The sequence below is a fragment of the Candidatus Saccharibacteria bacterium genome (genome assembly GCA_016191105.1).
Taxonomy (GTDB): Bacteria; Patescibacteriota; Saccharimonadia; order CAILAD01; family BJGX01; genus JACPPH01.
Genome location: JACPPH010000009.1, coordinates 1 through 46951, shown reverse-complemented (window position 1 = coordinate 46951; position 46951 = coordinate 1). Strand labels below are relative to the sequence as shown.

Sequence of the window (46951 nt, the reverse complement as noted above, 5' to 3'; positions counted from 1 at the left end):
TACCATCACATAACACCAGACACGGCTTCGGACTATGTGAGTGAATTCTGTGCTCGTTTTTCCTCACCCCAATTATTTGACTCGCCCCTGGAATTTCTTACAAAAACATTAACTTTTGTACCAACACGTTAACAATACCCTGGAATGTCACGAATTACCAATCTCAAAGTTTTGTATCTCAAGCTCTCCAAACCTTTAACCTTAGCCATTTTGCGCTATAATGAATGTATCTATGCATAGGGCTCATCCCAAAACCACATCGATCTACAAAACTATTAGATTGTGCCTGAGCAATTTTTTGCTTCGCACCGTAGCTACGGCTATGGTTTGGCACAATAAAACCACCCAGGCAAGCAATCTACTAGCTTTTTCGAAACTCAATGAGGTTTTGCAATGAACCCTCCAGAAGTACTCTATCTAGACACCGACAGTGAAATAACCGAGGCTATCGATAAGCTCAAAGCCGCCAAAGCCGACGAGGTTCGCTTGGTGGCCCCGGCTCGTTCGAGCATCTTACAAAGCGCCGTAAATTTAAAGCTGCTCAAAAAAGCCGCCAGCGACCACAATAAAAAGTTGGTACTGGTAAGTGGCGATAAAACCACCCTTGGCCTCGCTGGTGCCCTAGGTGTGGCCGTAGCCAGCAGCGTTAAAGCCGAGGCGGCGGTACCCGAGGCTCCCGAGGCTGCTACAGCTAGCAACGAGCCAATTGAGATTAATGGGCCCGAGCCCGAACCTGAGCCAAGTTCTGCAGCTGATGCTGGCGAGGCTACGGCCACTGCCAGTGGCGGCATTGTTCGCAAGCGACTAAGCAAAGATCGCAGTGTGCAGGCTCCGCCCAGCGGCAAGAAGGTAAAAGTCCCTAAATTCGACAAGCTCAATAAGAAGATTTTGGTAGGTGTGGGTATTGCCGCGGTATTCTTGCTACTAATTCTGGCCTACGTGTTTTTGCCGACCGGTAAGGTTATTCTTACTGCCAAGGCCAACAAAACGCCAGTTAGTTTTCAATTTACGGCCGATTCGGGTACCAGCCAAAGTAACTTTGCAGCTGGCCAAATTGCTGCCCAAAAGCTCGAGGCCAATAAAGACTTAAGCGCTACCTATGATGCCACCGGCAAAAAGGACGTTGGCAGTAAGGCTAGCGGGCAGGTTAAGTTTACTAATGCTAACAGCTCGAACTCGGTTACAATTTCAGCCGGCACCGTTTTGAGCTCGGGTGGCAAGAATTTTAGCCTTGATTCGACTGTAAACGTGCCGGGAGCCACAGTGCAAGGCGGCAGTATTGTAGCCGGTTCGGCCAATGGCAACATTACAGCTACCCAAAATGGCGACAGCTACAATATGAGCTCGGCTACCTTTGCAGTCTCGGGCTATGGTGGCATTGGCGCTAGCGGCTCCACCAGTGGCGGCAGTAGCAAAACCGTAACTGTGGTAACGGCCGACGATATTGCCAACGCTCAAAAAACGGCTCTAGCCCAAGCCGAAAGTGGCAACAAACAAGAGGTTGCCAGTAAGGCCAGCAACCAACAAACCGTCTTAAGCGATTCGTATAGGGCTACAGTGGTAAACTCGCAACCCTCGGCAGCCGTTGGGGCCGAGGCTGGTTCGGGCACGCTCAATATTAAGGTAGCCTACACAGTCTTTGCAGCCAACAACAAAGACCTCGATGGCCTATTCGATGCTCAGGTAAAGACTAAGATTCCTGGTGGCACCCAGATTTATCAAAATGGCCGAGCCGATGCCAGATACACAAATGCCAAGCTGGTGGGCGATAGTCGGGTTCAGCTTACAGCCGACACCAGCGCTTACTATGGTGACACTATCGATACCACCCAAGTGGCCAAAGACGCCGCCGGCAAAGCCAAGAAAGACGTGTCCGATAAGGTTAAGTCACAATACCCACAGACCACCAATGTACAGGTTGAGACTACTCCAGCGCTCGACCCCAACATGCCGTTTTTCTCGAGCCGTATAAAGGTTGAAATAATTGCCGACACCAGCGGCTAAAACAACTAATTAAGTATGGTTAATTCAAAAAAGATTGCAGCCTGTGAGCTAGCCTTCGATCATGGCTTGGTCTGGATAGGCGTAGCCCTGAGCCGAGCTGGTGAAGCCACGGCCGATTCTTTGGGCAATATTAATGCCAAACAAGATGTTCGGCCCCAAGTTAAACACTTGCTCGATAGGTTTAATCCAGATGTACTGGTGGTGGGCCGACCGCGTAATATAGAGGCCAATAACACTGCTCAAACCAACCTAGCCGAGAGTTTTGCCTCAGGTTTAAGGCAGTTTGGCCGGCCGGTAGTTATGCAAGATGAATTTATGAGCAGTCAGGCGGCTGACGAACAAATAGATAAAAGATTGCCTTTGCATAAGCAAAAGCAGCAACGCAACGCTTTGGCCGCCCAGGCAATACTGGAGTATTATTTACATGAAACAAGTTGAAAAATCTAAAAATTCAAAGCCCAGGCCCATATTTGTGCTTTTGGCCGCTATAGCGGTGCTTTTTAGCCTGTTTTTACTCGGACTCGTTGCATTGGCGGGCTGGCAACTAACGCAGCCTTACGGGGCCGAATCCGCTGGCCAGCGGACGGGCAAGACCTTGGTTACAGTTAATGAGGGTGATTCCAGCTCTAAGATAGCCAGCAATCTGTTCCAACAAAAGCTGATAGCTAACCCGTGGTTGCTGGAGATAATGCTAAACCTAGGCCCCGCCCGCGGGCGCATCAAGCCCGGCCCGTATCTGATTCAGCCAGGAACCAATATGTATCAGCTGGCGACTATGCTAAGCCGTGGCCAGATAGCAATTATTAAGCTGACTTTTCCAGAGGGCCTAACCATCGAAGAGCTGGCTAACAGGTGGCAAGCAGCGGGCTTAGGCTCGCGCCAGGACTTTGTTAGTGCCACCCGCCAAGCTTACAATTTTAACTTCTTAAGCGGCACAGTGCCGGCCGGCAACCTCGAAGGCTATCTGTTTCCGGCTACTTATAAGGTAATATACGGCACCCCGGCTGCAGGCTTGGTACAACAGATGTTGCAGGCTTTTTCAGATCAGGCCTGGTCGGTCTTGCAGGGTAGTCGGCCCCAAAACCTTAGCCCCAATCAGATACTAACTCTAGCTTCGATTATCGAAAAAGAGGCCAATACCTCGCAGGATCGCAAAATGGTAGCCGGGGTTTTCTACAATCGGCTAAAGGTCGGCATGAAGCTGCAAAGTGATGTGACCGTAAACTATGCTACCGGCAAGAAAACCACCAGCCCCGGCGATTTGCGAGTGAATTCTCCTTACAATACCTATTTAGCACCTGGCTTGCCGCCAGCACCCATAAACAATCCCAGCCTAGATGCTATTGAGGCCGCTATGAATCCTGCTCAATCCGACTATCTATTCTTTTTGGCTGACCAACAGGGCAATATTCGTTTTGCCACAACTAACGCCCAACATCAAGCCAATATTGAAAAATACCTGAACAACTAACATTTTGGCTTTTACAAAGGCAAAATAATCTAGTTGACGCCTCATTTGGTGCATGCTAGACTACACAACGTACCATTGTTAAGGATAACCATTATCCGAAGTGTGGAGTGGTGTAACTAAATCCAAAAATAATGTTGCCTGCTGGTACTTATCAGATCAGGAGATCTTAACTTATAAAAGGTCGAACATCTCCGGTCCGCTGATATGGTGGAGACAGATAAACCAACAGTCAAAATTCTCGCTTACCGAGAAAAAGGAGTTCTTTATTAGTAGAAAAGTCCTCGGTTTGCCTCTTGAAGTGCGCCGCGAGTCATTCGTAGGTGTGGGGCAGTTCCAAACCTTTTCTCAAACAAAAACTCAAAGCTCTGGCCAACAACCGGCCACATATACACAAGCCAAGAAAAAATTACGCGACCGAGTTCGCTCGCTCGTATTTAATAAGACCGAAAAAAAATCAATAGTTTTACGTCTAGGTGTTCACTCTAGTCTGCTTGGCCTAGCTTTGGCATTGGTGTTGGTAGGCAAAGTCGCCACCCAGCCCAAGCTGGCTTTGATTACATCGGGTGGGCAAAACGTTGGTTCTGGCGACCAAAGCTCCGAGATTGCCACTGGTGCAGTTTTGGCGGCCGATAGCCAGGGTGTGGTTGCTCAAGCCGTTAGTCAAAAAGCCCAAGATATGAACTCTCAGGTGGCTCTAAATACTGCCGCCGATGATTTCTTGACCAAGAAATCTCCAGTTCTCACCGCCGAGGGTCCGCGGACCATTAGTTCTTATACTGTTAAAGATGGCGATACCCTCAGTAGCCTGGCTCAAAAGTTTAACATTACTAGCAACACCCTTAAGTGGGTCAATGGTATAAGTGATGAAAATAGTGTTAAGCCTGGCGATAAGTTAACCATCTTGCCGGTTAATGGCGTATTGCTAACTGCTACTGGCGGCGAAGACATTGGCCAGCTAGCAGCCAAATATCAAGCCAATGCTGCCATGATCGATAGCTACAACAACCTTGAGGGCAAGGCTCCGTTGGCTGGTGTTCAGTTGATAATCCCCGATGGCGTAATTCAAGCTGCCCCAGCTTTAGTTGCTGCGTCAGCTCCAGCTACAGCCACACCAGCCCCCACCTTTGCTAGCAAGATTACCCTACCTAGCCTAAGCGGCAGCGGTAGCTTGAACAATGGCTACGCATATGGTTATTGTACCTACTATGTAGCCAGTCGCCGCAATGTACCAAATGGCTGGGGTGATGCTCGGTATTGGTATGGCCGGGCGGGGGCCAGTGGCTTTGCTACTGGTAGCGCACCTCGTGCAGGCGCAATAGCCTGGGATCAAAGAAACATCAACCATGTAGCCTATGTGGAATCGGTTAATGGTGACGGCACTATAACTGTATCGGAGATGAACTTTAATGGTGCTTGGAACCGCGTAACCTGGCGTACAGCCCCAGCTAGTCAATTCTTATACATTTATTAAAGTAAAACAAAAAAACAAAGAGCCCTTGCGAAAAGTCCGGGGCTCTTTTTTGGCTACAAAAGTTGGTAAAACGCGAAAGCCCCCAAAGGGGCTCGCTTGGTTGCGAACCCTTTCGGGGGCGGGTTGGGTGGGCTTGTAGCTCATCCTCGGGGTGAGAGCTCCTCGAGGAGCGGGTCTATCGAGCCTGTTGTGATGTAGGTCCGAACTAGACCCTCGATAACACTTGGTGCCACCAGGTAGGGGCCGGGCACGATTTCGACGGCTCGCCGGAGCGGGGCCAAGGCCCCAGTCAGAACTTGCCGAATGGACTCCGGGTCGGAGATACGCGCCTCATCGCGAACGATGGGGGCGAGAGATCCGCGCACGAACTCCTTCCAGCGGTCGCCGACTTCGGTGCTACCCATGGCGCCATCCTTGAGCCCCTTGCCGAGCGGACTCGTTGCTGGCGGCGTAAGCTCCTACCCACTTTTCGGCCGATGTCGCTGGATTCTCGGTGACGTAAGCCTCCAACCGACCAGATTCGCCGAACAGTTCAACGATCGCGATGGCCTCATCGATCGAGTCCTCGATCAATGGAAAGCCACTGTCCTTAGCGGTATAGACACCCCGACCCTCGATCTTGACCCCGAACCTTATGGAAAGGTTGTTGGGGTCTTGCGTTATGTCGACGGCTATGACCAGTGGTGTAGTCATTAGCAGAGCGACCAGATCACTGCCTAGAGGCAGTAACTGGCCGGTTCGCACGTCCTCACCACCGAAACTCTTGAGCCAGCTGAATTTCCCAGGCGTTACCTGGTCGATCCAGGGCAAGTCTTCCCACCGAAGCACTTTGACCTCAGTCCCGAAGCCTCTCTTTATGGACTGCATGTTGCTGCCTCCTAAAGGGCAAGAACGGATCTAGAGCGGTTCCCTAGAGTCTTGCAGATTATCCTACTTTTATGCTACAATGTCAAGCATGTTTACAGATGTAGCTACAGTCAAAGTTAAGGCGGGCAACGGCGGCAACGGCCGCCTGAGTTTTTGGCGTACACGCGGGAATCCAAAAGGGGGCCCCGATGGTGGTGATGGTGGTGATGGTGGCAATGTGGTGTTGCGAGCCGATCATAACACCAACACCTTGGCAAAATACCGTAGCTCCAAGCTCTGGGCGGCCACCGATGGCGGCCAAGGCGGACCTAGCCGCAGTCACGGCAAAAATGGTGGCGATGTGGTGTTGCCAGTGCCACCTGGTACAGTGATTTTTAACGGCGAAAAACAAGTTGCCGATTTAGCCGCCGATGGCGACGAAGCCATTGTGGCTTTTGGTGGCCGCGGCGGCTTTGGTAATGCTCACTTCAAAAGTTCGGTGCGACAAGCGCCCAAAATGGCCGAACTAGGCGAGAGCGGCGAAGCCAAGCAGCTCAAGCTCGAGCTCAAGCTGGTGGCCGACGTTGGTTTGGTAGGCCTGCCCAATGCTGGTAAGTCAACTCTGCTGTCGGTAATCAGTAACGCCAAGCCCGAGATTGCCAATTATCCATTCACTACCTTGGTGCCCAACTTGGGTGTTGTTGATGTTGATGAGCGTAGCTTCTTGGTGGCTGATATTCCCGGCCTAATTGAAGGTGCTAGCCAAGGTAAGGGCTTGGGTGATGAGTTTTTGCGCCACGTGGAGCGCACCCGGCTGCTACTGCATTTGATTGACATTAACGGCGAAGATTTAGCCAAAGATTACCAGACGATTCAAAAAGAACTATCTGGCTATGCGATAGATCTAAGTCGTGAACCCCAAATTGTAGTTGTAACTAAGTGTGAGAGTATGCCGAAAGCTGATGTCGATAAAAAGCTGGCTGAATTTATTAAAGCTACCAAGCTCAAAAGGACCGAAGTACTTTGCATATCTTCAGTGGCTGGCAAAGGTGTTCAGGAACTATTGCGTGCGACCAACCAAATGCTGCAAAAACTTAACGCCAAAACCGAAATTTCTGAAGAAGAGATTCCGGTCATACGGCTCGATGAATCCAAGGCTTGGGGTGTACACGCCAAAGACGATGTGTTTGTGGTAGCGGGCACCGAGCTCGAGGGCTTTGCCAATCGCACCAACTTCTCGCAATACCAAGCCGTACAACGGCTGCGACACATCCTAGATCGCAAAGGCGTGTTGGGGCAGATTCGCCGCCTTGGCGGTCAGCCTGGTGCCAAAATCAAGATTGGGGAGCACGAACTGGAATGGTAGAGATTAGTGTAAGTGGTATCTATATAATTGCCCAGGCCGAGCCCGATCTGTTTTCGCCCAAGAGTTTGGATCAGGGGACTCGGCTGTTGCTGGAATCACTGAATAAATTTGACTATTCGACCGCTCTCGATTGGGGCTGTGGCTGGGGCGCGATTGGACTGTATATGGCCAAGCTCAAACCAGAATCTAAGGTTGTCGCGCTCGATAGCGACATTGCCGCCGTTAAGGCTACCAAGGCCAATGTGGCTCAAAACCATATCGAAAACCTTGAGGTCGTGGCTAGCCATAGCTACGATGAGCTCGATTCCGAGCAAAGATTTGACCTGATTGCTAGCAATCCACCCACCCACCGTGGCAGAGAAGTAGTCGATACCATGATTGCCGAGGCCAAGGAGCGATTAAACGACGGTGGTGCGCTGGTGATGGTGGTGGAGGCTCGGCTTAAACCCTGGGTGGCCAGACAGATGAAGAAGGTTTTTGGTGACTATAGAATTCTAAAGCGCGGGCCTAAGAACGTAGTTTTGGTGGCTCGCCAAAACCCCTCCTCTTTGTCATCCTGAACTTGATTCAGGATCTGGATCTTTACCGTTCGAGGTTTATCGAGAACTATTAGTTCTCACTTCGCCTACCTGCCGGCAGGCAGGTTCGAACAATAAACTTTATACTTCATCCATCATACTTTATACTTAACTAGTATGGACGAATCCAAAGACAAACGAGCCAAAAAAGCCGACGACTTTTTTAAGAAAGAGATCAAAACTGCCGAGATCGAAAACCCAGCTAGGCTTAGCTATAGGGATGGTTTTAGGTTGGGATTTGGCTTTTTTATTGGCTTTGCTGCCGCCACCCTAATTCTGGTGCTGATAGTGTATGGCATAAATATGCTGTTTAAGCTATTCTAGTTGATTTTTGGCGATTTTCAGGTTAAAATTAGTTGCTATTGAGGGGCTATAGCTCAGTTGGCCAGAGCGCTTGCATGGCATGCAAGAGGTCGCCGGTTCGAGCCCGGCTAGCTCCACCATAAGTTATTATTTATAGAAAGCTCAAGCTTTCTATTCTTGTTTACACATGTTTAAATAAGTGCGATTCCATCTCGCCTCTCTGTATGGGAGCGGGGAGGTGAGATGGAACGTCCCTCACCTTTCTTGCCAAGGGAGGGTGAGACAAATGGCTATCAAGGTAGAAGAAGTGCCGCGCGATGCGTCGCAGGCCACGATCTTGCTGTGTTCGCGCTTACTGACCGACTTCGCTGACTGGCACGTGTTGCAGTGTGAACCATGGCAAGCACCGCCAGCCAGGCCGCGTGACGAAGCGTACGTGCGCGAGGTGCTGGCCGACCCCGAACAGTGGTTGCTGTTGGCTTTTCTAGAAGACAAAGCTGTCGGCATTATCCACCTCTCAGTGCATCACACTCGCGACAAGCCCGGTTGGCCCGATCATGACTACGGCTACATCGAAGCCGAATGGGTTCGACCAGTCAAGCGCCGGCAGGGAGTGGGCAAGGCCATGGTGGAAGCCACCAAGAAGCACTTTCGCACACTAGGTATCGATTCGATCGAGACCAATGTGTGGGGGTGGAACACGAAATCACGTGCTCTTCACGAAGCTAGGGGTGCACAGATCAAGAACATCAACTATGTGATCTGGCTCGAACCAGACACTCGACTCTGAGGATGGGGTGAGATGAAAGTTGTGCTAGATAGGTTCTGTCCCAACTGCCAGACGGTGTCGAATGTGCTCGAGACACGAAGAACCGCCGATGGTCACAAGCGCCGTCGTAGACAGTGCACAAGCTGTGGTAAGCGGTGGACATCCCACGACGAAATGGTGCTCACCCAAGAAAGCATCAGGGCCGCTGATCTCAAGGTGGGTTCTGTGGTCATTCTGAGCCGGAATCTGGCTTGGATCGAAGCTGTTTCAGCAACCGACGAAGGGGTTCGTATCAATCCTGCTGGCCTATCGTCCATTGTTCTAGATCCCGACCACCTGGTTGATGTAATCGGCCTTGATGTGGACCGAGAGTCTCGGGATCATCGCAATCGGTAGCGCCACTGGTTCAATCAAAATCCGAGTAGGGCCCGGGGATTCGTCCCCGGGCCCGAGTGCTTTTTGGGAATTATTTTTTGCGCTACAATGGCCACAATGAATGCAATCCAAAGCTGCCTAGAACTACGCAAGCAAGCATCGAGTATTGTTGCTGATGCTTTAAGTCGAGCCGAAGGCAAAAGCGAATCCCGAGCCGCAAAAGGGATTATTTCGGGTCTAGATAAAATTAAAAGTGCATCGAAAGGTTGGTACGACCCACCACCAAATGGTGTGGTCGTGTTGTTTGGCAACCCAGGCGAGAAATACGAAAGAACGCGTTTTGATAGCCTACGGCCTGAGAAGTATTGGCCAAGTCCAAAGTACAACTTCGAAAAAGAAACCGTAGGGCTGTTTCACGTGTCGCCTTTTTGGCAACGCACTGGCATTATTGCTGACTTCGGTGCTGCTATTTACACCGGTAGCGACAAGAAAATTCATAACCATATAGTTAATGGTCTTGGCATGGTCGAAGATTTGGCCGAATGCTCAAAAGTTGGCATGAGCTTTGAATCGAGGCGATAAGGTCGAGGTAAACAAACTCATTAGCAGCAAGCGAGTTTTTATAAATGCTGATGAGGAGAAAGTGATTCCAGCCACCATCGCCTTCACAGCTGAGATGAGAGTTAGGTCGGCCAACGATCCAAGTTTGCCAAACATTTACTTCCACACAATTGTTAGTTTTGTGAATGGTCAAAAAGCAATTACTAGCAATTTCAACCCTTTGTTTAGAGCAATCGGTATGAACTATATTAAGTCGAAGTTTTAAGTTACAATAACGATTATGAAGCGTATGACTTACGCCGGAGCGGGGGTAGATGTAGATGTCGAAGAAAAAGCTGCCGAGCTGCTGTACAAAGCAGCGCGCAAAACCTGGAGAAACCGAGAGGGAATCTTAGGCGAAGTTGTATTGCCGTTCGATGACTTTTCGGGCATTCGGGCTATTGATGCTGGCAAATTGCCGGCGGGCACCTTAATGAACCTAGGTTTCGACGGCGTGGGCACCAAGGCTGAGTTTGCCGACAAAGCCAAACGCTACGATACCTTGGCCTTTGATTTGTTAGCTATGGTTTGCGACGACGCTGTGATTCGTGGCGGTGAGCCAGTGATAGCCGGCTCTATAATCGACGTAAATACCCTGGGCGAAGACGACAGCCGCTTGATTTATGTTAAACAACTTACGGAAGGCTATGTAAAAGCCGCCAAGGCCGCCAATGTGGCCATCGTGAATGGCGAAATTGCCCAGCTCGGTAATCGTGTGGGGGCGAGCAAAGATTTTAGCTTGAACTGGGGTGCGGCGCTGGTGTGGTTTGCGCATAAGAGCAAACTAATTACCGGCCACAAGGTTAAGCCAGGTGACGCCATCGTGGGTTTGCAAGAAACCAGCCTGCGCTCGAATGGCATATCGTTGATTCGCAAAATCCTTAACAGCAAAGTCGGGCCAGACTGGCACAAGAAAAGGCTGAGGGGCAAGAAGCTAATTGATTTGGCACTGGCGCCTTCAACTATCTATTCGGCCGCAGTTGTAGATATGTCTGGGGGTTGGCAAAAAACTAACCCAGCCAAAGCCGGACTACATGCCCTAGCCAATGTTACGGGTGGTGGCTTGCCATCTAAACTGGAGCGGGCTCTAAGGCCAAGTGGCCTGGGTGCTGCTATATACGATCCGTATACACCAGTTGAGCTAATGTTACATTGTCAGCAACTGGGCGGCGTGAGCGATCGCGAGGCTTACCGCACGTGGCACATGGGCCAGGGGATGGTGATAGTTACGCCCGAGCCAGATAAAGCCATCGAAATAGCTAAAAGCCATAAATTGAAGGCCAAAGTTATTGGTGAGGTGGTGCCACAAAAAGGTCTAACTATAACCAGCACCGGTTACTACAACAAGGGCGAGAAGTTGGAGTTTAATGTCTAAGTACCAGCCAAAGTTTGCAGTGTTAGTAAGTGGCAGTGGCACCCTGGCTGACGCCATATTAAAAGCCGGATTGCCAGTTAAGCTTATGGTTGCCGATCAGCCGTGCAAGGCAGTTGATAAAGTTGCGCCAAAACACGAAGTTAAGGCTGTTGTAGTGAGCCGGCAAGATTATGGTTACATACCTAAAAAAGCCAAACTGGACCGCAAAGCATTCACTAAGGCGGTTGCTGAAGTTTTGCATAAAAATAAGGTAGACGGGGCTATATTGGCGGGTTGGGATACAATTCTTGATGCCTCTTTCTTTACTCCAAAAAACTTTTACGGCAGAGTACTCAACAGCCATCCGGCATTATTGCCAGCTTATAAGGGCATAGGCCATGCAGTGCCCCCACAAATTAAGGACAAAGTTAAAGTTTCGGGCACCACTATTCACGTAGCTAGTGCCGATGTCGATGGCCAGCCCTATTTGTTTCAAGAAGAGGTTAAAGTTTTGCGTGGTGATACCGTCGATAGTTTGCACGAAAGAATCAAGGTGGTCGAGCGTAGGCTGTGGCTGCAAGCCGTTTGGCAATGGTCTAGTCTGATCAAAGCTAATCCTAACTTTCGCTGGCCTGTCGTTAAGCCTTAAGCGTTATTTATGTCTCATAATGCTTATGGTATAGTGGTTTTAGCTAATATTTACTAATATGCCTGCAGAAACAAGAAGCCCAGCAAAAGGATCCGAGTCGTCATATAAACCTGGCACGCTCGAAGATCTAAAATCTATTGCAAGTGCCAATCGGGCCGAGAATGGTATGAGTGGCCAAGAAAGAGTAGGTCTTGGCAAGGACTTGATTAAAAGCGGCGCCAAAGAAATGCTTGGAGGTGCCAGACAGGCTAGCGGTGAATTTGTTAAGGCTAAGTCCGAGGCCTTTACAAAAAAGGCCTCTGAATTTCGACAAAATTTGAGTACATCTGCCGAGTTCGCTAAAGGGCAGTTGACAGCCAAGGGCATTGAGCTAAAAAGGTTTATGGGCCGCACTGCAGAGCAGGGGCGTAACGCTGCTGAGAGACTGGGCAGCGCAGGCAAGGAAAAATACGAGAACGCTAAAAAGTCTGTCGCCGAAAAGCGAGAAGCTATCCGCAATAAAGGAAGCGAGGTTTTGCAGTCAGCAAAAGATAAGGCCAAGGAGGCCAAGGCTAACTTAACTGAACGAGGACGTAACATTTTACCTAGACTTAAAGAGGCTGGCAAAAACGCCCTACTAGCTGGTGTAGGTCTTGGTGCAAAAGCAGGCGAGCGCTTAAGGGGCAATGCCAAAAATGCCATCGAAAACATACAAGAAAGTTACAAAAATCTAGACCAAAAACTAGAGGCGCGCGCCACGGAACGGAGCCAGGAACGACAGGAGCGTAGGGCCAGGGCAGAGATTCAGGCCGAAAAAGAACGAGTCCGTGAAAAAGCAGAACAGCAAAAAGCCCAGGTCGAAAGAATGGCCAAAGAAATGATTGCGAAAATTCTAGAGCAGGCCGCCGATGCTCGGGCTAAGCTTGATAAAAAAACAGAAACATTGAAGGGTATGCTGGCTAACGCCAGAGAGATGGATCTATCTGATAAGTTTAAGGCCGGTATTAAGGCCGAACAGGCAGAGGTCGCAAAACAAGGCGAGCAACTAAAACAAGACACCCAGGAGCGAATACAGGGAGTATTAGAGCGAAGAGATCAGTTAATTAAGTCTATAGAGAAGGCAGCCGAACTGAACAAAAATCGACTCGATGTAATGCTCGACAACTTAAACAAAACCAGAGAAAAAGAGAACAGCCAGTTGAGTCAGAAAGGCAATGTGTTCAAGGGCTTTATGAGGCGATCAGTTGGCTTGTTAATGCGTGGTGCTGCAAGAGTTGCTGAGAGTGTCGGCAGGGGGTTGAGACAAGGGGCTGAACGATTAAGTAATTCTGGCCAACAACAGCAAGGGGCCGCCGGCTAGCCGTTGATGTGTTAGAATAAGCATAAGGAGAAACGATGAACCAAGAAAATATCGATGCTATCATAGCAGGGTTGGGCCTCAGTGACCTGGACACAGAACAAAAAGAGCCCATTGTGGCTGCAATTACAGATTTACTAGAAACTCGCATGAGCGATGTTTTGTCTAAACAGATGAGTGATAGTCAGTATGCTGAATTCGAAAAGTTTCTAAAAGCAGGCGATGATGCCGCCGCCTGGCAGTACATTAGCCTGGTGGTGCCAAACTATAACGACCTATTGCAGGCCGAAATGGATAAGGTTAAGTCGGAGTTTGCCACTCAGGCTTCAGAGCTTGTACACGCAGCAAACGAACATAGACAGGCCGTGCAAGAATTGGCTCAACTAGACCTTGAACAGCCCGCCGAAGATACCCAGGCCACAACCGCCACAGCCCCTGCAGGCACTGCTAGCGGTTCAGCAGGTACACCACCATCCAGCCCGCTGGTTTAATAGAAACTCTTTTGCTTGTATCTATTATTCCATGGGTGAGATAATAATGGCATGTTCACAGCTATAGCGGCCATTATGATTTTTTTGTTGGCAGCTTTGCTGCTTTGGTTTGGCTGGCAGCTTGAGACCGGTAAACGTCAGCCTCACCCGAAAGACCACTTCTTCCCCATGTTTGGCCGAAATGTCGACTATGTGCTGGGTGTGGCAGGGCTACTGGCCGGGGTAGGTGTGCTAGTAGTTCTGGCTGGACTATTTGTTAAGAATAGCCCAGTGGTGCTAATCGGCACTGTATTAGTTGTTTCGGGCTTTGGGCGAGCCTATATGAACCCGAAAGCAGTTGGTCCAACCTGGGCGCGGCACAAAAAACACAGTCATTTGTAGTCACAGATACCAAAATTGAAAGTAGTATATAATTATGGTTATTATGGACTCATTACAGATATTCCTGCGTCTGCAACTCCACTCGCCAGCAAGCTGCTTATTTTTTACTTCGCAGCGTAGCTACGGCTATGCTTTGGCGCAAGAAAACAACCATCTTACTCGGCGATTGGGCTTTCGAATCTCGCAGGAGAATCTACAATGAGTCCATTGAAGAAGCGCCTCTATTTTGTGGCAGCTCGATATTTTCGTTTTTGGGCCAAGATCCAGTTAAAGCGCTGGCGCCCAAAAGTATTTGTGATTACTGGCTCCAGCGGCAAAACCACCATGCTTCATTTGGCTGAGGCGCAGCTAGGCAGCAAGGCTCGCTACTCGCATAAGGCTAACAGCAGTTTTGGTGTGCCATTCGATATCTTGGGCCTAAGTCGCAAGGAATTGAAACGGACAGAGTGGTTAAGTTTAATTTCCAAGGCACCATTTAAGGCATTCAAGGGCATACATAAACAGAGTATCTATGTGGTTGAGGTTGATTGTGATCGGCCAGGCGAAGGTAAGTTCTTGGCTGAGCTATTACGACCGAATGGTGTAATTTGGCTATCCAGCACCCAAACCCATGCTATGAATTTCGATAAGCTGGTTAAAAGCGGTAAATTCAACAATGTCGAGCAAGCGATTGCTTTTGAATATGGACACATCTTAAGAGCAACATCGGAGCTTTCAATATTAAATCGAGATAACCCGGACATAACTAAACAGAGTGAACCCGGACTGGGGCCAAAAGAGAATATTCTGGTTTCTAGTAAAAACATAGTTAGCTACCGGCCAGGTCTAGAGTCCACAATATTCACCCACGAAGGAAACTTTAAACAATTACCAAAAGAGTTTACCATTCCATCGCTAGTTCCTGAGGAGGCTGGCCTATCAGCTCTCGCTACTTTGATACTTTGTTTCAACCTTAACTTTAAGTTCGACAAGGATTTCAAGAACTTTCTGCCCCCACCAGGTCGCAGCTCAGTCTTCAAAGGCATTAAAAACACTACCTTAATAGACGGCACCTACAACGCCTCGTTAGATGCGGCTGAGGCCATCTTGAATATGTTTGCTAGCCTCGATGTGCCTAAAAAATGGGTAGTAATTAGCGACGTTTTGGAGCAGGGCGAAAGTGAGCAAAAAGTGCACCAGCAGTTAGCCCGCGACATTGCAAAGTATAAGTTTGATAAGATTATTGTTATGGGGCCACGTTGCAAAAAGTTCTGTTCGCCAGTTTTGACCCAACTCAAGGTCGAACACACTGCTGTGAAGACACCGCGCGAGGTTTTAGACATACTAGAGTCAGAGCTAACAGGTGGCGAGACGATTCTATTTAAGGGCACCCGCTTTTTAGAAGGCGTAATTGAGCACCTACTAAAAGATAAGGCCGATGCCGCAAAGCTATGCCGACGTGAGGCTGTTTGGGTAAAACGCCGAAGGGCTTGGGGACTATAGCTATGAGGCCAAGAATCTATGTTGTCCACGGCTGGGCTTATGACCTTAGTAAGTGGGAAAAGCTTATGACGTATCTGAAAAGCAAGGATGTTGAGCCCACCATGCTAAAAGTTCCTGGCCTCACTGCTCCATCTAAAGAGATTTGGGACTTGCAGAAGTATACTGATTGGCTGAAAGATCAAACCAAGTCAGCCAAGCAGCCATTTGTATTAGTCGGTCACTCCAATGGTGGCCGTATATGCGCCAATTTTGTAATCCAAAATCCTGAGCGAGTTAGACAACTCATATTAATAGATAGTGCTGGCGTACACCACGATCAAGCAACTCTAAAACTGCGCCTGCGAATGTTTAAAGCTGCTGCCAAAGCCGGCAAGAAGATTACTCGCTCACCCAAGCTAAAAAAACTACTATACAAAGCCAGCCGAGCTCATGATTACGAACGTGCGCCAGAAAACATGAAGCAGACCATGGTTAACCTGCAGCGTGACAATAAGAATCTGCATTTTGAAGAAGTAAGAGTGCCCACAACCATTATTTGGGGTGAAGACGACAAGTTAACCCCTTTGAGTGATGGTAAACAAATTCATGAGCAGATCAAGGGCTCAAAGCTCCAAGTGATTAAAGAGGGCCGACACTCACCGTTCTATACCAACCCAGAAATTGTTGGCGATACCATTCTGGAGTTGTTGAGGTGAGCATTTTCAACTCCCTGGGCTCAAATTATAGTGCCTCAGAAATCTGGCGGGCTTTCTTTGGGATTGGTTCTAAAACGGCCACACAAGAACTCACAGGCGAACTCGAAAAAACCTATGCTGGTAAGGCGCTACTGACATACAAAGGTCGCGAGGCTTTGCAGCTAGCAGTCAAATTAAGCGATCTACCGAAAGGCTCAGCAGTTGCAATTAATGGCTTTACTTGCTATGCGGTCTATCGAGCAGTGACTTATGCCGGGTGCGAAGCGGAGTTTGTCGACATAGAGCCTGGCGGACTACAATTCTCTGCAACTCAACTTGAGCAAGCTGTTAGTAAGAATGCAAAAGTTAAGGCGGTGATCATTCAAAATACTCTTGGCGTGCCGTGCGATATTGCCGGTATCGAAAAAGTTTGTAAAGAGCACGGGCTTGTTTTGATCGAAGATTTGGCCCACGGTGTTAAAACCAAATATGCCGATGGGCGCGAAGTCGGCACTGTTGGTGATTTTGCCATGCTCAGCTTTGGCCGCGATAAGCTGATCGATGCGGTGTCGGGCGGGGCACTCGTGGTTCGCACCGGCAAATACCAAAAGCTAGATCAATTTAGGCTGTCTAAGCCGCCAGCCTCAGCCCGCATGCGCGACTGCTTGTACCCAATACTAACTTGGAAAGTCCGAGTTTTTTATGGCATTTTTGGCATAGGAAAACTCTTGCACAGTTTGTTCAAGAAACTTGGTCTGCTTTCGCGCTCGGTCGACGCCGAATACTACGAGGGTCATGCTATTTCTGCATGGCAGGCCAGGCTCGCCCTAAACCAGTTCAAAGACTTGTCCTCGGAACTGAGCCGACGTCAGAATTTGGCCAAGGTCTATGCAGATAATTTTGATAGTTCAGTACAACTTCTGGCCTCGAGTAAACTTGCTAAATCGTCATGCTTGCGCTTCCCAGCAGTCGTTAAGGATCGCGATAAGGTTTTTGCCGAGCTGGCCAAACAATGCATATATATAACTGATACATGGTACGACACACCAATCGCACCACCTCGCTATATGAGCGCAACTACCTACAAAACCGGCCAATGCCCCAATGCCGAGAAGCTGTGCAGACAAATTATTAATCTGCCAACTCACAGACAGATAACTCCCGGCCTGGCTCAGAAAATAAGCGAAGTTATAAACCAATGCCAGCAATAACAATTAAAACAATTGAAGAAGAGAAAGTTTGGGAGGCTTTTTTAGCTAAGCACCCTGAGGCTAATTTTTTACAATCGTGGTATTGGGGTGAATTTAACAAATCTCTAGGCAAAAATATACATCGCCTAGGCTACTTTGAAGGAAGTAAGCTGGCAGGTGTGATGTTGAGTGTAACCGAAGCGGCTCGGCGTGGACGCTATATGGCGGTTGCTGGTGGGCCAATATTAGATTGGCACAACCAAAACCTGGTGAGGATCTGGGCTGAATCTCTGCGGCAGCTGATTAACGATCAAAAGTGTGTATTTGTCCGGGTTCGACCGCAGTTAATCAGCAATGACTTTGCGAAAACTATCTTTGCTCAAGCCGGCTTTCGGCCGAGTCCAATGCACCTCTCAGCCGAGTTAACCAGCCAACTTGATCTTAGCAAATCCGAAGATGAAATTATGGCAGATATGCGTCAGCAAACCCGCTATGAGATTCGCAAAGCCATCAAGCAATGTGTAAAAGTTAGCCAGTCATCGAGTCCTCAAGATCTTAAGGCCTTTTATGATCTACAGATGGAGACGGCCAAGCGCCAGGGTTTTGTGCCGTTTAGCTATGACTTTCTAGAGAAGCAATTCAGGACCTTTGCCGAGCACGACATGGCTAAACTCTATAGCGCACATCGCGACGGCAAGTTGTTGGCCCAAGCATTTGTGATATTTTATGGGGAAGAGGCTGCTTATCATTATGGTGCCAGCACTCTTGAAGGCCGCAAGTATCCTGGCGCACCGCTTATTCAGTGGCAGGCTATTCGTGAGGCCAAAAAGCGCGGCATGAGTCGCTATAACTTCTGGGGGGTAGCGCCGGCGGGCGAGGCTAGCCACAGATTCCATGGGGTATCGGTCTTCAAGCGCGGCTTTGGTGGTGAAGATGTCGAGTATTTGCACGCCCAAGACTTAGTGGTTAACAAAACTAAGTACGCTTTGAATCTGGCTGTGGAAGTTGCCCGCAAAAAAATCCGACATGTTTAAAAAAGTTTGTGAAACTAGCTTGACAGAGTACAACTATAAGCGTAATATCAGAATCGTTATGCGAGAATTTTTACTTAACCTACTTACTCTACTGGTGCCCCGTAAGGCGGTTAAGGTTCGTGTACGCGCTGATCGATAATAAATAGTTTTTCAAGAATCTGACCGCCGAAAGGCGGTTTTTTGTTTGTCTAGACAATCAGCTTACGATTCGTTCGTGAGCTGATAGCAAGGATAAGCACCAAGGGAGAGACATGAAGAAACAAGCAACCACACAACCGATTACAACCCAGATCAGCTCGACACCAGACAACACTCAGGTCGAGAGTGCAATTGGTCATTCCTGGCCGCCAGTCTGGCCAGCCTTTGACAAAGCTCGTTTTCCTGACGGCTTGGTGCCATACGCCTGAGCTCAGTCAGGACAGGTGCCCTTGCGGACGGCTTCGGGGTGGGAAACCACCCCGGGCCGTGTCCGTACTAAATTAATCTGATAGAATAAGGTCATTATGAAAAAATACGATCCTAAGTCAATCGAGCCGAAATGGCAAAAAATCTGGCAAGACACAGGCATTTATTCTGTCGACCTAGCCAGCAAAAATCCTAAGTTTTATGGCTTTGGTATGTTTAATTACCCAAGCGGCGCTGGTATACATGTTGGGCACGTACGCAATTACACGATTTCTGATGTAATAACTCGATTTAAGCGACAACAAGGCCATGCCTCGTATCAGCCAGTAGGTTGGGACTCATTTGGCTTGCCAGCCGAGAACTTTGCTATCAAGACGGGAGTTTCACCCCAAGAATCTACCAAAAAAGCTATCGCTAAATACCAAAAGCAATATCGAGCCATGGGCTGGGCGGTCGACTGGAGCAAAGAGATCAACACGACCGACCCTGAGTATTACAAATGGACGCAATGGATCTTTACCAAGCTGTTTGAGCACAAGCTTGCTTATCAAAAAGAAAGTGCTCAATGGTGGTGCGATCAGTGCAAGACTGTTTTAGCAGACGAACAGGTAATAAATGGCAAGTGTTGGCGTCATGACGGTCCGGATGATCCACTAGTAACCAAAAAGAACTTAAAGCAGTGGTTTTTTAAGATTACTGATTATGCCGATGAGATGCTCAAGGCCACAGATGATCTTAACTGGACCCAGTCGGTCAAAGCTTCGCAAAAAAGCTGGATTGGTCGTAGCCAAGGTGTTTTGGTTAAGTTTCCGATTGAGGATTCAAGCAAGACCATTGAAGCCTACACTACTCGAATAGACACAATCTACAGCGGCACGTTTATAGTGTTGGCACCTGAGAACCCACTAATCAAAGAGCTGTCTACAAATGACAAGCAAGCCGAGGTTGAACAATACACCAAGCAGGCTGTGGTTAAGACCGACGTTGACCGTCAAGAGGCCAAAGAAAAGACCGGTGTTTTTACTGGTAGTTATGCAACCAACCCGGCCAGTGGTGAAAGAATGCCGATTTGGGTAGCTGACTTTGTGTTGGGTGGCTATGGCACAGGCGCGGTTTTTGGTGATGGCCACGATGAACGCGATGTGGAATTCGCTATGAAGCATAAGATTCCACTCAAGACCTCGGTTGAGCCTGTAACTGGCAGTGAACAAAAAGAGCCTAAAGAAAAGGGCAAGATTGTGGCCTTGGTGGAAAATGCTAAGGGCGAAGTTTTGACCATAAACTGGGGTCCAAAGCTTGGCGGGCGCTTACTGGTTGGCGGTACGGTCGAAGAGGGTGAAGATCCGGTTAAAACCGCCAAGCGCGAAGTAGCTGAAGAGACTGGTTACGCAGACTTAGAGCTGATAGAGATAGGTGACGAAACAATTCACCACCACTACTATGCGCATTCCAAAAAGCAGGCCACAATTGCCCACACTAAGGCTGTCCATTTCCGATTAAAGAGCGATAATCGCCAAAGCCAACAGCTCGAAGATAATGAAAAAGATAAGTTTAAGGTTGAATGGATCAGCAAAGACAAAGCCGAAACAGAGGTGGTTGATCCCCTGCATCGCTACGTATATGACAAGTTTGTTGCCCGCATGGTATTTACTGGCGATGGGGTGCTTTACAACTCTGACCAATTTGACGGCATGAGTTCGGTCCAAGCCCGAGAAAAGATTACTGAATTCTTGAGCAAAAAAGGGCTGGCTAAACCAGAAGTGCAATACAAGATGCGCGATTGGCTGATTAGCCGTCAGCGGTATTGGGGAGCACCAATTCCAATTATTCACTGCGAAGAACACGGTGCAGTAGCAGTCCCTGAAAAAGATTTGCCAGTGTTGCTGCCCGAAATAAAGGACTACCAGCCTACCGGCGGGAATGTATCGGTACTGGCGGGCGTAGAAGGCTGGGTAAATGCTCCCTGTCCGACATGTGGAAAGATGGGTAAGCGCGAGACCGACACCATGGATGGCTACGTTTGCTCTAGCTGGTACTTCTTGCGTTACTTGAGTCCACACGACGATACTCAAGCCTGGGACCCAGCACTTACAAAAAAATGGATGCCCGTAGATTTTTACAATGGCGGCGATCATGCTACGGCTCATTTGCTGTATGCACGATTCTTCACAAGGTTTTTCCACAAACTTGGCTTAGTGGACAGCCCCGAGCCATTCGACAAGATGGTCTACAATGGCAAAATCAAAGCCCCGGACGGCTCGGCCTTTAGTAAAAGCAAAGGCAATGGTGTTGATCCATTGGAGGTGATTGAGCAAAACGGTGCCGATGCTTTACGGCTGTACGAAATGTTTGCTGCCCCTGTTGAGCAAGATGTACTTTGGGATCCACAAGGTGTACCCGGTGCATATCGTTTCTTGAGTCGAGTCTGGAGCTTGACCCAGGCTTACATGGCAGCGGAAGGTAACAAAACTGAACCTATAGCCGGCACTGCCATTACAAGGTCTGCTCACAAATCAATCAAAAAAGTTACTCAAGATATTGGGGGCGAAAAGTTCAACACCGCCATAGCTGCAATTATGGAGGCGACCAATGAGTATTATAAACACAAGAGTGATTATAGTGTGCAAAAGTCGCCAGAGTGGACGCTTGCAATAGAGAGCTTGCTGCAAATCCTTGCGCCGTTTGTACCTCACATAGCCGAGGAGTTGTGGGAGCAGCTTGGCCGCACCGAGAGCATCCATTTGCAGTCTTGGCCCAAGTACGATCCAGAATTAGTAAAAGATGACGTGGTTACAATTGTAGTGCAGGTAAATGGCAAACTACGCGGGGAGTTTGTGGTTGAGGCTGGCGCTGATGCCAAAGCCATTGAAACTGAGGCCCGCATTAAGAATGACGAACTTAGCTGGACTAGTGGTGCCGAGATTGTAAAAGCTGTAGTTGTGCCAGGTCGATTAGTTAACTTTGTGACCAAGCAATGAGTGAACTATATTCTGCCGATACTACGCCAGAAAAGCGCCAGGAGTTTTTAGAAACTGCCGATGTAGAGAACGAACAAACTTGGCAAACAGTTTATGCACTAGCACGAGAGTCAGAAGAAAGGGGTTTAGAAAAAGGCCTAAGAGGCATATCGGCCGACCAACTCATTGGTTTTGCAGAGGCAGTTCGTCATTTAGATACGCCAGTGGAACGCTATTTACAGACGCTAGAGCCCAGCCCTACTGGCAAGCTCTGGTTTGATGAGCTTTATGGTTTCAGCAGCCCAACAATTGTAGAGAGCATCACTGACTTTATGCAAAAGGTTATAAATAGACACCGGGCAAAACTTGGCCAAGGCATTGATTTGGGTACGGGCACCGGTGTGTTGGCAAAGAGGCTAGCGGGTTTTTGTGATTCTTTTGCAGGGCTCGATCGAAGCACAGAGTTTCTCACTATTGCCCGCGAGAGAACAAAAAATAAGATTGGGCTGGTTGCAGCCGACGTAACCAGGTTGCCTTTTAGAGATGAGAGTTTCGATCTTGTTACTAGTTGCGGACTGATTTTCTCGCTTGACCGAACAAAATCAATTGATTTTATTACTGAACTATCGCGGACCCTAAAATCCCCCGGCGTCTACATGGACGGCTTTGTTACTGGCAGCCATGGCGATGTTTTAAGGAGCTATGCCAGCTGGAAAGATTCGCTAGCTGACATGGTGGTAGATACGGTGTCGGGTCGGTCGGAAATTACAGACCGGCTATCCTATGCAGACTCAGAGTTTAACGAACTCAAAGAACAGCTGGGTCTGGATTACAACACAATACCCATGGGGCCAGTCAGAGGGTCGACTGGCCAAGCGGTATTAAGGATGATTACCAAGCAATGAGCGAATATACAGTTTCAGACGCAACGCAAAATGACGCGGTTGCTATAGGGCCGATGCATTTAAAATCTTGGCACGAGACCTATATAAATCACGAGCTTGGAATTAATTCTGCATTTATTAATGAAAAAATGGGCAAGGTCGCCAAAGAAGAGGGTAACGAGTTTCGACGTAAGCGCATAGCCGAAGCCCAGGCCAATCCAGAAAAAGTTATGTATAAGGTTGTTAAGAACAAAGCTGGTGAGGTAGTTGGCTTTTTTATTGCCGAAAAAATAGATGAGTTTAATGATCTGCAGGCGATCTACCTATTAGATTCTGCTAAAGGCAGCGGAATTGCTAACGAGCTTATGGATGGTTTCTTAGCCTGGCTGGATCCGGCCAAACCTTCAAAACTGGCAGCTGCTGCTTACAACGATAGAGCACTACGCTTTTACCAGAGATACGGTTTTGCTAAAACCGATAAAGAGTTACCTCTGCACCACGATAAGATGCCCACCGTAGAGATGGTACGCCCGGCCGATAAGTAGTTGCTAAATAGCCCAAAAAGTGCTAGAATGATTAGCGAAATGCTTCAAATAGAGCATTCGGTGTCGCAAAAAATCAATAAAACCCGACATCGTGTCACAGATCCCAAATTGCATCGTAATTATTTAAGTATGCAATTGGGGCAATAGACATCTCGCTGAAGCGAGATAAGCGCTCAATCACTAGCATGGTTAGATCAAATAAAAGGAGGCATGCTCATGCCTGTACCCAAAAAACGTCGCACTAGTGCTACTCGCGGCCAGCGTCGGAGTCACGACAGCTTGGCAGCAGTGCAGTTGATGTACGAGAAAAACAGTAAAACTAACTTGCCGCGCAGATTGCACAAGGCAGCTGCTCTCAATATGGCAAGAGTCCGCAAAGCCAGTTAACAGTAATGGCCAGCAATCGCCATTTATGTCGAATAATTGCCTTACAGAGTCTATACGAATACGACTTTCGCAGTGCCTTGGAAATGACCGAACTCAAGACCAGTATCGACGAGATCCTGGCCCGTAACATTGCCGTTTACGAAGATGCTGCCGGTGAGAAAGATTTTATCGAGGATCTTGTGCGCGGCACCATTCGAGACCAAAAGAAGATTGACGACATAATTACACCGGCAGCACCAGAATGGCCGATTGAACAAATTGCCAAGGTCGACAAAGCCATATTGCGTATGAGTATTTACGAACTAATGCTTAAGCGCGATGTTCCGCCCAAAGTTGCCATTAACGAAGCTGTGGAGTTAGCCAAGGCCTTTGGTGGCGAAAACTCCAGCAAGTTTATTAATGGCGTGCTGGGTACGATTTATCGAAAGAGTGATTTTTATGAACCAGAAGAAGACAAAAAAGCTAAGGCCGAAGCCAACACTCCAGACAAGTCCGAATCCAAACCAGAGTCAAAAACCAAAACCGACTCCACAGATTCAACAGACGACTCCGAGCAACAAGCAGAAGCCAAATAGGCGCCGGCGCAAGCCAAGCCAAAACAACAATCGCGCCAAAGCCATCCGTGAGTATACGGCCGGCGGCATTGTTTATCGCTTTGTCGATGGCGAACTCCAGGTGCTCTTGCTGCAAGATGTAAAAGGCCGCTGGAGTATTCCAAAAGGCCATGTTGAATCGGGCGAAACCCTAGAGCAAACTGCGCTGCGTGAAATTGGCGAAGAAACCGGTCTGCACGAGCTTAAGATTGTTGAGAAACTCGACAAGATTCACTTTTTTTATCGCATGAATGGCAAGCTGATATTTATGACAACCTTTGTATTCATGATCGAATCACTCGATCACACCGAGGCAGTGGTGCCAGAAAACTCCGAAGGCATAGTGGCTGTTAAGTGGTTTGAAGCCGAAAAAGCTTATGAGATACTGGAATACAAAGCAACAAGAGTAATTTTGCGAGAAGCTATTAATCGTCTGGAGGCCAAAGCCCGTGTTTAATCAAGCCGAAGTTGAAAAAGTGCTGGGCATAAAGTTTAAAGATGCCGAACTAGTAAAAACGGCTTTTACCCACCGAAGCTATCTTAATGAGCACCGTCGAGCCAAAATTGAACACAATGAGCGATTGGAGTTTTTGGGCGATGCTGTGCTCGAATTGGTAGTTACCGACTATTTATTCTGCAGCTATCCCGACAAACCCGAAGGCGAACTAACCAGCTGGCGATCGGCTCTGGTAAAAACTGAGAGTCTAGCCGAACTGGCCGAGATCTTAGGCCTAGGCCAATATCTGCTCATGAGTCGCGGCGAGGCTAAAAGCGGCGGCCGAAACCGGGTAGCTCTTTTGGCCAACCTAGTTGAGGCCACGCTCGGAGCCATTTATATGGACACCGGCTACGATGCTGCAAGTAAGTTTATTCATGATCATATAATTGTAAAGCTCCCTGGAATTTTAAAAGAGGGCGCCCATATTGATGCCAAAAGTCATTTTCAGGAGATCGCGCAGGAGCGGGACGGCATTACCCCTAGCTACCAGGTGCTCGAGGAGTCTGGCCCAGATCACGACAAGCAGTTTATAATGGGTGTTTACTTGGGCAAAAAACTGCTTGGCAAGGGTGGCGGCAGCAGTAAACAGGCTGCCCAACAGGCCGCCGCCGCCAAGGCGCTCGAAAAGTACGAAAAATAGGCCTTCCTCAGCCCCACCTGTAGACCCTTGACTTTTCAGGTTAGTTCAACTACAATTAACCTCATTGTTTTTAAACCTACACTTTAACTTAAGGAGTATATGGTAGTAATTCGTTTGTCCCGAGTGGGCCGAAATAAATATGCGTTATACCGAATTGTAGCAGCCGATAAGCGCCGGGCTGCTACAGGCAAGTTTTTGGCGGTTTTGGGTACTTACAACCCACACACCAAAGAGGTAAAACTCGACAAAGACGAGATTGCCAAGTATCTGCAAAATGGAGCTCAGGCCTCAGATCGTGTACTTCGGATTTTGAAAGCTAATGGCGTTGATCTGCCCAAATGGGCCGGGATTCATGATCGCAATAAGAAGTCTAAAAAGAGCGAAGAAAAGAAAGACGAAGCAGTAGCCAAACCCGAAAATCCGCCAGCTGGTGGAGAAGCCGAAGTGGCTGAAGCCACGCAAGAAAACGCTGAGGCCAAAGCTGCCACAGTCGATGCCCCAGAAACAGCAGCCACAGAAGAGAAAGTTGTCGAAGATGTCAAAAAAGCTACCGAAGACGTAGCCGACGCGGCCGCCAAAGCCGACAAAGAAGCTAAGGCTTAGCACCAAAAGTAAGCACTAGCCAAATAGAACTTTTACGTCTACAATATCAGTAAAGATTAATAAGGAGACTCTCCCAATGGCCGACATTGATCAGGAATTTGTAGAATTCGTTGTAAAGGCAATAGTCGATAAGCCCGACAAAGTCGAAATTAGTCGCAGCGTCGATGAACGTGGCGTGCTTTTAGAGCTCACGGTCGACCCCGAAGACATGGGCAAAATTATTGGTAAAAGTGGTGCCACAGCCAAATCGATTCGCACCCTATTACGTGTGCTTGGTGCCAAAAACGATGCTCGTTTTAACTTAAAGATTGTTGAACCAGAAGGCTCTGAACGTCCGGTAAAAGAAGAGGTTGAGGAGGCCAACGAAGAGGCCGAGCAAGAGGCGGCAGCCGAGCCAGCTGCCGAAGAAGACACGTCTGAGAACAAAGCCGAGGATATTAAGGCCAAAGCCAGAGAAGGCCTCGAAGACCTCGATTTGGACGTGTAAACACCCGCATTTTGTCATTCCTGCGTAGGCAGGAATCCAGTCTACGGCTTGTGCAGCCAGCACTTCTTTGTAGCCAAAGAAGCAAAACTTCTGGCATGGACGCAATGCTAGCAGCATTCAAATAGTTTAACTTCTTGTTCTGCGGAACTCGTCCGCCAGTAGGCAGACTCAGGCAGTCCTCGAAGATAGAGCGCTAAAACTATTCTTAATTGCCGATTGCTTTAATGCCGGCGATCAACAAAAAAGGTATAATTACTACAAATGAAAATATTTATCGTTACACTCTTTCCAGAAATGTTTGAGGGGCCGTTTGCCCACAGCATGATCTGGAAGGCTCGGGAAAGAAAGTTGGCGCAGATCGAACTCGTGAATCTGCGCGATTTTGGATTAGGATCACGCAAAACGGTTGACGATACGCCCTATGGTGGCGGGGCTGGCATGGTGCTCAAGCCTGAGCCAGTCTTTGCTGCGGTTGAGAGTGTGAAGAAGAAAGCGCCAAAGGCCAAAGTTATTATGATGAGCCCGCGTGGCAAAAAGCTCACTCAGTTAACCGTAAAATTATTGAGTAAAGAGAGTGATTTGATTATTCTGTGTGGCCACTACGAAGGTTTCGATGAAAGAATAATGGAGATTGTTGACCAAGAGATTTCGATCGGCGACTATGTGCTGACCGGCGGCGAACTACCAGCCATGGTGCTGGTTGATTCAGTGGTGCGCCTAATTCCTGGTGTGTTGGGCGACAAGGCCAGCCCCGAAGAAGAATCATTTAGCCAAGGCCTGCTAGAATATCCACAATACACGCGGCCTGATGAATTTCGGGGCATGAAGGTGCCAGAGATTCTTAAGGGTGGTAATCATGTAGAGATTAAAAGGTGGCGCACCGAGCAGTCGGTAGTAAAGACCAAAGCCAATAGAGCTGACTTAACCGACTTTTAGCCAAAGCCGCTTGAGCTTGAGTTATTACTGGTGCGATGACAGAATTATGGTGGCGATAAACTTCGCTAAACGTTCCAAGGACAACCCGAGGAGGGGATGCAATGAGCAAGACCGACGAAACCAACGACGAAAAGGCCAACATCGACGAGCAGCTGCCCGAAGAGATCACGATCACGCTGAAGCGCAATGAGGTGCTGCGTTACGGCGAGAACCCACATCAGCTCGGCGCTCGCTATTCGGTAGTGGGTGGGAAGGGTGGCTGGTGGAACACAGCCGTGCAACATGGCGGCAAGGAAATGAGCTTTCTCAACGTCGCTGATGCCGATGCGGCCTGGCGGCTGGCTTGGTCTCTCGGCAACGACCCGACAGCCGTGGTGATCAAGCATGCCAACCCGTGCGGTGCGGCAATTGCGGGAAGCATCACGGCTGCCTACAAGGCGGCTCATGCCTGCGATCCAGTGTCTGCCTATGGCGGCATTGTGGCTCTGAACCGCCCGGTGACTCTGGGTATTGCCAGGGCCATCAAGTCGGTCTTCACCGAGGTGATGATCGTGCCGGGATTCGAAGACGGCGCCAAAGAGCTTCTACTCAAAAAGAAGGACATGCGCCTGATCGAAGCCAAGCCACCCGGCTCACCGCCACCTCACATCATGAGGCCAATCGACGGTGGCTACTTGGTGCAGACGCCTGATCCAGTCACGGTTGATCCCTCGGCCTGGAGGGTGGTTACCAAGAAGAGGCCGACCAGGTGGCAATGGCGAGATGTCGAGATGGCCTGGCGAGTGGTTGCCAAAACCACTAGCAATGCCATCGTTCTGGTCATGGGTCAGAAAGCCGTCGGCATCGGCTGTGGTCAGCAGAACCGACGTGATGCTGGCAATCTGGCCTGTGAGAAGGCTGCCGGCCGAGCCAAAGGCGGCGTGTATGCCAGCGATGCGTTCTTCCCGTTCCCCGACGGCCTCGACGGCGCTGTCGAGGCCGGCGCCGCTGTGGTGATCCAGCCCGGCGGCTCAATTCGCGACGACGAGGTGATTGCCGCGGCCGACGAGCATGGCCTTGCCATGGTCTTCACCGGCGAACGCCACTTCAAACACTAGGCGAGCCGGATGCCAACTCGCTACAAGTGCCCGTGCGGCAACAGCAACGACTTCGAAGTTGTTCGCACAGTCCGAACCAAAGTGTTTAGACACTTCGGGCTGGGCAAGGACGACGGGTTCAACGATGAGGATTCGGAGGTTCTGAGGGACGTGATCGAATCGGTGACTTGCATCGTCTGCAACGGACAGGCCGAGGAAGTTCCAACTGAATCGGCTACAACTGAATAAGTCTATGTGGGGCCACCCAACACTCCGCTTGGTGGTTTCATATCGGCAAGGGCGGTTCTGGAGTTTCGACTCCGGAGCCGCCCTTCGCATTTTGGCTATAAATTACTTATTAGCTTTTTCTTCTTTACGTTTTTTGGCCTTTTCGACCGCCCGTTCACCAGCCCGGCGAACCAAAATGTTAGCAAAAGCTACGATTATGCCAATGCCGCCTAATATATAGAATATCGTAAATATCTTGCCAGTGTTGGTGCGGGGTACTATGTCGCCATAGCCAACCGTAGCCAGGGTAACAGTACTAAAGTAAAAACTGTCGACCCAGCTGAGGCGCTCGGTATAGTGGTAAAATATTGAGCCGCCCAAAAGCGTACAAAAGGCTACTAGCCCAACGACTCTGAGTAACTTTTTAGTGCCAATCTTTGCAATTGGATCCATATGTATACATTGTAGCATTAGGCGTGTAGATCTGGAAAATTGATTGCGTTTTTGTTAAAATACACAGGTTCTATTGCTCGCTGTGCTTATGTGATTTCATGGCAAGATAAAGGAATGAGATTCTAGCCGATTTAAATTGTCGAAGAAATTTGAATCGAAGTGGAGTAGTAAAGTAAAAGCATATATAACAAATGGTATATTTGCTATATTAGCCAAAACTTTGCTAAAACGTTGGGGCGTGGCCAAGTGGTAAGGCGCTTGATTCTGGCTCAAGAGATCGTAGGTTCGAATCCTACCGCCCCAGCCAAGTAGTGCACCAAAGGCGACCGTAATGCCTTGGGTTCAGTACTTGGTTGAGCATCATCCTCATTTACTAATCCAGCTCTGGGCTAGATGATAGCATCATCTTGCCGTATTTATCTATTGCTAGCAATAGCCCTGATTCAGCATTCTTTTTGCTCACCTTCAGTAAATGGTTAATGCCAACTAGCTGATTGACCAAAGAACTCTCTGGCAGGTACTTTTCTGGGCAGTTGTGGTTAATCTTGCGAGAACAATACGTACGCCGGTTCTTACCTCCGTCCTAGAGCTGTTTGAACTTTTCTTCTCCAACAAACGATGCTGATGAAGGTTTATTTTAGTTTTAGAGTAGGCGAGCGAGCTATGAGGGTATATAATATATACAACATGACACGAGACGAGGTGCGAACAAGGCTAAAAAAAGTGAAAGAAGAGCTGGCCTTGTATTACTCGCCGCGGGTAGAAAATGAGGATTCTGAATATGACCCTAAAATATATACGGCACGAAAGTACGACGAGCTATATTCGGAACAAGATCGATTACTAAAACAGCTCAATACCTTTAAAGTTTAGCTGATTGATGATTTTATAGTGCTTATGCTAAACTGGGTTTAAGTATGGTGGCAAAAAACAAAAGCATAAGTCAAAAGATGTCTGGGTTTGTTTTGCCTGGACTTTTTGTTTTGGCGTGGGTATTAGCCTTGAGCGGTGTTACACCACCGGGTGCAGTGCCGGGCGACAGCCGCTTAATTGTAGATCTTCGCTGGCTGTTGTATTTTGCTGGTTTTGTATTTATATTTTCATCGGTTATGCATTCGGTCTTTGCCAGAAAAATGGCGGCTTCGATTGGCTGGAAAACCAATGGCTTTCAATACGAGATTGCAGCAGTTAGTTTGGGTTTAGGTCTGGGTTGCTTTTATGCGGTTTATCATGGGGTCGAGGCCTGGGTGGCAATTTCGTTACCAATAGTTACCTTTTTGTTTTTGGCCGGCCTTAATCACCTTAAAGAAATTATTACTAAACACAACTTTGCTCCGAATAACCTCTACATACTCATTTGGGACTTTGGCATGCCGATTTCATTGGTGCTTTTATTGCTCAATATAGTAAAGCTCTAAACATTTCATTGGGCTACGCAAAGGAATAGAGTATAACTAAGAATTAGCAGGAGATAATTATGGCAAAAATGAATCCAAGTGGTTCACTTCGAAATGGGCTACAAAGATCAAGACCGTATGATTAAGTTTTACGAGTCAGCTTTTGGGTGGGAAACTCAAAAGTTTGGCCCAGAAATGGGCAACTATGTTGTTGCTCACACCACCAAAACAGATAAAGACGGCATGGTTCAAACCAAAGGCGCAATTAACGGTGGCTTTTATGCCAAAACCAATAACCCACTTAGTCAAGCTCCATCGGTAGTGCTCGCAGTCGAAGATGCTAAAGCAGCCGTGAAAGCGATTGAGTTGGCTGGCGGTAAAGTTCTTGGCTCTATTGGGCAAGACGGAAAGTACACCTTGGAGCCGCAAGCGATTCCAGGTGTTGGCCTGTGGATCTCGGCTATTGATACCGAGGATAACCGGTTCTCAATTTTGCAGCCAAAGACGTAGTATGTATCTGTAAAAAGAGATAGTAGACAAAGCTAAGATTATGTGCTATAATTAGCTTACATTTGAATTGATGAATGCCGGGATCTTAAACTTCGTAAAAATTATTCTCGCTGTTCGTCGAAGCAGACAGAATAATATAACGAAAGGTATTCATGCAGAATAACTCCTTTGCTCGTTCGGGCTACAAAAGTAGCCGGCGGGTCTACAGTAGCAGCCAGCGCGGCCGCAAGCAGCGACCGAATCGCCAGGGCGGCTACATTAACCCAGAAAAATTTATAAATAAGGCCACAGCCAGATCTGAAGTTGTCGAATACGAGCCGACCCATAGGTTTGTAGACTTTGCTTTGAGCGACGCGCTTAAGCGCAACATAGTCGCCAAGGGCTATGAAGTTCCAACGCCAATTCAAGATCAATCTATCCCAGCAGTTTTGGAGGGTCGTGATTTGATTGGGCTAGCCAACACTGGCACTGGCAAAACCGCCGCCTTTTTGCTACCAATAATTAACAATCTCATGGCCAAGAATGGTCAGGGCGGAGTTCTGATTGTAGCGCCAACCCGCGAGCTTGCTGTGCAGATAGATGATGAGTTTAAGGCCTTTGCCAAGGGGCTAAACCTGTATTCGGCTTTGTGTGTGGGCGGTGCCAACATGCAGCGACAAATCCGAGCTCTAGCACGCAAACCCCAGTTTGTAATTGGCACCCCAGGACGACTCAAAGACTTAGTGGGCCAAGGAGCATTGCGTTTAAACAACACCAATCATCTTGTGCTCGACGAGGCCGACCGCATGCTCGATATGGGTTTTATAAAAGACATCCAATTTTTGATCGACCAACTACCAAAAGTCCGCCAGTCGTTGTGTTTCAGCGCCACTATCACGCCAACAATTGAGCGATTAATACAAAACATCTTAAATGACCCAGTAACTGTTTCGGTACGCACTACCGAAACCAGCGAGCATGTTGAGCAAGACGTAATTCGAGCCTACTCAAAAGACGAAAAGCTCAAAATGCTAATTGGTATGCTAAAAAAACCAGAGTTCGAAAAAGTTTTGGTGTTTGGCGAAACCAAGTGGGGCGTGCAACGATTGGCCGACACCCTTACTAAGCAAGGCCTCAAAGCCGCGGCCATACACGGCAATAAGTCGCAGTCGCAACGCCAACGAGCGCTCGACGCATTTAAGAAAAACGACGTTCGCATACTTGTTGCAACCGACGTTGCGGCTCGAGGGCTTGATATACCAAATGTAAGTCATGTGATTAACTTCGATCAGCCAGGTACATACGAAGATTACATTCACCGTATAGGGCGAACCGGCCGAGCCGGTAACAGCGGCCAGGCCCTAACCTTTGTGGGCGGCTCGCGCTAAATATCTTTGGCAATATCACTACGATATTGCATACCAGGCCAACTGATTTTGTTAACTGCGTCGTAGGCTCGCTTGCGAGCTTGCTCTATGCTTTTGCCTTCGGCTACCACATTGATAGTGCGGCCACCATCAACCAGAATGCTGCCGCCATCAGATTTGGTGCCAGCGTGCAAAATTGTAACACCATCAGTATTGGCTGCAGTATCTAGGCCTTTTATTTCAACGTTTTTAACGGGATTGTCGGGGTAGCCTTCGGCACACAGTACAACCAAGGCTAGTGCCTTGTTGTTTATTTGGGGCTGACTTTTGAGCTCGCCGCTGGCGGCTTCGTAAAGCAAATCGGTTAGGTTGTCGACTCTTGGTAAAACAACTTGAGCCTCTGGATCACCAAAGCGAATGTTATATTCGAGCACTTTGGTGCTGCCATCTCTACCTAGCATGCCGCCCATGTACAAAACTCCGCGGTAGCCTATGCCGCGTTTGCGTAGCTCGTCGAGAGTTGGTTGTATGCAGGTTTTAACAACCCTGTCGAGCGTTTTGTCGTCGATGTGGTTAACTGGCGAGTAAGAACCCACGCCGCCAGTCATGGCGCCGTTTTCGAGTCGCTTGTAATCTTGCGCGACCGGCAAAGCTACAACTTTTTTGCCATCGGTGATTGCAAACACCGAGAACTCACGACCATCTAAAAACTCTTCAACTACAATTTCTTGGCCGGCCTCACCAAACGACTTACCGCTTAACTTATCTTTTATGTCGGCTAAACCCTCGTCGATATTTTGACTTACAAATACACCCTTGCCCCCGGCTAGGCCACTGGTCTTAATGGCGGCTTTGCCATTTAGTTTTTTTAGAAACTCATTAGCTGGTTTAACATCGGTAAATACACCAAAATCGGCAGTGGGCACCTTGGCATCGGCGAGCAGTTGTTTCATGTAAGCTTTGGAGCCCTCGACTTGTGCACCGTCTTTGTTTGGTCCAAACACTAATTTGCCTTTGGCTCGCAACTTATCGGCCTCGCCATCAACTAGAGGCGCCTCGGGGCCAACCACGTAAAGATCGGCTTCAATATCATGGACCGAGGTATCGATCGAGCCGGGAATACAATCCGGCCTACCTGGAGTTATTACTACTTCGTTACCTTCGCGCTTAAAGGCCTCAACCAGTGCGTGCTCGCGACCGCCCGAACCAACAACTACTATTTTCATGCCAATCTCCGCTTAGTTTGATTTTAGTATAGGCGAGTATTGATAATTTGATCAAGCTAGCCGTGCTTATGCTTGTTTGGGCTACTAGTTCATAACATAATAAGCAGTGCCCGTTTGGGTAAACTTGAAAAACACTGGCGCCATCGGTGCCCTAATCTAAGGAGGGCCATCATGGCCAAGACAACGATTCCCGACGTTCTGGCCCATCGCTATGCCTCTGAGGAGATGGTGGCAATCTGGGGGCTCGAGCAAAAAACCATCATGGAGCGGGAGCTTTGGGTGGCAGTAATGAAGCTTCAGAAGCGGCTGGGCGTGGAAATTCCAGACGGTGCGATCGAAGCATACGAGGCCGCGCTGTACGACGTGGATCTCATTGCCATCGAGACACTTGAGCGAAAGCTGCGTCACGACGTGAAGGCCAAGATCGAGGTGTTCAACGCCCTGGCTGGTCACGAGCAGATCCACAAGGGCATGACCAGTCGCGATCTGACCGAGAACGTCGAACAAATGCAGGTACGCCGATCGTTGGAGCTGATTCGCAACAAGGCGGTGACCGTACTGGTGCGCATGGCAGAGCTGGCTACCGAGAACTCGAGCTTGGTCATGGCTGGCCGTAGCCACAACGTGGCTGCTCAGCCAATCACGTTGGGAAAGCGGTTCGCCAACTTTGGCGAGGAGCTGCTCCATGCGTTTGGCCACCTGGATTACGTTCTGGGCTCATATCCGCTTCGTGGCATCAAGGGTCCGGTAGGTACTCAACAAGACATGCTCGACATCTTGCCCAATCCCGACGACATTGTTGTGTTGGAACGAGGTGTGGCCGAGCACCTGGGCTTCGAAAGCGCCATGGGCTCTGTCGGCCAGGTCTATCCGCGCTCGCTCGACTCCGAAGTGGTTAGCTGTTTGTTGCAGCTGGCCGGCGGTCCAAGCAGTCTTGCAACAACGATCCGGCTGATGGCTGGGCAGGAGTTGGTGACCGAGGGGTTTCAGAAGGATCAAGTCGGAAGCACGGCTATGCCTCACAAGATGAATACCCGCAGCTGTGAACGCATCAACGCACTCACCAAGGTGCTCAAGGGGCTCGTGGTGATGGCCAACGAATTGCTGGGCGACCAGTGGAACGAGGGCGATGTGAGCTGCAGTGTGGTTCGTAGGGTGGTTCTGCCAGATGCATTCTTCGCAATCGATGGGATTTTCGAAACCCTGTTGACTGTGCTGGAAGAGTTTGGAGCTTTCCCCAAGATCATTGCCGCCGAGCTGCGTCGATTTCTGCCGTTCCTGGCTACGACCAAGTTGCTGATGGCGGCAGTGAGGATGGGTGTGGGTCGCGAAACAGCGCACGAGATGATCAAGGAGAAGGCTGTTTCAGCCGCGCTCAGCATGAGAGAGGGCGAAGAGAACCTCTTGTTGATTCGGCTCGATGCCAATCCAGATTGGCCGGTGAGCTTGCCAGACATGAAGCATGCCATCTCGAGTCCGATCGACCTGGTCGGTGCAGCTGTACCGCAAATCCAGGCGTTTGCTCGGTCTGTAGAGGGAGTGGTTGCCAAGTACCCCGAGGCGGCTACCTATCGGCCTGGCTCAATCCTCTGAGCACCAACAACCCAAACGGCAAGGGCCGCGGGGAACTTTCTCCGCGGCTCGAGCTGTCTTTATAGATGTAATTTTATACAACATCTGGTAAAATGCTTGGTTATGAACAAATCATTTGGCTTTTCGATCAAACAAGCCGATAAAAAATCATTAGCTCGAGCTGGCGTAATGCACACGCCACATGGCGATATCCATACGCCAACATTTACAGTCGCAGCCACTAAAGCTACCACTAAATCGCTCACACCAGAGCAAATAACCACGGCTGGTGCAGAGTCGGTGTTAGCCAATACTTACCATTTGTATTTGCAACCAGGTTCAGGTGTGATCAAAAAAGCTGGCGGACTACATAAGTTTATGAACTGGCCAGGGCCAATATATACCGACTCTGGTGGATTTCAAGTATTTAGCCTAGGCGAGGCGCTAGACAAAGGCATTTCCAAACTCGCCAAGGGCGGCATTGTGGTGGCTGATAGGGCGACTAAAAACACCAATGTTAAGCCGGCCAAAATTACAGGCGAAGGAGTAACCTTTTATAGCCACATCGACGGGTCTAAGCGCTATTTGGATGCCGAAAAATCTATGCAAATTCAGCATGATCTAGGTGCCGACATTATTTTTGCTTTCGACGAATGCACTAGCCCAGCAGCAAACCATGAATATCAAAAAGAAGCGATGGATCGTACCCATGCTTGGGCGCGCAGGAGCCTGGATGAACACAAAAAATTATCTAAAAGTTCAAAAAACTATCAAGCCCTGTTTGGCATAGTGCAGGGTGGTCGACACAAAGATTTACGACGGGAATCGGCCAGAACGTTGGCAAAAATGGACTTTGATGGCTATGGAATAGGTGGCAGTTTTAGCAAGGTCGATATGGGTCAGGCGGTGCGTTGGGTAAACGATATATTGCCCGAAAACAAGCCCAGGCACCTGCTTGGTATTGGCGAGCCAGCCGATATTTTTGCCGGCATAGAGAGTGGGGTAGATAGCTTTGATTGCGTGAACCCAACCCGTTTGGCACGGACCGGCACCATATATACTCATGGCGGTCGCAAGCATGTTGCCAATGCAAGATTTGCCACGGAGCTTGATCCGCTCGAACCAGACTGTGCTTGCTACACTTGCCAAAATTTTAGCTCAGCGTATTTGTCGCACCTTGTACGTTCGCAAGAAATGTTAGCAGCTACCTTGTTAACAATTCATAACCTAAATTTTATGACTAAGATGATGAGTGACATTCACCAGGCAATTTTAGAAGATAAGTTTGACGAGCACAGAAAACAGTTTTTAAAGCAATATAATAAATGACGAAACCCCGGCGGGGCCGGAGCTCCGTCGGGGTCATTGCGGACGTTTGTATAGGCGGTCTCGAGTTGATCTACGCCTGGGCTTGCCTAGCGGCGTAAGCAGCTTGTCTTTGCGCTTCTGAGCGTAGTGACCACGGCAGTAGCCATCGCTTTCAGCACGAAATGGACAGCCCTTGAACTTACACGGCTTAGGTGTGGTCTGTTGGCCTATTGCATGAAGGTCTCCGCGGTTCAGCTGCCTTCGATGTGTAGCACACAGTCCTCTCGACAGAATGCTCCGAGCGCAACCCGGGAACACGCATTGGTTCGTACCTTGCGGCTGGCGTACAAGACTCGCTATGAATGCGCGTGAGTAGCGGCCCCAGAAATGCTCTTCGCACACACCTTCCTTAAAGATCACCTGCCCACAGTCTGGGAAGGCGCAGGTTTTGATCGCCATTAGCCTTCCTTTACGGTTGTGGGATTGTGGCGTAATTATACAATCAAGGTGTGACTTTTACAATGTAGTTTTAACCAAGAAGTGATATACTCATAAGATAAATGTCAGGTAAAAACAACTATTACAAGTCAATTTTAAAAGACCTGGGGCCAATAATTTGGCGCAATGTTTTTTCACTGGTGGTGATTATTATTGGTGGACTCTCCTTGGCGTTATTCTATTTGGGCGATGCTCGCGACGCGCTGTTTCTGGGTGTAGTTATTGTTGTTAATGTACTTGTGGGCATTGTCCAAGAGCTCAGAGCCAAACTGGCGCTCGAAAAACTCCAAGCCCTCAATCGCGTTAGTTATAAAAAACTGACTGGTGATGAGATCCAAGAGGTCTGGCCAGAACAAATTCAAAAAGGCGACACTTTGCAACTTTCGCTGGGCGATCAAGTGCCGGCCGACGGTACAGTTCAGCAAACCAGCGGACTGGAGGTTAATGAATCTCTTTTAACTGGCGAATCAACCAATATTTCTAAAAAGCCTGGCGATAGTGTTTACGCCGGTAGTGCAATAGTAGCAGGCCAGACAACTGTTAAAGTCACCAAGGCTCTAAACGATAGCTTCTTGGGCTCCATGACGGCTGATATTAAAAAGTATTCTTTTAGTCCAAGCCCAATCCAAAAGTCGCTTCTGAGGTTTATTCAAATAATGGTGCTGGTACTAATCGGGATGTCCGTGGTTATACTCATCCGTAACTACCTGAATCACCAAGCACTACTTGGCTCGGTTCGTGAGATAGCGGCGCTAGCTGCAACCGTGATTGCCGAAGGCTTAATATTGGTAAGCACCTTGCTATTTAGCTATGGTGCAGTTCGCTTGAGCCGCAAAAAAATCTTGCTCCAGCAAATTAATGCCACCGAGGAGCTTGGCCAGGTAGAATATCTGTGTGTCGACAAGACCGGCACGCTTACTGAGAATATACCCAAGTTCGCAGAGTTTATTAAGTATCAAAAAACAATATTTACAGACAAAGAACTTATAAGCAGTTACCTGTTTGCTACTGGCCAAACATCGGCTACAGCCCAGGCTCTAGCCGGCCATTATGAACCAAAAGAGATACTTAAAGCAAATGGCTTAGAGCCCTTCTCATCTAATCGCAAATATGGTTCAGCAACATTCGAACAAAATAAAGGGGTTTACTCTGTTTACGTGGGCGCGGCCGAAAAGTTCTACAATAGGCTCGACAAAGATGCGGTAAATTGGTTGCAGACTAACGCAAAAGAATTAGGAGTCCAAGCCAAGCGATTGGTTTTTGTTGGTCTTGAACAGAACAAGAAACTGTTGTTGGTGGGTGTTGTAGTGCTCGAGAATCCCCTCAAAGATGGTGTGGTTGAAATTGTACAAGTTCTGCAGAAGCGTGGCATAAAACTCAAGGTGATATCCGGCGACGGCGCAGAAACAACACAAGCTATAGCCATGGCTGCTGGCATTGCAAACAATCCAAGGGCAATCGAGAGCCAGGCTTTAGACAAGCTAAACGATGTTGAGTTTACCCAGGCCGTGGCGGCCAATAGTGTGTTTGCTCGCATATCGCCTGAGCAAAAACAGCGAATTATTGCCGAGTGCCACAATCGTGGTTTTGTGGCCATGGTGGGCGACGGTGCTAACGACGCCATGGCCATTAAGCGGGCCGACATGGGTGTAGCTATGTACGACGGCGCAGCTGTCACTCGACAGATTGCCGATGTAGTTTTACTAAACAACAATTTTGCCGGCTTGCCCAAGGCCATTGCTGTATCAGATAGTGTAATTACGACACTAGAGCTTATTGCCACAGTCTTCTTTGCCCGCATTGGCATAGGTTTGTTTTTGTTTACGGCTAGCACAATAATGGGGTTTGCTTACCCCTTAAGCCCACGCAATATTACAATTATGAATTGGTTTATTGTTGGCTTGCCGGTAATTGTTTGGTCTTTTTGGCCAAGAGATAGGCAGCGTAGGTTACGCGAGAGTTTTTTGGGCCGCACGCTACCATTTGGATTTATTAGCGCAGCACTTATCTCGGTAGCAGTTTTGGCTGGATATATGATTGCTCAAAGGATGGGCTTAACGACTGCGCAGGGCCAGATGGTGGCAGTATGGCTGTTTTTGCTTGGCTGCGTTGATGTGGTTATGCTGGTGCCTCGAGGTCTGCAAACTAAGCCAAATAAAAAACAGGATCGGATGTTACATTTGATTTTTGAGGGTGCCGCAGTAACTACGTTTGTTGGATCGTTAGTACCACCAGTGGCTAGGTTTTTCGATCTAACCCCACTACCGTTTATCGGCTATGCCCTGGTTCTACCACTTCTAATTGTACTTATGTCGTTTGAGTTTATGGTGGCAAAATGGTTTGAAAATCGCAAAAACTGAGAACCCGCGGGTTCGAGACCGGTTGGGGTCTCGAACTACCGCGGGCTGTAAGACCCAGAACACCAGCGTGCGTTCTAGGCGGATGGGGGCTGAGGGTTGCTGGGGTGTAGGGCTCGGCACTTGAGCTCGTCGGGTGTCCAGTCGGGCTGGGGAGGCGCGCTAGGCCCGTACTTGGGGCCAACGTTTTGCCAGATCCGCATGCGGTCTGTGTTTATCCGAGCGTTCGGGTTGCGACCATTCACCAGCCGAGGCACGAATCTCTCCTCGGTTCCCCCTGTTGCATCTTCATTTGCCACTGCTTTTTCCTCCCGGAGTGTGTATTTTGTGGTGTCGTCTGATACTGCTGTGGCATCGCAACTAAAAATCCCGTCCTGAGACGAGAATTACCAGTCTACCAAAAAGCTTATGGAAAGTCAATAAGAAAATTCACTATTTCTGCCAGCTCTAATCTGGTGGAATTGATAACAGTCGGTTATAATTGATGACAATATGAAAAAACAAATCTCTTATTTTATTGGTACCGACAGATCTAGTAAAAAGATAACTCCCCAAGACCAAGATTTCCCCCGGTGGTATCAGGATGTTGTGGAGGCAGCCGATCTGGCTGAACATGGGCCCAGTAAGGGCAGCATGATAATTAAGCCTTATGGTTACGCCATTTGGGAAGGTATTCAACAGGAATTGAGCCAACGTATTTATGCCGCCGGTGTACCCAATATGTACTTCCCGATTTTTATACCCGAAAGCTATCTGCATCGCGAGGCTAAGCATGTCGAAGGCTTTGCACCAGAAGTAGCTGTGGTTACCCATGCTGGCGGTAAGAAGCTCGATGAACCATTGGTGGTGCGCCCAACCAGCGAAACTATTATGTATGAGAGCTTCAGCAGATGGATTAATAGTTATCGCGACCTGCCATTTAAGATTAATCAGTGGGCCAATGTGGTGCGCTGGGAAATGCGCCCTAGGCTTTTTCTGCGCAGTACAGAGTTTTTGTGGCAAGAAGGCCACACTGCTCATGCCAGCGTTAAAGAAGCCGATGGGTTTGCTAGGGAGGTATTAGAATTTTACCAAGACCTTATGACAAACGTATTGGCGATTGCAACTATAGATGGCGAGAAAAGTGTGGCCGAGCGCTTTGCTGGCGCTAAAGCCACCTATACCCTAGAGGCTATGATGAAAGACGGCAAGGCTCTGCAGATAGCCACTTCGCATAATTTGGGCGACAATTTCTCCAAAGCTTTTAATGTCCAGTATAGTGCAGAGGATGGTAGTCAAAAATATGTTGGGCAGACTAGCTGGGGAGTAAGCACTCGCAGCATTGGTGGCTTAATTATGGCTCATGGCGACGATAAGGGTCTGGTGTTGCCGCCAAAACTCGCACCGATTAAAGCTGTGATTATGACGGTAAATGCCGATGGCAATGTTCAAAAAACGGCTCAGCAGGTCGCCGATTCCTTGGGTGCGCTTGGCAATGTCGAGCTTGACGATCGCGATGCCCGCATTGGCGAGAAAGCTTTCGCTTGGGAAAAACGTGGTGCACCCATACGAATCGAGATTGGCCCGCGCGACGTTGAATCTAAATCCGTGGTTGTGGTTCGCCGCGATACATCTGAGAAAGCATCGGTTAAGCTCGATGATCTTAAAAACCACTGTGAAAAACTCCTGGGCCACATCCAGGCCAACCTGCTTAAGTCATCGCAAGATCAACTAACTTCGAATACAGTGCCTGTAAAAGACGAAAAAGAATTGGTTGAAGCGGTCGAGCAAGGCAAGTTTGCAAGTGCAGATTTTGAGATTGATGATAAAAAAGAAACCGAGCTCAAGGCTAAGCATGGCATTACGGTGCGCTGTTACCCATTTGATGATCCAGATAAAACAATTCTAGCCAAGGCTTATTAATGAAAATCGGCCCCGGAATTTACCAGCACTACAAAGGCAATAAATATCTAGTATTGGCCAATGCCAAACATTCTGAGACGTTAGAAGAAATGGTAGCGTATGTTAGCTTGTATGAGAACAAAGAGTCGCAGGTTTGGGTGAGGCCGGCCAAAATGTTTGCAGAATCGGTGGAGTGGGAAGGCAAAAGCCAGCCAAGATTTGTAAAACTGTCTGACTGATTTGCTTTTTCGTGCACACAAAGCAATAATAAGCATAAGTACTAAATAAGAAGGGAGGTGAATGACATGTTGAGTTTCTTTACTGCCAACTGGTTAGGGATTGTTTTAGCTACTGTTGCTGCCATGATAATTGGTAGTATATGGTATGCCAAGCCAGTATTTGGCACCATGTGGCAAAAGGAAGTCGGCTTAAAAGACAGCGACATGAAGTCTGGCTTTGCCAAGGGCATGATAATAATGTTGGTAATGGCCTTCGTAAGCGCATTTGTTTTAAAAAGATTTATTGTAATTGCTGCTCCAGACAGCTACTTCCAAGCCATTAAAGTGGCCCTGTGGATCTGGCTGGGCTTTGTTGTTACCTACGCTGTAGGTGGCGGGGTGTTCGAAAAACGCTCACCCAAGCTTATGGCGCTCAACTTGGGTAATCAGCTAGTTACCTTAGTAGTAATGGCGGCTATTGTTTACGCCATAAACTAGCCAAAAGATTCAAAAGTTCACGATCTCGGGTTCGGGCTCGAGTGTTATGCCGAACCGTTCGTGGACTTTTTGAATTATATAATCTCTTAACTTCTTTAGCTCCTCAGTCTTGGCGCCACCAGTATTTTCGAGAACAAGAGCATGTTTGGGGTCGACCTGAACCCGGCCAGACTTGTAGCCCTTAAGATCGCAATTTTCTATAAGCCAGCCCGCCGAAAGTTTTTCGCGCCCATCTTTTTGCGGGTAGTGGGGCATATTCGGATTAAGCATGGCGACAGCTTGATAGGTTTGGCTTGAAACGATTGGGTTTTTAAAGAAAGAGCCAGCATTCGGTTTATCGGCGGGGTTGGCAAATTTTGACTTTCTGATTTCTAGCACTGCCGCCCGAACTGTGGCCGGGGATTTTTGAAGATCTGAATGGTTTGAAAAGTATTCAACCACATCTTTGTAGTGGGTGATAGTGCCAAACTGTTTAGATAGTTTAAGAACAATCGAGGTGATTATGTAGCGACCCTTGGCACTAGATTTAAAAATGCTGTCACGGTAGCCAAATTTGCAGCTGTAATGCGAGATTTGCTCAATCTGCATAGTCTGGGTATCGAAGGCCAACAAATACTCTAGGCAATCCGATATTTCTTGTCCATAGGCACCAATGTTTTGAACCGGCGCTGTGCCAGCCAGCCCAGGGATACCCGAGAGAGCCTCAATGCCGCTTAAGCCCATCTCGACAGATTTAGCAACCACGCCGTCCCAAACCTCGCCAGCACCAACTTGAACTGTACAGGACTGCTGATCCTGCTCCGCAACCTTAAAACCCTCAATATTGATCCTTATAACCACACCATCAAACTCGCCGTCGTCGAAGATTGTGTTGCTGCCACCGGAGAGGATGAAATATGGTAACCCTTCGGATTTTATCCAGGCAAAGATGTCTTTTAGTTCTTCGGCTTGAGTAACTTCGATAAAATAGCGAGCCGTGCCGCCCATTTTAAAGGTGGTAAGCTGAGCCAAATCGACATGTTCTTGAAGCTGCGGTTTCATAACAATAGTATTCTACTATTTTGGCGCATCTGGCGATACATTTTGCAAATAATTTGTAAGAATTTGGTCACGTTTTGCACCGCGCGGGTGTATAATATTAATAGTACTCTTACTTTTGAGAAGGGAGGTGAGATACTATGAAGAAACGCGTTATGCGACAGTTTAGGCGAGCTAATCGTAATCTGTTGCGCGATCGCCAAATCGTTGAAGACATACTAGACGAAATGGCAACCAAATGGGCTGCTAAAGCCGAGCGAATGCAGACTCGAGCATTCGGTAAAATGCACACTAAAAATAACACTAAATAACACGGCCCGAGCGAAAGGTGATGGTTTGGGAAAGATAAATGTCTGACGTGCGGACAAGTACGTTTGTTAGAGCAAGGCTCTTGCTGGTCCGCACGTGATTTTTATCGCACAAAATTGGCCGTTTAAACGATCTGAATAACAGATCGTTTTTTGTTGTGCTTGTTTTTACGGCAAAAAATCAGCAAACTGTAGTTTGGACAAAAGTCTGAACCAACGAGTGAAAGAAGGGTCATCATGACCGACACGCAAACATTGCAAGCGCCCAAGGAATCGGCAGAGGAGACAACAACCAAGCCGAAGCCCAAGAAGGCGCTGATCTCGGTCTACGACAAGACCGATGTGGTTGAGCTGGCACGAGGTCTGCACGCTCTGGGCTGGGAGATTCTCAGCTCGGGTGGCACGGCCAAGAAGATCGCCGAAAAGGGCATACCGGTCACCGACGTGGCTGAGCTGACTGGATACCCGGCCATCTTGGGGCACCGGGTTGTCACCCTGCATCCCAAGGTGCACGGCGGCATCTTGGCCGATCGCAACGATCCAGATCACCGGGCCGACATGGTGGACTACGACATCGAGGCCATCGACCTGGTGGTGGTCAACCTGTACCCATTCAGCTCCGACCCGTCGATCGAGCTGATCGACATTGGCGGGCCGGCCATGGTGCGAGCAGCCGCCAAGAACCATGAGTATGTGGGCGTGGTGGTGGACCCCAACGATTACTCCGAGGTGCTCGAGGAGCTGGCCGAGACCGATGATGGCATGCTGACTCCCAGCACCCGCAAGCGCCTGGCCTACAAGGCGTATGACACCACCTCCAACTACGACGCGCAGATCCGCAGCTGGATCCGCACGGAGAACCCGGAGTTGTTCGAGGATGTTGTGGTGCGGGCTCCGTACTGCATATTGGACGGCATCGAGACGCTCCGTGCGGGCAGCATGTACGCCTGCCCGGTGTGCGGATCGGTGTTCCCGGGGCTGGCGCCAGACCAAGTGGGATGACCGACGAACAAGAGGTGCCGGTCGCCTTTCCCTCGATCACGGTGTTCAGGCGTAAGCATCCCGAACTCAGCGACGAAGAAGCGCAAGAGCGGTACGCAATCGAGTGTGCCGAATGGCGCAAGGCTCGAGGTCTCGACTATGAGCCACGCAGCAAGTAGTCTCACACGGCTCTCGACGAAGGTCACCCGACCTCATCGTCGGGGGCCTTTGCCGTTTCTGGTGCCGTCATCCTGAGCTTGTCGAAGGATCTGCTATAATTACTGCTATGAGCGAATTTAGAGACAATAACGAACTTAACCCAGCTCCCAAGTATGAACTTGAGGCTTTGATGGGTAGCGGTCTAGAAGTTCTTAAGAACTCCCCCGATCTGTTTGTCTCAATAGATTTAGAGTCAGACGGAATTGCCGGTAAAGGCTCGCTGTTACAGGTTGGTGCAGCAGATTGTTTAGACTTAACCAACACATTTGAATCAGATGTAAGACCTGTTGAGGGCATGGGGTTTATACCGAGCAATAGAGAATTTTGCAAGTCGGTAGGCTTAGATCCAGATGCTATGGCTGATGCGCCAGAAGCAGATGAAGTCATTGAAAAGCTAGACCAATGGCTTAGTTCTCTACAGCAAATGCACAACAAGCAACGGCTAGTTTTTGTGGGTTTTAACGCCGGCTACGATCATTCTTTACTCTGGCTGTATTATGAGACTGTCGGTAAAAAATTTCCTTTTGAAATCAAACCACTAGACATTCCATCTCAGGCATTTGGTGAGCTCGACTTGAACTCGTGGGGGCAAACTTCTAAATCAAAGCTCCCTGATTACCTAAGGCCCAAAGATGAATTTAGCCACAAAGCTGTTGATGACTCGGTTTGGCAAGGAAAAATGCTATTAGCAACCATGGGTCTTCGCCAGGCCAATTTAAAAAGCATAAAATGATTAAACTATTTTCTTGGAACGTAAACGGCATTCGTGCGGTGATTCGTAAAGACGAGTTTGTGCCGTTTGTGAACAAATACAAACCCGACATATTGTGCTTGCAAGAAACCAAGGCTCAGCAAGGCCAAGCCGAGATCGATATTAAGGGCTACGAGGAGTTTTGGAATTCGGCCGAAAAGAAGGGCTATAGCGGCACAGCCATATTCACCAAACTTAAGCCGGTTAAGGTTATGAATGACTTTCCCGAAGCCATTGCCAAAAAATATCACCTATTAGACGATAAGGATCGTGACAGCAGCGCCGAAGGGCGAGTGATCGCGGCCGAATTCGATAAATTCACGGTCGTAACCGTATACACGCCCAATGCCAAAGACGATCTTAGTCGCATACCACTGCGACACAAACACTGGGACCCGGCCTTTTTGGAATACTGCAAAGCACTAGAAAAGAAGAAGCCAGTGCTGTTTTGTGGCGACCTAAACGTAGCCCACACCGAAGACGACCTAGCTCGGCCCAAGCCTAATGTGGGCAAAAAGGGCTTTACCGCCGAAGAGCGCGAGGGTTTTGATAAGTTTGTAGATGCTGGCTTTGTAGATACTTTTAGATTATTTACCAAGGGCAACGGATACTACAGCTGGTGGACTCACTGGGCCAATGCCAGGGCTAACAATGTGGGGTGGCGCATAGATTACTGGTTGGCCAGTAAAAGTTTGGTGCCGCATATTAAAAAAGCTGAAATCCACTCAGAAGTTATGGGGTCCGATCACTGCCCGGTAAGTGTAACGCTCGACTTTTAAAGATCGCAAACTACCACGTTACAATCTCCGAGTCTTACTCGCCGTAGATTGACTACGCCTCGCTTCGAGTTTCGATTGTGCCTTTTATTTCATCGACCCTTCAATGTCTTTTGTGTAGAATTAGATGTGATATGAAAAAGGTAGCCATAATTCATGGTCTTACAGAAGGGCCACGCCATAGCCGCAAGCTAGAGGTCGAATTGCGCAAGCAGGCCCTTGAGGTAGTTAAGGATCCCAAGAAAGCCGACGTGGTTTTAACGCATTCTGGCGGATGCTATGTGATACCCGCTGATTCAAAAGCCGAAGTTGCAATCATGTGTGGCGTGCCGCATTGGCCTGGCCGAAAGCTACCCGGGAGGCTTATAAAAAAGACCACAGGCGACTTTCTGGGCTACAAAAGTGATCAAGGCACAGTAAAATGGCTCAAAAAAATGAACTGGAACATATATTACTTTTTTGCTCGCCCTAAGCACAATCTAAAAATGTGGCGAGCCTACAAACCCAATCGAGACCATTTTAATCTCAATATACCAAAAACTGTGCTACTGCAAAACGATCAAGACTACTTTGCGAATTCAAGTGCTGTGCGAGAGTTAGCTAGTAAAAATGGCTGGGATGTATACAGGTTTGCGGGTCAACACGACGACATTTGGGAAAACCCCGAACCGTATGCCCAGACTACTAAAGACTTGCCTAATAGCTAAAGCCGCGCTGGCGTAGCCTAGCTTGGGTGGCAGCATCAAGGTGGTTGTGGCGGCATTCTAGCCGCTGCAAGCTGGCCGGCAGCTCTGGCAGGCTGGTGAGTTGGTTGGAGTAGCAGTACAGCCGCTGCAAGCTGGCCGGCAGCTCTGGCAGGCTGGTGAGTTGGTTGGAGTAGCAGTACAGCCGCTGCAAGCTGGCCGGCAGCTCTGGCAGGCTGGTGAGTTGGTTGGCCCAGCAGTCTAGCTCACTAATTAGCAGCTGCCGTGGCAAGGGCAGCTGGCCTTGGAGCTGGCAG

At 48.6% G+C, this 46951-nt stretch carries 51 protein-coding genes and 2 tRNA genes; 48 read left to right on the top strand and 5 right to left on the bottom strand.

The genetic code is table 11. The annotated features are described in order from the left end of the window. The first annotated feature begins 393 nt into the window (after window positions 1-393). From HYX70_05240 to HYX70_05225, 4 genes are all read left to right on the top strand, one after another. The gene (locus HYX70_05240; GenBank protein MBI2798658.1) at window positions 394-2004 is read left to right on the top strand and encodes a hypothetical protein; all 1611 of its coding nucleotides are present in this window, start codon (window positions 394-396) and stop codon (window positions 2002-2004) included. 15 nt (window positions 2005-2019) lie between these two features. Further along, window positions 2020-2442 (top strand): Holliday junction resolvase RuvX, encoded by a 423-nt coding sequence (gene ruvX, locus HYX70_05235; GenBank protein ID MBI2798657.1) that lies wholly within the window; start codon window positions 2020-2022, stop codon window positions 2440-2442. Next, window positions 2429-3475: an endolytic transglycosylase MltG gene (mltG, locus tag HYX70_05230; protein ID MBI2798656.1), complete on the top strand. Its 1047-nt coding sequence runs from the start codon at window positions 2429-2431 to the stop codon at window positions 3473-3475. The genes ruvX and mltG overlap by 14 nt, the downstream gene beginning before the upstream one ends. 100 nt (window positions 3476-3575) lie before the next feature. Beyond that, window positions 3576-4946, top strand: a complete 1371-nt coding sequence (locus HYX70_05225; GenBank protein ID MBI2798655.1) for a LysM peptidoglycan-binding domain-containing protein — start codon at window positions 3576-3578, stop codon at window positions 4944-4946. Between the two features lie 396 nt (window positions 4947-5342). Here the strand turns inward: HYX70_05225 and HYX70_05220 are convergent, their stop codons facing one another. Beyond that, on the bottom strand, window positions 5343-5774 hold the full coding sequence (locus HYX70_05220) for a hypothetical protein (GenBank protein MBI2798654.1): 432 nt from the start codon (window positions 5772-5774) through the stop codon (window positions 5343-5345). A 127-nt stretch (window positions 5775-5901) separates the two neighbouring features. On the opposite strand from HYX70_05220, the gene obgE reads away from it, so the two are divergent. The 27 genes from obgE to HYX70_05085 all read left to right on the top strand — a co-directional run bounded on the left by obgE (window position 5902) and on the right by HYX70_05085 (window position 28407). Beyond that, complete coding sequence (gene obgE / locus HYX70_05215; GenBank protein MBI2798653.1) at window positions 5902-7158, top strand: GTPase ObgE; 1257 nt, start codon at window positions 5902-5904, stop codon at window positions 7156-7158. After that, window positions 7152-7718, top strand: a complete 567-nt coding sequence (locus HYX70_05210; GenBank protein ID MBI2798652.1) for a class I SAM-dependent methyltransferase — start codon at window positions 7152-7154, stop codon at window positions 7716-7718. The genes obgE and HYX70_05210 overlap by 7 nt, the downstream gene beginning before the upstream one ends. Before the next feature lie 135 nt (window positions 7719-7853). Then, window positions 7854-8060 carry a hypothetical protein gene (locus HYX70_05205; protein MBI2798651.1) on the top strand — a complete coding sequence of 69 codons (207 nt, stop codon included), beginning with the start codon at window positions 7854-7856 and terminating at the stop codon, window positions 8058-8060. Between the two features lie 42 nt (window positions 8061-8102). After that, window positions 8103-8179: transfer RNA gene (locus HYX70_05200), tRNA-Ala, on the top strand. 146 nt (window positions 8180-8325) lie between these two features. Continuing rightward, window positions 8326-8829, top strand: a complete 504-nt coding sequence (locus HYX70_05195) for a GNAT family N-acetyltransferase (GenBank protein ID MBI2798650.1) — start codon at window positions 8326-8328, stop codon at window positions 8827-8829. Between the two features lie 471 nt (window positions 8830-9300). After that, entirely contained in the window at window positions 9301-9765 is a 465-nt protein-coding gene (locus HYX70_05190) for a hypothetical protein (protein ID MBI2798649.1), read from the top strand. Then, a complete protein-coding gene (locus HYX70_05185) occupies window positions 9749-10009 on the top strand; it encodes a hypothetical protein (protein MBI2798648.1) in 261 nt (86 codons plus the stop codon). Before HYX70_05190 ends, HYX70_05185 begins: the two co-directional genes overlap by 17 nt. Window positions 10010-10024: 15 nt before the next feature. Further along, complete coding sequence (locus tag HYX70_05180; GenBank protein ID MBI2798647.1) at window positions 10025-11158, top strand: hypothetical protein; 1134 nt, start codon at window positions 10025-10027, stop codon at window positions 11156-11158. Further along, window positions 11151-11786, top strand: coding sequence for a phosphoribosylglycinamide formyltransferase (locus HYX70_05175; GenBank protein ID MBI2798646.1), 636 nt, complete (start codon window positions 11151-11153; stop codon window positions 11784-11786). The genes HYX70_05180 and HYX70_05175 overlap by 8 nt, the downstream gene beginning before the upstream one ends. Window positions 11787-11844: 58 nt before the next feature. Next, window positions 11845-13125 (top strand): hypothetical protein, encoded by a 1281-nt coding sequence (locus HYX70_05170; GenBank protein ID MBI2798645.1) that lies wholly within the window; start codon window positions 11845-11847, stop codon window positions 13123-13125. A gap of 35 nt (window positions 13126-13160) precedes the next feature. Continuing rightward, entirely contained in the window at window positions 13161-13613 is a 453-nt protein-coding gene (locus HYX70_05165; protein MBI2798644.1) for a hypothetical protein, read from the top strand. 51 nt (window positions 13614-13664) lie between these two features. Then, entirely contained in the window at window positions 13665-13994 is a 330-nt protein-coding gene (locus tag HYX70_05160) for a hypothetical protein (GenBank protein ID MBI2798643.1), read from the top strand. A gap of 207 nt (window positions 13995-14201) precedes the next feature. Continuing rightward, window positions 14202-15476 carry a hypothetical protein gene (locus HYX70_05155; GenBank protein ID MBI2798642.1) on the top strand — a complete coding sequence of 425 codons (1275 nt, stop codon included), beginning with the start codon at window positions 14202-14204 and terminating at the stop codon, window positions 15474-15476. Window positions 15477-15478: 2 nt separating this feature from the next. Then, window positions 15479-16171: an alpha/beta hydrolase gene (locus HYX70_05150; protein ID MBI2798641.1), complete on the top strand. Its 693-nt coding sequence runs from the start codon at window positions 15479-15481 to the stop codon at window positions 16169-16171. Beyond that, window positions 16168-17361 (top strand): DegT/DnrJ/EryC1/StrS aminotransferase family protein, encoded by a 1194-nt coding sequence (locus tag HYX70_05145; protein ID MBI2798640.1) that lies wholly within the window; start codon window positions 16168-16170, stop codon window positions 17359-17361. Before HYX70_05150 ends, HYX70_05145 begins: the two co-directional genes overlap by 4 nt. Further along, a complete protein-coding gene (locus HYX70_05140) occupies window positions 17349-18374 on the top strand; it encodes a peptidoglycan bridge formation glycyltransferase FemA/FemB family protein (protein ID MBI2798639.1) in 1026 nt (341 codons plus the stop codon). The genes HYX70_05145 and HYX70_05140 overlap by 13 nt, the downstream gene beginning before the upstream one ends. A gap of 251 nt (window positions 18375-18625) precedes the next feature. After that, window positions 18626-18781 (top strand): hypothetical protein, encoded by a 156-nt coding sequence (locus HYX70_05135; protein ID MBI2798638.1) that lies wholly within the window; start codon window positions 18626-18628, stop codon window positions 18779-18781. A 96-nt stretch (window positions 18782-18877) separates the two neighbouring features. Further along, window positions 18878-21757: a class I tRNA ligase family protein gene (locus HYX70_05130; GenBank protein ID MBI2798637.1), complete on the top strand. Its 2880-nt coding sequence runs from the start codon at window positions 18878-18880 to the stop codon at window positions 21755-21757. Beyond that, window positions 21754-22641 carry a class I SAM-dependent methyltransferase gene (locus tag HYX70_05125; protein MBI2798636.1) on the top strand — a complete coding sequence of 296 codons (888 nt, stop codon included), beginning with the start codon at window positions 21754-21756 and terminating at the stop codon, window positions 22639-22641. The genes HYX70_05130 and HYX70_05125 overlap by 4 nt, the downstream gene beginning before the upstream one ends. Beyond that, the gene (locus tag HYX70_05120) at window positions 22638-23165 is read left to right on the top strand and encodes a GNAT family N-acetyltransferase (GenBank protein ID MBI2798635.1); all 528 of its coding nucleotides are present in this window, start codon (window positions 22638-22640) and stop codon (window positions 23163-23165) included. The genes HYX70_05125 and HYX70_05120 overlap by 4 nt, the downstream gene beginning before the upstream one ends. Before the next feature lie 216 nt (window positions 23166-23381). Further along, a complete protein-coding gene (locus HYX70_05115) occupies window positions 23382-23552 on the top strand; it encodes a 50S ribosomal protein L32 (protein MBI2798634.1) in 171 nt (56 codons plus the stop codon). Window positions 23553-23557: 5 nt separating this feature from the next. Beyond that, on the top strand, window positions 23558-24127 hold the full coding sequence (gene nusB, locus HYX70_05110; GenBank protein MBI2798633.1) for a transcription antitermination factor NusB: 570 nt from the start codon (window positions 23558-23560) through the stop codon (window positions 24125-24127). A gap of 467 nt (window positions 24128-24594) precedes the next feature. Then, complete coding sequence (gene rnc / locus HYX70_05105; GenBank protein ID MBI2798632.1) at window positions 24595-25284, top strand: ribonuclease III; 690 nt, start codon at window positions 24595-24597, stop codon at window positions 25282-25284. A 99-nt stretch (window positions 25285-25383) separates the two neighbouring features. After that, complete coding sequence (rpsP, locus tag HYX70_05100) at window positions 25384-25887, top strand: 30S ribosomal protein S16 (protein MBI2798631.1); 504 nt, start codon at window positions 25384-25386, stop codon at window positions 25885-25887. A gap of 76 nt (window positions 25888-25963) precedes the next feature. After that, window positions 25964-26374, top strand: coding sequence for a KH domain-containing protein (locus HYX70_05095; protein MBI2798630.1), 411 nt, complete (start codon window positions 25964-25966; stop codon window positions 26372-26374). Window positions 26375-26635: 261 nt separating this feature from the next. Continuing rightward, window positions 26636-27310 (top strand): tRNA (guanosine(37)-N1)-methyltransferase TrmD, encoded by a 675-nt coding sequence (trmD, locus tag HYX70_05090; GenBank protein MBI2798629.1) that lies wholly within the window; start codon window positions 26636-26638, stop codon window positions 27308-27310. A 101-nt stretch (window positions 27311-27411) separates the two neighbouring features. Continuing rightward, window positions 27412-28407, top strand: coding sequence for a hypothetical protein (locus HYX70_05085; protein MBI2798628.1), 996 nt, complete (start codon window positions 27412-27414; stop codon window positions 28405-28407). Between the two features lie 330 nt (window positions 28408-28737). Here HYX70_05085 and HYX70_05080 read toward each other — a convergent pair whose 3' ends face one another. Beyond that, complete coding sequence (locus HYX70_05080) at window positions 28738-29067, bottom strand: two pore domain potassium channel family protein (GenBank protein MBI2798627.1); 330 nt, start codon at window positions 29065-29067, stop codon at window positions 28738-28740. Window positions 29068-29299: 232 nt separating this feature from the next. On the opposite strand from HYX70_05080, the gene HYX70_05075 reads away from it, so the two are divergent. The 5 genes from HYX70_05075 (at window position 29300) to HYX70_05055 (ending at window position 32341) form a co-directional block, all read left to right on the top strand. Further along, window positions 29300-29374, top strand: a tRNA-Gln gene (locus HYX70_05075). A 380-nt stretch (window positions 29375-29754) separates the two neighbouring features. Beyond that, window positions 29755-29940: a hypothetical protein gene (locus HYX70_05070; GenBank protein ID MBI2798626.1), complete on the top strand. Its 186-nt coding sequence runs from the start codon at window positions 29755-29757 to the stop codon at window positions 29938-29940. Window positions 29941-29984: 44 nt separating this feature from the next. Further along, window positions 29985-30485: a hypothetical protein gene (locus HYX70_05065; GenBank protein MBI2798625.1), complete on the top strand. Its 501-nt coding sequence runs from the start codon at window positions 29985-29987 to the stop codon at window positions 30483-30485. Window positions 30486-30578: 93 nt separating this feature from the next. Next, on the top strand, window positions 30579-30974 hold the full coding sequence (locus HYX70_05060; GenBank protein MBI2798624.1) for a VOC family protein: 396 nt from the start codon (window positions 30579-30581) through the stop codon (window positions 30972-30974). A gap of 152 nt (window positions 30975-31126) precedes the next feature. After that, window positions 31127-32341: a DEAD/DEAH box helicase gene (locus HYX70_05055; GenBank protein MBI2798623.1), complete on the top strand. Its 1215-nt coding sequence runs from the start codon at window positions 31127-31129 to the stop codon at window positions 32339-32341. On the opposite strand, the gene purD is transcribed toward HYX70_05055, so the two are convergent. Beyond that, window positions 32338-33546: a phosphoribosylamine--glycine ligase gene (gene purD, locus HYX70_05050; GenBank protein MBI2798622.1), complete on the bottom strand. Its 1209-nt coding sequence runs from the start codon at window positions 33544-33546 to the stop codon at window positions 32338-32340. The genes HYX70_05055 and purD overlap by 4 nt on opposite strands. A gap of 171 nt (window positions 33547-33717) precedes the next feature. Between purD and HYX70_05045 the strand changes: the two genes are divergently transcribed. The 6 genes from HYX70_05045 to HYX70_05020 all read left to right on the top strand — a co-directional run bounded on the left by HYX70_05045 (window position 33718) and on the right by HYX70_05020 (window position 41878). Continuing rightward, window positions 33718-35139 carry an adenylosuccinate lyase gene (locus HYX70_05045; GenBank protein ID MBI2798621.1) on the top strand — a complete coding sequence of 474 codons (1422 nt, stop codon included), beginning with the start codon at window positions 33718-33720 and terminating at the stop codon, window positions 35137-35139. A 102-nt stretch (window positions 35140-35241) separates the two neighbouring features. Beyond that, window positions 35242-36447: a tRNA guanosine(34) transglycosylase Tgt gene (gene tgt / locus HYX70_05040; protein ID MBI2798620.1), complete on the top strand. Its 1206-nt coding sequence runs from the start codon at window positions 35242-35244 to the stop codon at window positions 36445-36447. Between the two features lie 539 nt (window positions 36448-36986). Beyond that, complete coding sequence (locus HYX70_05035) at window positions 36987-39284, top strand: HAD-IC family P-type ATPase (GenBank protein ID MBI2798619.1); 2298 nt, start codon at window positions 36987-36989, stop codon at window positions 39282-39284. 489 nt (window positions 39285-39773) lie between these two features. Then, window positions 39774-41183, top strand: coding sequence for a proline--tRNA ligase (locus HYX70_05030; GenBank protein ID MBI2798618.1), 1410 nt, complete (start codon window positions 39774-39776; stop codon window positions 41181-41183). Then, window positions 41183-41401 carry a DUF1653 domain-containing protein gene (locus HYX70_05025; GenBank protein ID MBI2798617.1) on the top strand — a complete coding sequence of 73 codons (219 nt, stop codon included), beginning with the start codon at window positions 41183-41185 and terminating at the stop codon, window positions 41399-41401. Before HYX70_05030 ends, HYX70_05025 begins: the two co-directional genes overlap by 1 nt. A gap of 57 nt (window positions 41402-41458) precedes the next feature. Beyond that, entirely contained in the window at window positions 41459-41878 is a 420-nt protein-coding gene (locus HYX70_05020) for a DUF1761 domain-containing protein (GenBank protein ID MBI2798616.1), read from the top strand. Window positions 41879-41887: 9 nt separating this feature from the next. Here the strand turns inward: HYX70_05020 and murB are convergent, their stop codons facing one another. Next, the gene (gene murB / locus HYX70_05015; GenBank protein ID MBI2798615.1) at window positions 41888-42919 is read right to left on the bottom strand and encodes a UDP-N-acetylmuramate dehydrogenase; all 1032 of its coding nucleotides are present in this window, start codon (window positions 42917-42919) and stop codon (window positions 41888-41890) included. A 137-nt stretch (window positions 42920-43056) separates the two neighbouring features. Between murB and HYX70_05010 the strand changes: the two genes are divergently transcribed. The 6 genes from HYX70_05010 to HYX70_04985 all read left to right on the top strand — a co-directional run bounded on the left by HYX70_05010 (window position 43057) and on the right by HYX70_04985 (window position 46658). Next, complete coding sequence (locus HYX70_05010; GenBank protein MBI2798614.1) at window positions 43057-43227, top strand: hypothetical protein; 171 nt, start codon at window positions 43057-43059, stop codon at window positions 43225-43227. Between the two features lie 234 nt (window positions 43228-43461). Continuing rightward, window positions 43462-44226, top strand: coding sequence for a hypothetical protein (locus HYX70_05005; GenBank protein ID MBI2798613.1), 765 nt, complete (start codon window positions 43462-43464; stop codon window positions 44224-44226). Further along, a complete protein-coding gene (locus tag HYX70_05000; protein MBI2798612.1) occupies window positions 44223-44384 on the top strand; it encodes a hypothetical protein in 162 nt (53 codons plus the stop codon). The genes HYX70_05005 and HYX70_05000 overlap by 4 nt, the downstream gene beginning before the upstream one ends. A gap of 107 nt (window positions 44385-44491) precedes the next feature. Next, window positions 44492-45157: a hypothetical protein gene (locus tag HYX70_04995; GenBank protein MBI2798611.1), complete on the top strand. Its 666-nt coding sequence runs from the start codon at window positions 44492-44494 to the stop codon at window positions 45155-45157. Continuing rightward, window positions 45157-45954, top strand: a complete 798-nt coding sequence (xth, locus tag HYX70_04990; protein ID MBI2798610.1) for an exodeoxyribonuclease III — start codon at window positions 45157-45159, stop codon at window positions 45952-45954. Before HYX70_04995 ends, xth begins: the two co-directional genes overlap by 1 nt. A 131-nt stretch (window positions 45955-46085) precedes the next feature. Next, entirely contained in the window at window positions 46086-46658 is a 573-nt protein-coding gene (locus HYX70_04985) for a hypothetical protein (GenBank protein ID MBI2798609.1), read from the top strand. On the opposite strand, the gene HYX70_04980 is transcribed toward HYX70_04985, so the two are convergent. Next, on the bottom strand, window positions 46648-46951 hold a 304-nt coding region (locus tag HYX70_04980), incomplete at its 5' end, for a leucine-rich repeat domain-containing protein (GenBank protein ID MBI2798608.1). The genes HYX70_04985 and HYX70_04980 overlap by 11 nt on opposite strands.

Bases quoted from the DNA above. Each gene is read 5' to 3' on its own strand.
- HYX70_05240 (MBI2798658.1), top strand. From the start codon at position 394: ATGAACCCTCCAGAAGTACTCTATCTAGACACCGACAGTGAAATAACC.
- ruvX (MBI2798657.1), top strand. From the start codon at position 2,020: ATGGTTAATTCAAAAAAGATTGCAGCCTGTGAGCTAGCCTTCGATCAT.
- mltG (MBI2798656.1), top strand. From the start codon at position 2,429: ATGAAACAAGTTGAAAAATCTAAAAATTCAAAGCCCAGGCCCATATTT.
- obgE (MBI2798653.1), top strand. From the start codon at position 5,902: ATGTTTACAGATGTAGCTACAGTCAAAGTTAAGGCGGGCAACGGCGGC.
- HYX70_05210 (MBI2798652.1), top strand. From the start codon at position 7,152: ATGGTAGAGATTAGTGTAAGTGGTATCTATATAATTGCCCAGGCCGAG.
- HYX70_05205 (MBI2798651.1), top strand. From the start codon at position 7,854: ATGGACGAATCCAAAGACAAACGAGCCAAAAAAGCCGACGACTTTTTT.
- HYX70_05195 (MBI2798650.1), top strand. From the start codon at position 8,326: ATGGCTATCAAGGTAGAAGAAGTGCCGCGCGATGCGTCGCAGGCCACG.
- HYX70_05190 (MBI2798649.1), top strand. From the start codon at position 9,301: ATGAATGCAATCCAAAGCTGCCTAGAACTACGCAAGCAAGCATCGAGT.
- HYX70_05180 (MBI2798647.1), top strand. From the start codon at position 10,025: ATGAAGCGTATGACTTACGCCGGAGCGGGGGTAGATGTAGATGTCGAA.
- HYX70_05175 (MBI2798646.1), top strand. From the start codon at position 11,151: ATGTCTAAGTACCAGCCAAAGTTTGCAGTGTTAGTAAGTGGCAGTGGC.
- HYX70_05170 (MBI2798645.1), top strand. From the start codon at position 11,845: ATGCCTGCAGAAACAAGAAGCCCAGCAAAAGGATCCGAGTCGTCATAT.
- HYX70_05165 (MBI2798644.1), top strand. From the start codon at position 13,161: ATGAACCAAGAAAATATCGATGCTATCATAGCAGGGTTGGGCCTCAGT.
- HYX70_05160 (MBI2798643.1), top strand. From the start codon at position 13,665: ATGTTCACAGCTATAGCGGCCATTATGATTTTTTTGTTGGCAGCTTTG.
- HYX70_05150 (MBI2798641.1), top strand. From the start codon at position 15,479: ATGAGGCCAAGAATCTATGTTGTCCACGGCTGGGCTTATGACCTTAGT.
- HYX70_05140 (MBI2798639.1), top strand. From the start codon at position 17,349: ATGCCAGCAATAACAATTAAAACAATTGAAGAAGAGAAAGTTTGGGAG.
- HYX70_05135 (MBI2798638.1), top strand. From the start codon at position 18,626: ATGAAGAAACAAGCAACCACACAACCGATTACAACCCAGATCAGCTCG.
- HYX70_05130 (MBI2798637.1), top strand. From the start codon at position 18,878: ATGAAAAAATACGATCCTAAGTCAATCGAGCCGAAATGGCAAAAAATC.
- HYX70_05125 (MBI2798636.1), top strand. From the start codon at position 21,754: ATGAGTGAACTATATTCTGCCGATACTACGCCAGAAAAGCGCCAGGAG.
- HYX70_05120 (MBI2798635.1), top strand. From the start codon at position 22,638: ATGAGCGAATATACAGTTTCAGACGCAACGCAAAATGACGCGGTTGCT.
- HYX70_05115 (MBI2798634.1), top strand. From the start codon at position 23,382: ATGCCTGTACCCAAAAAACGTCGCACTAGTGCTACTCGCGGCCAGCGT.
- nusB (MBI2798633.1), top strand. From the start codon at position 23,558: ATGGCCAGCAATCGCCATTTATGTCGAATAATTGCCTTACAGAGTCTA.
- rpsP (MBI2798631.1), top strand. From the start codon at position 25,384: ATGGTAGTAATTCGTTTGTCCCGAGTGGGCCGAAATAAATATGCGTTA.
- HYX70_05095 (MBI2798630.1), top strand. From the start codon at position 25,964: ATGGCCGACATTGATCAGGAATTTGTAGAATTCGTTGTAAAGGCAATA.
- trmD (MBI2798629.1), top strand. From the start codon at position 26,636: ATGAAAATATTTATCGTTACACTCTTTCCAGAAATGTTTGAGGGGCCG.
- HYX70_05085 (MBI2798628.1), top strand. From the start codon at position 27,412: ATGAGCAAGACCGACGAAACCAACGACGAAAAGGCCAACATCGACGAG.
- HYX70_05080 (MBI2798627.1), bottom strand. From the start codon at position 29,067: ATGGATCCAATTGCAAAGATTGGCACTAAAAAGTTACTCAGAGTCGTT.
- HYX70_05070 (MBI2798626.1), top strand. From the start codon at position 29,755: ATGACACGAGACGAGGTGCGAACAAGGCTAAAAAAAGTGAAAGAAGAG.
- HYX70_05065 (MBI2798625.1), top strand. From the start codon at position 29,985: ATGGTGGCAAAAAACAAAAGCATAAGTCAAAAGATGTCTGGGTTTGTT.
- HYX70_05060 (MBI2798624.1), top strand. From the start codon at position 30,579: ATGGGCTACAAAGATCAAGACCGTATGATTAAGTTTTACGAGTCAGCT.
- HYX70_05055 (MBI2798623.1), top strand. From the start codon at position 31,127: ATGCAGAATAACTCCTTTGCTCGTTCGGGCTACAAAAGTAGCCGGCGG.
- purD (MBI2798622.1), bottom strand. From the start codon at position 33,546: ATGAAAATAGTAGTTGTTGGTTCGGGCGGTCGCGAGCACGCACTGGTT.
- HYX70_05045 (MBI2798621.1), top strand. From the start codon at position 33,718: ATGGCCAAGACAACGATTCCCGACGTTCTGGCCCATCGCTATGCCTCT.
- tgt (MBI2798620.1), top strand. From the start codon at position 35,242: ATGAACAAATCATTTGGCTTTTCGATCAAACAAGCCGATAAAAAATCA.
- HYX70_05035 (MBI2798619.1), top strand. From the start codon at position 36,987: ATGTCAGGTAAAAACAACTATTACAAGTCAATTTTAAAAGACCTGGGG.
- HYX70_05030 (MBI2798618.1), top strand. From the start codon at position 39,774: ATGAAAAAACAAATCTCTTATTTTATTGGTACCGACAGATCTAGTAAA.
- HYX70_05025 (MBI2798617.1), top strand. From the start codon at position 41,183: ATGAAAATCGGCCCCGGAATTTACCAGCACTACAAAGGCAATAAATAT.
- murB (MBI2798615.1), bottom strand. From the start codon at position 42,919: ATGAAACCGCAGCTTCAAGAACATGTCGATTTGGCTCAGCTTACCACC.
- HYX70_05010 (MBI2798614.1), top strand. From the start codon at position 43,057: ATGAAGAAACGCGTTATGCGACAGTTTAGGCGAGCTAATCGTAATCTG.
- HYX70_05005 (MBI2798613.1), top strand. From the start codon at position 43,462: ATGACCGACACGCAAACATTGCAAGCGCCCAAGGAATCGGCAGAGGAG.
- HYX70_05000 (MBI2798612.1), top strand. From the start codon at position 44,223: ATGACCGACGAACAAGAGGTGCCGGTCGCCTTTCCCTCGATCACGGTG.
- HYX70_04995 (MBI2798611.1), top strand. From the start codon at position 44,492: ATGAGCGAATTTAGAGACAATAACGAACTTAACCCAGCTCCCAAGTAT.
- HYX70_04985 (MBI2798609.1), top strand. From the start codon at position 46,086: ATGAAAAAGGTAGCCATAATTCATGGTCTTACAGAAGGGCCACGCCAT.